The sequence below is a fragment of the Stenotrophomonas sp. GD04145 genome (genome assembly GCF_029835135.1).
Classification (GTDB): Bacteria; Pseudomonadota; Gammaproteobacteria; order Xanthomonadales; family Xanthomonadaceae; genus Stenotrophomonas; species Stenotrophomonas maltophilia_P.
Genome location: NZ_JAODZG010000010.1, coordinates 57,127 through 114,797, shown reverse-complemented (window position 1 = coordinate 114,797; position 57,671 = coordinate 57,127). Strand labels below are relative to the sequence as shown.

Here is a 57,671-nt window from a genome sequence, read left to right as displayed (position 1 = left end):
GGCCTGCTCGATGCCGGCCTTCAACGCGCAGCTGTAGGCCAGCAGGACGAACGCCACGCCATAGCAGTGATTCATGTCGTCCTCGACCTGGCCATCGCGCAGGGTCCAGGCATAGCCACCGGTGGCCGGATTGCGGTGCACCTCACGCAGATAGCGCACGCCATGCTCGACGGCCTCGCGGTACTCGGCCTTGCCGAACTCGCGATAGGCCATCGCGTAGTTGAAGACGAAACGGGTGCTGCTTACCAGATGGCGATGGCTGGCATCGTAGACGCTGCCGTCGTCACGGAAATAATGGAAGAAACCACCGGCCGGATCGATGCAGCGCGGATGATAGAACGCCAGGGTATCGGCGATATGCGCGCGCAGGAACGCGGGCGAACGGAAGTCGGGCGAGGTGCTCATGCGGTAATGTCCTGTGCCTGCAGCAGCTGCTGCACTTCGTCGAGCGAGGGCATCGCGGCGAACGCGCCCTTGCGGGTAACGGCCAGCGCGCCGACCGCGGCACCGAAGCGCAGCGTGGCGTCGATGGCCTGCGGATCCCGGCAGAACGCATTGAATCCCGCGCCTGCGCCACCCCGCTCCAGCAGTCCCACCAGCACACCTCCCACGAAGGCATCACCGGCTGCGGTGGTATCGACAGCGGCGACCTGGAAGCTGGTCACCGTGCCCTGCGCCTGGCGGGTGTACCAGTGCAGCGTTGCCGCACCATCGGTCACGATCACCCAGCGAGCCTGCGCCGCCAGCAGCCGCTGCAGCACCGCGTCCTCGCCGCCGTCGCCCAGGGGCGCCGCCAGGTAGTCCAGTTCTTCGCGCGACAGTTTGACCAGGTCCGCGCGTTCGAGCGCCTGCCACAGGCGCGGCGACGGATCGACATCGGCCGGCCACAGCGCCGGCCGCAGGTTGAGGTCGAGACTGACCACAGCCCCGGCAGCGCGCGCGCGCTCCATGCCCGCGAAGGTTGCGTCCGCGATGGCCGCCTCGGTCAGGCTGTTGGAGCAGACGTGGAAGCACTGCGCACTGTCGAAGCAGGCGGCCTGGAAATCACTGTCGCGGAACAGCAGATCGGCCGCCGGCGGACGGTAGAAACTGAAGCTGCGCTCCCCCTCTGCATCGAGAGCGACGAACGCCAGTGCGGTCTTGGCGGCATCGGTGCGGACGATGTAGTCGGTACCGACACCGTGCTCGGCCAGGCTTTCGGCCAGGAAGTCGCCGAACATGTCGCGGCCCAGCATGCCGACGAACTGGGTCTTCGCGCCCAACCGCGCGGCAGCCACCGCGACGTTGGCCGGTGCTCCGCCGGCGTACTGCAGGAACGCGCGCGGCGTGTCCGCAGTGGCCGGCGGCTGCGCCAGTAGATCGATCAAAATTTCGCCGAAGCAGACAATCGCACCCATTCCGGACTCAGCCTCCCTGCGTTGCGGAGGCCGGCGTACGTGCGCCGACCAGTCCGTAGAAAATGATGTAGACGTAGCACAGCAGCGGCAGGATGAAGCTGGCCTGCACCCCGATGTGGTCGGCCAGCACGCCTTGCAGGTACGGCACCACGGCGCCGCCGACGATGGCCATGATCAGCAGGCTCGAGCCCTTGTTGGTCAGCGGCCCCAGGCGCTCGATGCTGAGCGCGAAGATGGTGGGGAACATGATCGAGTTGAACAGGCCGATCGCCACCACCGAGTACAGCGCGACACTGCCGGCGCTGGCCATGGTCAGCGCCAGCAGTCCGACGTTGACCAGTGCGAAGATCGCCAGCAGGCGGCTCGGCGAGAAGCGAGCCAGCAGCGCCGAGCCGGCAAAGCGGCCGACCATCGCCATCGTCCAGTAGGCGGAAACGTAGTGTGTGGCCTCCTGCTCGCTGAATCCGCCGATGTCCGGCATCGACAGGTAGTTCACCAGGAAGCTGCCGATCGACACTTCCGCACCGACATAGAAGAAGATGCCAAGCACGCCCAGCAGCAGATGACGCTGGCGCAGCGCATCCAGATAGCTGTGGTGATGCCCCTGGTCGGCCTGTTCGGTCGCATCGCTCAGCGCCGGCAGGCGGAACAGGAACACGAACAACGCCAGCAGCACCAGCGCCACCGCGAGGCCCACATACGGGCCCTGCACGGCCTGCGCCTCGGCAGCACGATAGGCCAGCTGTTCGGCGGCCGGCATCGCCGCCATTTCATCGGCGCTCTTGACCGTATTGGAAAGAATCAGCATGCCGCCGAAGATCGGCGCGATCGCCGTACCCAGCGAGTTCAACGCCTGCGCCAGGGTCAGCCGGCTGGAGCTGGTCTGCTCCGGGCCCAGCAGCGCCACATAGGGATTGGCCGCCACCTGCAGCACGGTGATGCCGGTGGCGAGCACGAACAATGCACCCAGGAAGGCGCCGTAGATCCGCAGTTCGGCCGCCGGCCAGAAGCCCAGCGCGCCCACACCTGCAATCAGCAGGCCGGCCACGATGCCCTTCTTGTAGCCGAGAGCCGCGACCAGGCGGCCAGCGGGCAGCGACATCAGGAAGTACGTACCGAAGAAGGTGAACTGCACCAGCATCGCCCGCGCGTAGTTCAGCTCGAACACCGCCTTCAGGTGTGGAATCAGGATGTCGTTGAGGCAGGTCAGGAAGCCCCACATGAAGAAGATGGTGGTCACCACGGCCAGGGCCTTGCCGTTGGTGACGGCCGGTGCGTTGCCCGGGGAACCCGACGGACGGGGCGTTGCTGAGATCGGCATGCGGAACGCGCCTCGTTGCGCGGAATCGTTGTTGCGTGGAAGGAGTAACGGCAGTGAAATCAGGTCGGCCGGGCGGCACTGCTTTCGCGGATCCGCAGCTGCACCGGAGCCACCGTGCGCCGTGGCGGCGCATCCGGTTCGTCCAGGCGCTGCAGCAGCAGTGCCGCCGCCTGCCGGCCACGCTCGCGCGGGTCGGCGGTCAGCGTCGTCAACGGTGGCACCGCCACCGAAGCCTCGGAAATATCGTCGAAGCCGGTGACAGCGAAATCGCCGCCCGGCCGGATGCCGCGCGAGTTCAAGCCCAGCATCAGCCCCAGCGCGACGGTGTCGTTGTAGCAGACCGCTGCGCTCGGCCGATGGCCATCGGCGAACAGTTCGTCGGTGCGTGCAGCCGCCTCCAGCCGGTTCGGCGCCGATTCGATCATCCAGCCGGGTGGCAGCGACAGTCCAGCCTCAGCCAGCGCCTGCTGGAAGCCGGCACGGCGCTGGTGGCAGGAACTGGACGCCGCGTGGCCGCCGAAGAAGGCGATATGGCGATGGCCTCGCTCGATCAGGTGGCGGGTGGCCAGATAGGCCCCATGCTGGTTGTCCAGCGTCAGGAAGTCCCAATCGGCCCCGTCCAGCTCACGGTTGAACAGCAGGACGTTGGCATTGGCTCCCAGCGCCTGGCGCAGCTGCGTGGCATCGCTGCCTTCGGCCGGCGACAGGATCAGCCCCGCCGGGGTGTGTTCCATCAGCGTGGACAGCACCGCCTGCTGGCGTTCCGGCGATTCGCCGGTGCTGCCCAGCAGGGTCACGTAGCCACGCCCACCCAGCGCCTCGTCGACGCCGGAGGCGAATTCGGCGAAGAATGGATTGGACAGGTCGTTGATCACCAGTGCGATGCTGGAGGACGTGCGCCGCCGCAGGTTGGCTGCTGCGCGGTTGTAGACATAGCGCTGGCGCCGCAGCTCGGCCTCGACCTTGGCCCGGGTATCGACGTTGACCAGCGGGCTGCCGCGCAGCACCAGCGACACGGTCGCCCGCGATACGCCGATGGCGCGCGCGATGTCGGTCACCGTCACTGCCTTGCCGGCGCGTTTGCTGGAAGTGCTGCTGCCGTTGTCGTTCATCGTATTCCCGGGCTCCGCTGAGGGCTCAAGCCTAATGGATCGCGGCCGTCTCGTGCCGTGCCGTTCGCTGGGTCGCCGCGAACGGCACAGCCCCGATCAACGCAGCTGGCTGCCAGGTGCCGCGCACCAGGACACCGGCAGATCCTTCACCGCCGTGCCCCACCCCTGGGTCGGCGCCTGCGCGTCGAGGGCGAAGTGCAGGCGTGGGCCCTGCTGCAGGCGCTCCCAGTCCAGCCAGACCGGGGCATGCGCCTGGCCATCGACCTGCACGCCCTGCACGTACTGCAGGCGGCGGCCGTCCGCCCCCGGGGCATTGATGCGCAGGGTGCGGCCATTGCCCATGTCGACCTCGACCCGGGCAAAGCGCGGCGTATGCAGCAGGAACTGGCCACTGCCCGGTACTGCGGGGTACATGCCGATCGCACTGAACAGGTACCACGCCGACATCGTTCCAAGATCGTCGTTGCCGGTCACGCCATTGGGCGCATTGGTGAACAGCTGCTGCGCGGCCCGCACCACCGCGGCGGTCTTCCACGGCTGGCCGATCAGGGTGTAGAGCCACGGCGCGTGCAGATCGGGTTCGTTGTTCGGGTTGTAGCGGAACTGGTTGTAGTAGCTGTAGGGCCCGACCACCCATTCGCGCCGCGCGGCATTGAGCGGGTCGGCCTGCAGTGCATCCATCGCGAAGAAGGCATCGAGCCGGCGCCCGGCCTGCTCACGACCGTCCATCGCCTCGACCAGCCCCGGCATGTCCTGCTGCGCCAGCCACTGGTACTGCCACGCGGTGCCTTCATGGAAGCCGTGGTGGGAACGTGGGCTGTAGTGCCCGTCCGCCGGGGTGTACCACTGCCCGTCCTCGGTGCGAGGCCGCGGGAAGCCGCTGAAGCCGGTCTCGGCGTCGCGGACCTGCGGGTCCCACACCTTGCGCCAGTTGCGGCCGCGCTCTCGCAGCGTCGCCGCATCCCGGGCGTGACCCAGGCCATCGGCCATCTGCGAAAGCGCGCAGTCGGCCAGTGCATATTCCAGAGTGGCCGAGCCGCCGTGATGCGGATCGACGTCCATGCCCTTGGACGGGAACGCACGGTCGTAGACCACGTAGCCCTTGTCCAGATAGGTCGGATTGCCCGACCGGCCCGCATGACGGGAATTCAACGGCGGGGTGCCGAACGCATTGCGGCGCAGCGCATCCCACGCCTGCGATTCGCGGCCCTTGAACGCACCGAAACGCCACAGGTCGACCATGAACGGGGTCACCGGATCGCCGGTCATGATGTTCGTTTCAAAGTTGGCGTAACCCCAGCGTGGCAGCCAGCCCCCCTGCTCGTCGATCGCCAGCAGCGTGCGGCCGATGTCACGCGCCACATCGGGGCGGGTCAGCGCCAGCCATTGGTTCTGCGCGCGGTAGGTATCCCACAGCGAGAAGTACTCGTAGTAGGTCCAGCCATCCGCGCGATGGATGCCATCGTCGTAGCCGCGGTAGCGGCCGTCGGCATCGCTGCCGGTCAGCGGCTGCAGCAGCGCGTGGTAGGCGGCGCTGTAGAACACCGTTCGGTCATCAGCACTGCCGCCCTGCACGCGCACCCGGCCCAGCTCCTCGCGCCACGCCTGCTGCGACAGCGCGCGCATGCGGTCGAACCCCATCAGCGCTCCGCCCTGCATGCCCTCGGTGCGCAGGTTGGTGCGCGCGCCTTCGGCATCGACGTGCGAAATCGCGCTCACCGCCGTGACCGACTGCCCCTTGGCCAGGTCGAAGCTCAACCAGGCACCGTTCGGCTTCTGCTCGCCTTCCATGCTGTGGCGCGCCCCCGGCAGGCCACCGGCCTCGCCCCAGGTACCATGCGCCTTGAACGGGCGATCGAACTCGATGCGGAACCACGTCGTGTACTGGTGGCCACCGCAGAAACTCTTGGTGACCAGCTTGCCCTCGACCACGCGGTCGCCGACCACGTCGATCACGCTGCCGATCACCGAATGGCGTTCATTCGCCTGGCCGACATTCACCAGCACGTGGCCATCGCCGCTTCGCTGGCTGAAGGTGTAGCGCTCGGCGGCGGCACGGGTGCGCGCGGTCGCCTCGGCATCGATGCCACCGTAGCTGGTCAGGCGCACCTTGTAGTAGCCGGCCTGGCCGATTTCGCCGTCATGCGTGTACGACGCGGCATAGGTCTTGTGGTTGAAGCTCTTGGCGTCGGCGGTGTCGAAATCGCCACCGGGACCGATGCTGCCGGTCACGGGCAGGACCGAGACCTGGCCGCCCTGCTCCCAGCACCCGGCACCGGACAGGAAGGAGTGGCCGAAGCCACGGATCTTCTCGTCGTCGTAGCGCCACCCCGAATAGTGGCTGCCGATGGGGCTGACCTGGATCAGGCCGAAGGGTGCCGAGGCGCCCGGGAACGTGTTGCCATCGTCCTTGCTGCCGATGAAGGTGTTCACCTCGCGCTCGAGTGCGGCCGGGGCGGCCTGCAGCAGCATCGGCGACATCGCCAGTGCGAGCAGCCAGGCCAATCGCGTCAACGGGCGCGGCGTCGAGGGGACAGCGGGAGCGGACGGCACTGGGCGCATGTCGGGTTCCTGTGGTCGATGGTGCGGTGGCAGACGGCTGGAGCCTGCAACGCCTTCCGCTGAGCGCTGCCTGCCGGCAGCCTGCTCCCCGTGGAATGGCGCGAGACCCGCGCAACCGTGAATTTAGATCGATTCAAGTAGAGCATGGCGATTCGCGCCAATGCATTCTGCGCCGCAGCATACGTCCCGCCTCGCGGCCTCCTGGCCGGCCTGCCGGGGAATCGCGCGAGAAAACGTTTCCAGCCGATTCAGAAAAACGTCATGCCCCCGCCACGGCAATACCATATTGCGCAGCAGCATGCGCCGACGGGCAACCCATGCTAAAAAACGCCCGCCCATCGCTTAGATCGATCCAAGACGACGTTGCGGTGGCCGGGAGTTTGGGGAAGCAGCGACAGGACGGGCCGGCACAGACACAGGATGCAGTTGCAACTGCGTAGCGACCGCACCGGCATCACCACAGATTAGATCGATTCAAGTCATCCGCACCACGTCACACGTCACCGGATCAATCCAGGAGAGAGGGAGAGATGGGAATGAGTCACTCAAAACGCATGCATGGCCAGGACGCGCTGTCGCTGGCCATCGCGCTGGCATTGGCCGCCGCCGTCCTGCCGGCGGGCGCCGCCGCGCAGCAGGCCACCACCGGCACGCCCGACGCCACCACGCTGGACAGCGTCCAGGTCACCGGCTACCGCTACGCCATCGAAAAGAGCCTTGAGCAGAAGCGCGACGCCAACGCCGTGGTCGAAGTAATCACGGCCGAAGACGTCGGCAAGTTCCCCGACAAGAACGTGGCCGACGCGCTGCAGCGCGTACCGGGCGTGGTCATCACCCGCGACGGCGGCGAAGGCAAGACGGTCAGCGTGCGCGGCCTCGCTGCAGACCTTACGCTGACCCAGTTGAACGGCAACTACGTCGCCACCTCCGAGACCAACGACGAGGCGACCCGCTCTTTCAACTACACCCTTCTGCCGTCCAACATGCTGTCCAGCGCCGAGCTGTTCAAATCGCCGGAAGCGCGCATCGATGAAGGCGGCATCGGCGGCACGGTCATCCTGCACACCCGGCGCCCTCTGGACATGGAGTCCAACTCGGGCTTCGTCACCCTCGAAGGCACCTCGTCGGATACCAGTCACGACATCGATCCGCAGGCCTCCGCACTGTACTCGTGGCACAGCAAGGACGAGCGTTTCGGCATGCTGGTCGGCGTGACCCAGCAGAAGCGCACCAGCCGCACCATGGAAGTCACCACCGAGAACTATCAGTGGTACGGCACCGATACCGATGCGCGCGACGTGCATGGCAACCCCATGCTGCAGGACGGCATCGAGTACTGGTGGGGCAACTCCGGCTTCAACAACCAGAACGGTCGCAACTACACCGACTTCTTCATGCCGACCTCGGTCAATTTCGCGGTGAAGGAGGAAACGCGCGAGCGCAAGGGCGGGCAGCTGACCTTCCAGTTCAAGCCGGTCGACAACGTGACCATGACGGCCAACTACTTCCGCTTCGAGCTGGAGGGCAACTACGCCCAGCACATGCTGAAGGTGCCGGAGTGGAGCATGGCCCGCTTCAATGGTGACGGCAACTGGGCCGGCGGCCGCATGCTCAACGGGCTGGACTTCGATCCCAGCGGCACCGTCGTCACCGGCGCGCAGTTCGAGAAGCTGGCCGGCAAGACCTATTACTGCAATGAAGCCGAGGCCGAAGCGGCCGGGCTCGAGCCGGGGGGCTGGGGCCCCGATGACTGCACCATTCCGACCCCGCAGCTCACCGGCGGCTACAGCCGCGAAAAGGCGCTCTCGCAGACCGCCGACCTCAGCATCGACTGGGACATCAGCCCGCTGTGGAAGGCGTCGTTCACCGGCGGCCGTACCTGGTCCGAAGGCGGTCCCTCGATGAACTTCCGCATGTCGGCCAAACCGCGTCGGCAGACCAATGGCGTGTGGGAATCGTCCAGCAGCACCTCCTGGGACCTGACCGGCACACCGTCGGGCACCTTCGCACCCGACCTGCAGCAGCAGCTCATGGCCGGCATCGCCGAGATCGACACCGGTTCGACCGACTCGTCCTGGAAGCAGACCGAGATCAAGCAGAACTATTTCCAGGCCGATGTCACCAAGCTGTTCGAATCCGGCTGGCTGGACTCGATCCAGTTCGGTGCCAAGTATCGTGACGGCACGGTGCACCGCAACACCGGCAATACCTACTGGGTGTGCCAGGGCCGAGACCCGTCGGACTACGACAACAACCGCTACCAGAGCGGCTGCGACCCTACGGCCAATATCGCCCAGCCCGGCTTCTTCCTGTCCAACCCGATCAGCAACATCCCCGGCGGCTTCAATACCAACGTGTTCCCGGGCATCAACTATCCGGCCTACATCGATTACCTGAACAAGACCTACGGCGGTTCGCACAACCGTGTCGAGGACGACTTCATCTACAACGTCAACGAGAAGATCTACTCGGGCTACTTCCAGGCCAACTTCCGCACCGAGCGGGTGCGCGGCAACGTGGGCGTGCGCGTGGTGCGCACCAAGCAGCTGGCGCAGTCCACCGATTCGATCGAGCGTTTCGACGACTACTTCCTCGACAACGCCGCAGGCGCACCGATGGCGTGCTCCGACCCGGCCGCGGCGGCCTACCCGAACTACAGCTGCGAGAGCGGTTTCGTGCGCCTGCCCTACAACCTGGCACAGAGCAAGAGTTTCGAGCTGCTGGGCGTGGACCGCACCTACACCGACGTCCTGCCGAGCTTCAACATCGCCTGGGACATCACCGATACCCTGCTGCTGCGCGGCGCCGCCTCGAAGGTCATCGCACGCCCCGGCTACACCGAGATCGGCGCTCCGGGCAGCCTGCGCTACTACAGCGAGGAGTACGTCAATGACCGCCGCGTGGCCGGCGGTGCACCGACCCCGGGCTGGACCGGCGACGGCAGCAACAAGCAGCTTGAACCCTTCGAGGCCACCCAGTTCGACCTCGGCCTGGAGTGGTACTTCCAGCCTGGCGCGGTGGCCGGCGTGGGCCTGTTCCGCAAGAACGTGGACAACTTCACCGTGCCTGTCGTGCGCGACATGCAGATGCAGGTCGGTGGCGAAACCGTGACCGTGCAGGACTACGAGACCCGTGCCAACGGCCAGGACGGTGTGTCGCAGGGCGTGGAGCTGTACGGCCAGTACACCTTCGATTTCGGCGTCGGCGTGCAGGCGAACTACACCTACAACGACACCAACCTGGCCTCGATCGTGCTGGATGGGCAGAACATCGGCTCGTCGCCGCTGGTCGGCAGCGCCAAGAACCAGGCCAACGTGACGGTGTTCTACGAGAACGACACGTTCCTTGCCCGCGCCTCGTACAACCGTCGCGGCCAGGTGGTCGGCGGACTGAACAACGGCATGACGGTCTACACCGAGCCGTACGACCAGCTTGATCTCAACGTGGCCTACAACCTCACCCCGGAGTGGACCCTGACCGCGTCGGTGATCAACGCCACCAAGTCCGAGCAGCGCGTGCATCTGGGCAATGACACCAAGGCCCGCCTGATCTCCAATACCTACGCGGGCCGCCAGCTGTACTTCGGCGCGACCTGGAAGTTCTAAGGCAGTCGCCCCGCCCGGCGCGGGGACATTCCTCCACGGCAGCCACGCTGGTACAGGTGGCTGCCGTTTTTCATGGGCACCGCGGAGGCATCACTTGACCCTGCCATCGTTGGAAGGTGCACACTGGCTGCATTCCCCGGAACCGAAGGAGCTACAGATGGACTTCCATGTTGACGGCATGACCTGCGGCGGATGCGCGCGCAGCGTGACCCGCGCGATCCAGAGCGTTGATCCGCAGGCCCGCGTGGTCGCCGATCCGCCGACAGGCCGCGTGCAGGTGCAGACCACGGCCAGCGAAGCGGAGATCTTCGCCGCTGTGAAGGACGCAGGCTTCCCGCCGCGCACCGCCTGATCGCCCGGCTCCGGGCGATGCTCACGTCCTTCTGAAGGAGCCACAGCACTCCCGCCGCGCAGGTGCGAAGGCCCCTGCGCCCCGCGGCTCAGCTCCGGCGCGCCTGCCGCCGCGCCGCGACTGGCTCCGCGCCTTCCTCGCCCTCCTCCAGCCGCTGCAGGATCGGGCACTCCGGCCGCTCGTCGCCCGCACAGCAGCTGATCAGCGACTTCAGCGTATCGGCCATCTGCCGCATGTGGTCGATGCGCTGCTCGAGATCATCGATGTGCTGCTCGGCCAGGCGCTTGACGTCGGCGCTGTGGCGCGAGGTATCGTTCCACAGGCCCAGCAGATCCGTGATCTCCGCGACCGAGAATCCCAGGTCCCGCGCACGGCGTATGAACCGCAGTCGATGCACGTCGGCGTGCGAATAGGCCCGGTAGCCGGATGCCGTACGGTCGGCAGCAGGAATCAGCCCGATCTGCTCGTAGTAGCGGATCATCTTCGCCGAAACGCTCGATGCCTTCGCGGCCTCACCGATGTTCAAGACAGTCTCCTTTTCAGTGGCTGGCGGCGTCGGCCATTGGCGCCCGGAAGCGACGCAGGCGCATTGCATTGCCCAGCACGAACACGCTGGACAGTGCCATCGCACCGGCGGCGAATACCGGCGACAGCAGGATGCCGAAAGCCGGATACAGCGCGCCGGCGGCCACCGGAATCAGAGCGGTGTTGTAGGCGAAGGCCCAGAACAGATTCTGCCGGATGTTGCCAAGGGTGGCCCTGGACAGCGCGATGGCATTGGGCACGCCCAGCAGACTGCCGGACATCAGCACTACATCGGCCGATTCCACCGCCACATCGGTACCGGTGCCGATGGCCAGGCCCACATCCGCCTCCGCCAGCGCCGGCGCATCGTTGATGCCGTCGCCGACGAAGGCGACGTGACCATGCGCAGCCTTGAGGCGTCGCACCGCCTCCACCTTGCCTTCGGGCAGCACTTCGGCCACGACCTCGTCGATGCCCAGCTGGCGTGCGATCGCCTGTGCGGTGCGCGCATTGTCGCCGGTGATCATCGCCACCTTCAGTCCCAGCTCATGCAGTGCGGTGATGGCGGCCGGCGTGCTCGTCCTGATCGGGTCGGACACTGCGATCACCGCTGCCAGCCGGCCATCGAAGGCGGCGTACAGCGGCGACTTTCCTTCACCTCCCAGACGCTGCACCAGCGCGGCAACGCCATCGATATCAACGCCCTGCGTTCGCATGAACCGGTCGGCCCCGACTTCAATGCGGCTTCCCTGCACGATCGCACGCACCCCCATGCCGGTGACCGATTCGAACTCCTGCAGGGCCGGCACGGAGATGCCCTCCTCCTCGGCGGCCATCACGATCGCGCGTGCGATCGGATGCTCCGAGCGCGATTCAACGGCCGCGACCGCGCCCAGCACCGCCGCTCGCGCAAAACCGTTGCTCAGTTCCAGATCGGTCAATCGCGGGCGGCCCTCGGTCAGGGTTCCGGTCTTGTCCACCGCCACCACCCGCGCATCCTTCAGCAACTGCAGTGCCTCGCCCTTGCGGAACAGCACGCCCATCTCCGCGCCCCGCCCGGTGCCGACCATGATCGAGGTCGGCGTTGCCAGCCCCATCGCACAGGGGCACGCAATGATCAGCACGGCCACGGCATTGACCAGGGCGAAGGTAAGCGCCGGGGACGGCCCGAGCAGCAGCCACGCCACGAAGGTGGCCAACGCGGCCAGCATCACCGCAGGCACGAACCACAGCGTGACCCTGTCGACCACGGCCTGGATCGGCAGTTTCGACCCCTGTGCCTGTTCAACCAGGCGGATGATCTGCGCAAGCACGGTCTGCGCACCTACCGCCGTGGCACGCACGGTCAGTGCTCCCTGCTGGTTGACCGTACCACCGACCACGGCCGCGCCCGATGCCTTTTCAACCGGAACCGGCTCACCGCTGATCATCGACTCATCGACGAAGCTGCGCCCCTCGACCACCTCGCCATCCACCGGGACGCGTTCGCCAGGACGTATTTCCACGAGGTCGCCACTGACCACCTCGCCCACCGGGACGTCGACCACCCGACCATCGCGTACTACGTGGGCGACCTTGGCCTGGAGCTTGACCAGCCGCTTGATGGCTTCCGACGTACGGCCCTTGGCACGCGCCTCGAGAAAGCGGCCCAGCAGGATCAGCGCGACGATCACCGCCGCGGCTTCGTAATAGACGTTCACCGTGCCGGGCGGCAGCAGCCGCGGTGCGAAGGTCGCGATCACCGAGTAGCCGAACGCCGCCGCGGTGCCCACCGCGACCAGCGAGTTCATGTCCGGTGCCAAACGCAGCAGTGCCGGAATGCCCTTCTGGTAGAAGCGCCGGCCGGGAATCACCAGAACCAGCGTGGTCAGCACGAACTGCACATACCAGCTGGCCTGCAACCCGATGGTCGACATCACCCAGTGGTGCATGCCCGGGATCAGATGCGATCCCATTTCCAGTACGAACACCGGCAGGGCCAGCACGCTGGCCAGTATCAGCGCGTGTTTGAGTTCAGCACGCTCGGCGTCCTTCTTCTCCCCGCCGTCATCGGCCTGCGCGCTGCCATCGAGAAGACGAGCGCCGTAGCCCGCCCTGTCGATCGCCGCCAGCAGCGCCTCCACGTCTGCTGCGCCGCGAACGGTGGCACGCTCGGTGGCCAGGTTGACGCTCGCCGCGCTCACGCCCGGCACGGCCAGCAGTGCGCGTTCGACCCGGCCCACGCAGGACGCGCAGGTCATGCCCTCCACGGCCAGCTCCACGGTCGTGGCCGCAACCTCATAGCCGACCTTGTGCACCGCCTGGATCAAGGCGGCGCGGTCCACCGGCCCCGACGGACGGATATCGGCACGTTCCGTGGCCAGGTTCACCGAGACGCTGCCGACCCCCTCCACCTTGGCCAGCGCGGCCTCGACCCGGCCTACGCAGCTCGCGCAGGTCATGCCTTCGATGGGCAGGCTGATCGGATCAGGCACGGAAGCGGCGGTGGTGGCGTGCGGCAGGCTCATGACTGGATTCCCGGGTTCCTTCTGGACCGGAACAGGCTAAACCTTGCCATCGTGGGAAGGTCAAATCCAGCCTGTCCTGTCCGGCGGCCCAGCGGTCAGTTCATCCGCGGGGCATGGATCCACCGGTCGAGGGTGGATCCATGGCGCAGGCTCAGAACGTGAACACGTATTCCAGCGCGAACTCGCGGCCGACCGCACCGAGCAACCGGGTCGGCGCGAAATCGTAGTCCAGCTTGTAGGGATCCTTGTGGTTCCAGCTGGCCGAGTTGAAGACGTTGTTGACGTACACATTGACCTTGGCGCGTTCAGTCACCTGATAGCCCACATTGACGTTCCAGGTGATGAACGGTCCAACCCGGCCGTAGTAGCGCGCCGTGCGCTGGCCGGCGTTCGGATTCGGATTCGGCGAACCATCGGGACGCGTGGCAGGTTCCAGGCAGTCCAGCGAAGGACTGTCGCTGGGTACGTAGCCATCGGCGAACGGCAGGCAGCCGCCGGGATTGTCCAGGCGGTCGGTGCCCCAGTGGTAACGCACGCCCGGCACCGAGCCGATGCGGTCGGCGTACACATTCGCGTTCCAGTGACCACGCTGCCAGGCCAGGCTCGCTCGCAGCTTGCTGCGCAGATCGCGGTCACGGCGCTGCGGATTCGGATCCGCGGCATAGCGCTGCTCCTTGGTCGACAGCTGGTTGGTGTAGTTCACGCCGAACTGGAAGCTTCCCCATGCTGCGCTGTCCCACCGGTAACGCGCGGTCAGGTCGATACCGCGGACCTCCCGGCTGGCCAGGTTGAACGGCCCCCGCTCGATCGACACCAGGCGGCCATTGCTGTCGCGGTTCACGCGCGCGAGGATGCCGGCGCAGTAGTCCGCACCGGCCGGATTGGCCCACGGCGTGCCGTCGATGTTCAGGCCCGTGCGGCAGCCCGCTTCGCTGGCCAGCACCTCGTCGGCGCCGACATCGACGATCATGTCCTCCAGCTTGATCGCCCAGTAGTCGGCACTGATCGAAAGATTGGACATCACATCCCAGACGAATCCGACCGTCCATGAATCCCCCGTTTCCGAGCGCAGCAGCGGAGTACCGCGACGATTCACGTCGAACGTGTACCAGACATCGGTATTGCCCACTCCACAGTTGTTGACCAGATAGGCACCGCTTTCGATGCAACGCAGGCGGTCATAGGTCTGCACCTCGGAACTGCTGGGCTGCCCCAGCAGGTAGTGCATGTCAGGCGCGTGGAAGCTGGTGGCGTAGGAACCGCGTACCAGCAGCGACTCCACCGGCCGCCATTCCAGACCGACATTCCAGGTGGTCTCCTTCTGGCTGCCGATCTCCAGCGCCTCTGCATTGGCGTCGGCCTTGTAACTGCCGTAACGGTCATAGCGTGCCGCCGCGGTGGCGATCACGCTGTCCAGCAGTGGAATCTTGAACTCCACGCCCGCCGAGTACCGCGTGCGCTCGCCGCCACCGCGATCAACGTTCTGCAGGTCGAAATCGATGCCGGCGCGAGGGTCGGGAGCGAGGTGGTATCCCTGTCGCGCCACCTCGGCCACCGCCGCGAACGAAACAGGCCCCGCCCAGCCCTGGAACAACTCACCGGTGATGTCCGCCGACGCCTGGTTGACCCAGGAAGACGCACGGTTCTTCGCCACCGTACCCATCTGCCAGTACTGGTCCGGCGTGAGCGGGTTCCACCAGCGTGCTTCGTCCAGTGCGTAGATCGCTTCACCATCCGCCGTCGTACCCAGGCGCGGGCCGAGGAAGAAGTCATAGGACTTCTGCTCGTCCACTACATTCTGCCGCTCTTCCACGCGGTAGTAGGAACGGCCGATGGTGGCACTCCAGTCGAAGCGGTCCGCCAGGCGCCCGCGAAGGCCTGCACTCCAGTCCCAGGACAGCTCCCGGTTGGTGTTGCGAAGGGTGTCCAGGCCGCCCACTTCGTTGGGCGTGAACTGGCGCACGCCCAGGATCGCGCGGTTGCGGTTGGCATCCCAGTAGTAGCCGTTGTCATCATCGATGAGCGTCACGCTGGGCGGATTGGTCCCCCAGATCGCCTCCGACCGGTACACCGCCAGGTTGGTCCAGCCCTGCAGGTCGCTGTCGAAATCGAACGTGGCATACAGATTGCCGGACACATTCTCGGCACCACCGGTCAGCAGCCAGTTGGCATAGTCGGCCGTCATGCCACACAACTGCCCGGTATTGGTGATCGTATCGGTGTTGTAGTTGTAGACCAGTCGATCGGCGGTGTAGTACTCGCCGTCGAACTTCTCGCAGGTGCCGGTCGGCGGCGCCAGTCGCTGGCCGGTACCCGGGTCGATCAGGGCCAGGCCGGCGGTAGGACGGAAACCGACCTTGCGCTGTTCCATGTTCCAGGAGGGGCGCGGCGCATCATCGGCATCATCCATCTGCGGCCGGTCACGGCCGAACAGCGGATCGCGCTTGGTGTACTGCAGCGCGTAGGTCACGCTCCAGTTGTCTCCGGTCCTGCCACCCGCCCACGACAGATCCCAGGTATCGCGACCACCTTCAGTGGAGGTGCCGCCGCGCACGCGCACTTCGTCGCCGTCGTAGTGGGTCTTCAGGATGACGTTGACCACGCCTGCAATGGCATCCGAGCCGTAGATCGCAGAGGCGCCGCCGGTCAGGACCTCGATGCGCTCCACCGCAGCGGCGGGAATGTTGCCGTAGTTGGAGAAATTGGTCTCCCCGCCATAGGGCAACGGGTAGTCGGCCACGCGACGGCCATTGACCAGCAGCAGTGAGCGGTTGGGGCCCATCCCGCGCAGATTCAGGCCGCTGGCGTTGGGCGTGTGCGAGCCCCACTGCGACGCCGCCTCCACGGTGCCGGTGGCTTCGGTCAATGTCTTCAGCGCATCGTACACGCTGACAAAGCCTTCCTTCTGGATCTGCTGCGCGGTGATCACGTTGACGGGAGCTGGGCCTTCGACGCTGGCGCGCTTGATGCGCGAGCCAGTGACGGTGACCGCGTCGAGATCCTTGGTGGACGAGCCTGAGACTTCCTGTGCATTGGCAGCCAGCGGAAGCAGGGCCAGGACCAGGGCCTGGGACAGCAGGTGACGACGATTGCGGACGAACTGAGCCATGTGGTCGCTCTCGGAGGGTGTGGTCGCACGGATGGGTGGTGGCGCGGCACTACGGAAGATCCAGGTGCCGGGTCGGTTCAAGCCGGTTCCGGCGCCCCCCTGTGGATCGATCCAAACTAAAGCACGGCTGAACCGGAGAGAGCATTCCGCGACGCAACACGCCGCTGCGGATCCGCTGCCGTCCCCGCTTGAAAAGTAGATGAATCAGTGGCTTGCGCAGGTTGGCCGCCGCAGGCCGGAGATGAACTGATGACACGCGAGCGGCAGACCCGCGCGGAACCGACTTCGCCCGGTATCAGGACAGATCGCCGTCCAGCGCCCGCCGCAGCCCCGCCACGATTGCGGCATCGGTCTGATCCCAGTGCGGGTCCAGCCCGCGCAGTGCCGGGTTGTGGAACTGCATGGCCGAGTGCCGGCGGCTCTTGGCCGACGCGTGCAGCTCAACGCAGCCGCTGTGCCGCGCCACCGCAGCGATGTTGGCCGGGTTCAGGCCAGCACCCGCCATCACGCTGATGCGCCCCGCCGCCCGGGCGACCAGGCCTTCCAGCACGTCGACACCGGCAACCGCGCTGGCCTGTCCGCCGGACGTCAATACACGGCGGCACCCCAGAGCGATCACCTGCTCCAACGCCGCCGGAAGGTCGCGCGCGGCGTCGAAGGCACGGTGGAACGTCACCTGCAGCGGACCCGCCGCCTGGATGAGCGCGCGGCACAGGGGCAGATCGATATCGCCCTGCCGGTCCAACGCACCGATCACCACGCCATCGCAGCCCAGCGCACGGCACTGTGCGATATCGCGCAGCATCAGCTCGGCCTCCAGGGCGTCGTAGTGGAAATCACCCGGCCGCGGCCGCACCAGCACGAACAGCGGAATCGACAGGCGTTCGCGGGCCATGGCGATGCTGGCGAACGACGGTGTGGTGCCGCCCTCGGCAAGGTTGTCGAACAGTTCGATGCGGTCGGCGCCACCGGCCTGCGCGGCCAACGCCGAAGCCAGCGAGTTGCTGGCGATCTCCAGGGTGAGCCGCGTGCTCACGCCTGTGTGCTCGTGTAGATCGACGGTGAATCGCGCAGGTCGTCCTGGCGCTGCGCATCGCAGACGGCATAGACGAAACCGCGATGCAGCGCATAGGCGCCCACCTCGCCCCGCTTGTTCATGGCCAGGAAGCACACCTGCAGGGTCCTGCTTGCCTCGGGACGCTTGCGTACCACGCGGTCGATCGCCTCACGGCAGGCCTGGGCGGGCGTTCGACCCTGGCGCATCAGCTCGACCACCAGGAACGAGGCCGCATTGCGGATCATCTCTTCGCCCACGCCCGATGCGGTGGCGGCACCGACCTCGTTGTCGACGTACAGGCCGGCGCCGATGATCGGACTGTCGCCAACCCGGCCGTGCAGTTTCCAGGCCATGCCGCTGGTGGTACAGGCACCGGCAAGATGGCCCCGGGCATCCAGCGCCAGCATGCCGATGGTGTCATGGTTGTCGCTGTTGCCGGGAAGGCCACGTCGCTCGGCGTTGATCTGGGGCTGGTACTTCTCGGTCTTCAACCACTCGCGCCAGGCCGCTTCGGCCTGCGGCGTCAGCAGACGCCTACGCTCGAAGCCCTGCTGCACGGCGAACTGCTGCGCCCCTTCACCCACCAGCAACACGTGCGGGCTGTTTTCCATCACTTTGCGGGCCACCGACACCGGGTGCGGGATGTCGACCAGCGCGGCCACCGCACCGCAGCGGCCATCGCCGTCCATGATGCTCGCGTCCAGGCTCAGCACGCCGTCCCGATCCGGATTGCCGCAATGGCCCACGGTGGGATTGCACAGCTCGCTCTCGGCCCAGCGTGCGCCGGCCTCCACTGCGTCCAGGGCACTGCCGCCCTGCGCCAGGACCTTCCATGCCGCCTGGTTGGCCGGCACACCGAAGTCCCAGGTCGAGACCACCTTCGCTCCGCCCTGCACACGTGCCTGTACGCCCGGCAGGGCGGCCATGCCAGCCGCCAGCGCTCCGGCCTGCAGGAACTGCCTGCGATCCACCATGTTGCCTCCCAGTCTGCAACGTGTCGCCGGCCCGATGCCGGCAGCACCGATCAATCGTGTACGTGGTACCGCGCCGCATGCCAGACGGCGGCGCCCAGCACGCCCAGTTGGCCGTGTTCGACCCGCCATACCGGCACCTGCCGCAGCACGTCGGCCAGCACGCCCTTGTTGAGGAAGCGCTCGCGGAAGCGGCCATCGGCGAGGAAATCCTGCACGTGGGTGGAAATGCCGCCCGCCAGGTACACCGAGCGGGCCCCCACGGCGATGGCGGCATCGCCGGCCAGGCTGCCCAGCCAGGCGCAGAACACCTGCAGCGTCTCCACTGCAAGTGCGTCTTCGCCGCTGCGTGCGGCGCCGATCAGCGCTTCGGTGCTGGACCACACCGGAGTGACGCCACGCAGCTCGCACAGGCACGGATACAGATTCATCAGACCGCTGCCGGACAGCACACGCTCGTTGTCCACATGTGGCCACCGCTGCAGCAGCCTGCCCAGCACCTCCAGCTCCAGCGCGTTGCCGGCCCCCAGGGCAGCGTGGCCGATCTCGCTGGGCAGCACCGGACGCCCGCCATCGGCGAAGCGCAGCGCCGCGCCCAGGCCGGTACCGGCCCCCAGCACCAGCGCCGGGAACGCCATCGCCGGGTCGGCATCGCCGTTCAATGGAACCAGGGTGTCGGCCTGCAGGTAGGGAATGGCCAGTGCCACCGCCTCGAAATCATTGATGAGCTGCAGATCGTCCAGACCGGACTGTGCGCGGGTGGCGGACAACGACACCGTCCACGGCAGATTGGCATTGATCAGCACATCGCCATCGAGCAGGCCGGCGATGGCGACCACCGCCGACCGCACCGGCAGTGCGAGGCTCCGGGTGAAGTCGGCCAGAATCGCCGCCAGGCTGGAATGATCGGCACACGCGTAGGTGCGATGACTGCCCAGCCGTGGCGCCTGTCCCGGCAGCGTTTCAGCCAGCGCCAGGCGGGCAAAGGTACCGCCGACATCGGCGACGACCAGGCTTCGCGGAAGACCGCCGCGGGAGGAGTCGGTGGAAACCGGGGGCACTGCTGCGATGGTCACTCTGGCCTGCTTGAATCGATTGAATCGCACCGATTCTCAGGCATCAGGGTCGCTTTGCCTAGCGCGGCGCCGCGCCGGCATGCCGACCCTGCCATGGCCTTGTCCGCAGCGCCCGGGTGGCGGCAACCCGGACGCAGCGCGCAGCGGCGCCTGCGGATCAGGGCTCTGCGGTCTGCAGACTATAACGGGTGGTGGCGGTGAATACCGCACCATCCGGCTGGGTCGAACGCACGTCGATCCTGTGGTCGCCCACGGCCAGGTGGGTGGGCAGCGCGCCGCGCCACAGATGCGGCGAAGCGGTGGCCTCCGGCGAGCGATCGTAACCGCGCAGCACGCTGGACAGGTCGTCCGCCGCATTCTCCACCAGCAGCCGCGGGTCGGGCTGGCGGACCTGCTTCATCGGCTGCCATGCCCCACCGTCCACGCGGTACTCGACCACGCTCGCGTCCTCACCCATGTACACGTTGGCGTACACGCCCCACGCCGGATACGCGCCCTGGCGCAGCACCTTCGGCGCATGCAGGCCGATCTGTTCGCTGGCTGGCGCGCCGGCCACGCGATACTGCAGGCGATAGCTGCCGTTGCCAGCCACATCCAGCAACGCGTAGCCCTTTGGCGTGCCGTCGCTCATGGTGCTGTCCGGCACACCGGCAGCATCCTTCACACCGGACCAGAACGCGCCGCAGTTGGCACCGACGTTGTACTCGTGCAGCGGTTTTTCGCCGTGCCAGCCCTCGGCCTTGCCATGGTAGACATGCTGCTGGGTGTGGCTGTGGCCGCTCAGGACCAGCACGTTGCGGAAGTCCTTCAGCAGGTCGAACAGGCGCTGCCGGTCGGCGTGCCGGAAGCTCTCGCGACCCGGCGCTGCATCGAACAGCGGAATGTGCATGCCCAGCACCAGCAGGCGGTCGCGATGCAGACCCTTGAGGTAGGCGGCAAGGAACGCGAACTGATCCTCGCGCAGGCCACCGACATAGCTCGGCCTCGCCTTCGGGTCGTACACCACATCGTCGAGGAACACGAAGCTGGCACCGCCCTCCTCCACGGCGTACGTGTCCGGGCCGTAGACGTTGCGCCAGCTGTCCAGCGAATGCTCGTCAACGGCGGCATCGAAATCGAGATCGTGGTTGCCCGGCACATGGAACCACGGCACACCCAGCTGCGTGGTGACCTTGTTGATGGCCGGATACAGCGTCAGGTCATCATTGACGATATCGCCGAGCGTCGTGCCAAGCCGCGCCCGGGTCTGGCCGATCAGCGGCGCCACGATGGACTGCTGGTAGTAGCCGATGTCCTTGAGGCTTGCGGTCTGTGAATCAGTGAACACCAGCATCTGGAAACCACGCCGGTTGTCATGACGATCCGTCTGCAGCGCGAAGTCCCAGTTGCGGGTGGCCTCGCCGGTTGCGGCGATGCCACCGTACTTCAGTGCAGGCGAGCCGTTGGGCTGGAAATGACGCCAGAATGACGGCAGCCCGTCGCTCGCCTTCGGGAACGCGTATGCATCCGGCTTGATCACGAACACCGTCTGGCCCTCGCGCACGGGCAGGCTGTAGCTGCCATCGGCCGCGGTCTTCACGATGCGCTCGCCGTTGGACACCTGCACCCCGGCCAGGCCCGGGTCGGTTGCACCACGGCCGGGCCTGCCGTCGCGTTCCAGGTAGACCTTGCCGCTGACAACCGTATCCGCAGCCCAGGCCGGCGAGGTCAGCAACAGGCAGCACAGCCACGCAGCGGGCGATTTCATGGGCAATCCGGCAAAGAAGAAGACTGCCTATTGTAGAGCGGAGCCATGGCTATCTGCCGCCCGGATGCAACCGGGCCGGCGCCGGCGCCGAAAGCGCGTGCGGACCGCAGGCCACATGCAGCCATCAACGATGGCGCGTTTCCAGCACCCGCCGGGCGTCGTCAAGCGACAGGCCGCGTGCGCGCAGCAGCACCAGCAGGTGATACAGCAGGTCCGAAGCCTCGCCCAGCAGCGCCGCGTCATCCTGTGCGACTGCGGCCAGAGCGGTCTCCACGCCTTCCTCGCCCACCTTCTGCGCGATGCGGCGGATGCCGTCCTCGAACAGGCGGGTGGTGTAACTGCCAGGCGGACGCTGCGCTTCACGCATGGCCACCAGTTGCCCCAGCCCGCCCAGGAAATCCTTCGGCGCCTGGTCGAAACAGCTCTCCGCACCGGTGTGGCAGGTCGGTCCTGCCGGACGGGCCAGCACCAGCAGCGTATCGGCATCGCAGTCCACGCTGATGGACTGCACCGCCAGCACGTTGCCGGACTGCTCGCCCTTGGTCCACAGCCGCTGCCTGCTGCGGCTATAGAAGGTCATGTGCCCGACGGCAAGCGTCGCCGCCAGCGACTCCGCGCTGACGTAACCCAGCATCAGCACCTGCAGGGTGTCGGCGTCCTGCACCACCGCAGGCAGCAGGCCGTCCCCCTTGCTCCAGTCCAGCCCCTGCAGGGCCTGCAGTGACGGTCGCACCTCAATAGACATCCCGTACCTCGATCTGCTGTTCGCGCAGGTAGCGCTTCAGGTCTGCAATGGCGATGGCGCCGCTGTGGAACACGCTGGCGGCCAGCGCACCATCCACGTCGGCGCGGTCGAAGGCCTCGGCGAAATGCTCCATCGTGCCCGCACCGCCGGACGCGATCAGCGGCACCTGGCACAACGCACGCGCCTGCTGCAGCTGGGCCACATCGTAGCCGCGGCGCACGCCATCGCTGTCCATGCAGTTCAGCACGATCTCGCCTGCGCCGCGGCGCTGTGCCTCGACGATCCAATCCAGCGTCCGTATGGGTACCGCCCGGGTCTTGTCCGGGTCGCCGCTGAAGCGGCGCACCCGCCATTCGCCATCGGCCTCGCGCACCGAGTCGACGCCGACCACCACGCACTGCACGCCGAACTCGGCAGCCAGCTCGTCGATCAGTGCGGGACGGCCCAGTGCCGGTGAATTGATCGAGATCTTGTCGGCACCGGCAAACAGCACCCGCCGTGCGGTTTCCACGCTGTCGATGCCACCGGCTACGCAGAACGGGATATCGATCAGCCGTGCGATGCGCTCGACCCAGGCCACATCGACCGAACGCGCCTCGGGGCTGGCGCCGATGTCGTAGAACACCAGCTCATCGGCCCCCTGGTCGCGGTAACGCTGCGCCAGCTCGGCGATATCCCCCATGTCCACGTGGTCGCGGAAGCGCACCCCCTTGACCACCCGTCCTTCGCGCACGTCCAGGCAGGGAATGATGCGGCGGCTCAGCATGCCAGCGCCTCCGCCAGGTCCATGCGCTGTTCCAGCAGCGCCTTGCCAAGGATGGCGCCGCCACAGCCGGCAGCACGCGCATCGGCCACGTCGGCCACATCGCGGATGCCACCGGACGCCTGCACCTGCACGCCTGGCAGCAGCGCCACCAGGTGCTGGTACAGGCCGATGTTCGGCCCGGCCAGCATGCCGTCACGGGCGATATCGGTACACAACAGGTGGCGCATGCCCGCGCGTGCATACCGCAGGGCAAGGTCATCCAGGGTCACGCCCGCATTCTCGGTCCAGCCATGCACCGGCAGCTGCCACTGGCCCTGAGGGTCCTGGCGTGCATCCAGCGCGATGGTGATGTGATCGGCACCGAACGCCTGCAGCCAGCCGACCACTTCATCGGGCCTGCGCACTGCCAGCGACCCTACCACCACCCGGCTCGCGCCCGCATCGAGAATGCGCGCCACATCATCACGCCCACGCACACCGCCGCCGGTCTGCACCTGCAACGTCGTCTGCGTGCGAACCGCTGCCAGCAGCGGGGCCAGCGTGTAGCCACCGGCACGCGCTGCGTCCAGATCGACCAGGTGCATCCAACGCGCGCCCTGCGCGGCGAATGCCTGCGCGCGCGGCAGGGGATCGTCGCCGTAGTGCGTTTCCTGCGCGTAATCGCCCTGCCGCAGCCGCACCACACGGCCTTCGCGGATATCCAGTGCGGGGTAGACGGTGAAACTCATGCAGCGGTGCCCTCGAGGAAGTTGCGCAACATCAGCGATCCGGTGTCGCCGGAGCGTTCGGGATGGAACTGCGCACCGAAGTAGCGCCCCTGCTCCACCACGGCAGTGAACAGGCCGCCGTGATCGCAGGCGGCCACCGTGTGGCTGTTCAATGGCGCCGCATAGCTGTGCACGAAGTAGGCGCTTGCGCGATCAGGCACATCGCGCAGCAGCAGCGAGGACCGCAGTGGCAGCAGGCGGTTCCATCCCATGTGCGGCACGCGGATGCCGCACGCCGGCACCAGCTTGCGCACCACCCCGGGAATCAGGCCGAGCGCTTCCACACCGGCTTCTTCCGAGCGCTCGAACAGCAGCTGCATGCCCAGGCAGATGCCCATCAACGGCACCTCGATCCGTCGCAAGGGCTCCACCAGTCCCTGCGCATGCAGGCGCTGCATGCCCGGCCCTGCCGCACCGACGCCGGGCAGGATCACCCGCCGTGCGCCCGCCAGCCCCTCTGCGTCGCGTACCAGGCGCACACTGGCACCCAGCCGTTCCAGCGCATAGCGTACGGAACCCAGATTGGCGCCACCGGCATCGATCAGCGCGACTTCGCTCACAGGGCCCCCTTGGTCGAGGGCAGCGCCGTGCCCCGGCGCGCCAGTGCCGGGCGCAGCGCGCGGGCCAGCGCCTTGAAACAGGCCTCCACCTTGTGGTGGTCATTGTCACCGCGCACCTGCAGATTGAGGTTCAATCCACCTGCATCGCACAGCGAGCGGAAGAAATGCGGCACCAGTTCGGTCGGCATGTCGCCAACGCGCTCACGCTTGAACTCGCCCTCGAAGACGAAATAGGGCCGGCCACTGAAGTCCAGCGCTGCGCTGGCCAGGGTCTCGTCCATCGGCAGGGTGAACCCGTAGCGGCCGATGCCGCGCTTGTCACCCAAGGCTTCGCGCAGCGCCTGGCCCAGCGCCAGCCCGGTGTCCTCGATGGTGTGATGCTCGTCGATGTGCAGGTCGCCCTCGGCGCGGATGTCCAGCGCAAAACCACCGTGCTTGCCGATCTGTTCCAGCATGTGATCGAAGAACGGCAACCCGGTGCGGATGTTGGCGTCACCGGCGCGATCCAGATCCAGCTCGACGCGGATCTTCGTTTCCTTCGTGTTGCGCTGGACCACGGCCGTGCGCGGCGCATCGGCCAGCGCGTGGGCGATGCCCGGCCAGTCCCAGTCACCGCCGAACTGCTCCGTGCGCAACTGGAAGCCACGGATGTTGAGGTTGTCGGCGAACTGCAGGTCGGTGATGCGGTCGCCGACCATCGCCGAGCGTGCCCAGTCGATGCTGCGGTCCTGCAGGTAGGCCGTCATCAGGCCGATGCCGGGCTTGCGGGTCGGGGCATTGTCCTGCGGCCAGCTGCAGTCGATCAGCACGTCACGAAACACGATGCCCTGGCTTTCGAAGATCTGCAGCATCAGATCGTTCGGTCCGTCGAAGCTGGCGCGCGGATAGCCCTCGCTGCCGAGGCCATCCTGGTTGGTGACGATGACGAACTGGTAGCCGGCATCACGCAGCTTCAGCAGTGCCGGAATCACCTGCGGCACGAAGCGCAGCTTCTCGTAGGCGTCGATCTGGAAGTCGGAAGGTTCCTCGATGAGGGTACCGTCGCGGTCGATGAACAGGATCGGGGTCATGCAACGGCCCTCCGGGCCGACAGGGCCGCAAGCACGCGGTCATTCTCTTCGGGGCTGCCGATGCTGATCCGCAGCGCATCGTCCAGCTGCGGGGCTGCACGCTGGTCGCGCACCACCACGCCGGCCGCCAGCAACGCATCGAACGCGCCCTGGGCATCGGCAAAGCGCACCAGCAGGTAGTTGCCTGCGGACGCATGGACCTGGCGTACGCCAGGCAGGCCCTGCAGCGCAGTACGCAGGCGCTCGCGTTCGGTGATCACGGTGGCCACGCGCTCGCGTGTGCGTGCCAGCGCTCCCGGCTGCAGCGCCTGCACCGCCAGTTCCGCGCACGGCGTCGGTACCGGATACGGTGCCTGGCAGCGACGCAGCACCGCGATCAGTTCCGCTGCGGCGATCAACGTTCCGATCCGTGCGGCCGCCAGCGCATGGGCCTTTGACAGCGTACGCAGCACTGCCACATTGGCGTGCGTGGCAAGCAGGGAGGTCGCCGAAGGCCGCTGCGCGTACTCGACATAGGCTTCATCGACCACGACCAGCGCCCGACCGCGCAAGGCTTCGGCCACACGCTCGATGTCGGTCAGGGCGATATCGCTGCCGGCCGGGTTGGAGGGCGCACACAGAAACACCAGCTTCGCATTGCGCGCTCTGGCCGATTCGATCACCGCATCCAGGTCGGCGTGCAGGCCGTCGGCGGCATCGACCAGAGGCACCTCGATCAGAGGCGCGCCCTGCAGCCGTGCACAGACCGCATACATGCCGAACACCGGCGGCGTGACCAGCACACCATCGCGCCCCGGCACGCACAGCGCACGCACCAGCAGGTCGATGGCTTCATCGCTGCCACGCCCGACCAGCACCTGTTGCGGCTGCACGCCGTACAGCGAAGCCAGTCCATCGCGCAACGCCTGTGGCTGGGGCTCTGGATAGCGCCGGCTGCGGCCCTCGGCGTCCGCGGGGTTGGCCCAGGCCGATTCGTTGGCGTTCAGCCAGACATCGCCCTGCACTGCCGCACTGCGCGCCGAGCTGTAACCTGCAAAGGCCTGCAGGTCGGTGCGCACCAGCGCCAGTACCTCGTCGATCCCGGCATTCATGCAGCCACCTCCATGCGCAGGGCAACGGCGCGCTCGTGCGCGTCCAGCCCTTCGGCGCTGGCAAGGGTGCGCGCGCAGCCACCGATCGCCGCCAACCCGGCGGCGCTGGCACTCTGCACGCTGATGAAGTTCTGGAAGCTGGCCACGCTGACACCACTGTACGCACGTGCGGCGCCTGCGGTGGGCAGCACATGGTTGGTACCACTGCAGTAGTCGCCCAATGCCTCGGGGGTGTAATCACCCAGGAACACCGAGCCTGCGGCCTGCACCCGATCAAGCCAGCCGCGTGGTTCGCGCAGGGCCAGGATCAGGTGCTCAGGGGCGTAGCGGTTGCTGATCGCGAAGGCATCGGCCAGCGTGTCGACCAGGATCAGGCGCGACGCCGAAAGCGCCTGGCGGGCGATATCCTGCCGCGGCAGCAGCGCGACTTGGCGTTCCACTTCGGACTCGACCGCGGCCAGCATCGCGGCATCATCGGTCAGCAGCAGCACCTGCGAATCGGGGCCGTGTTCGGCCTGCGACAGCAGATCGGCAGCCACAAACGCCGGATTGGCACCGGCATCGGCAATCACCAGAACTTCCGACGGCCCTGCAGGCATGTCGATCGCCGCTGCACCGTTCTGCGCGACCTGCTGCTTGGCTTCGGTGACGAAGCTGTTGCCGGGCCCGAACAGTTTGTCGCAGGCCGGAACGCTGGCGGTGCCATAGGCCATCGCAGCGATCGCCTGCGCGCCGCCCAGCTTGAAAACGCGTTGCACGCCGGTCAGCCGGGCAGCCACCAGCACCGCCGGATCGGCGCTGCCGTCGGCGCGCGGTGGTGTGCACAGCACCACCTGCGGGCACCCGGCCAGCTGCGCCGGCACGCCCAGCATCAACGCCGTGGACGGCAACGGTGCGCTGCCGGCCGGCACATACAGGCCGACCCGGCCGATCGGCCGCAGCATGCGTTCACAGACCACGCCCGGCGCGGTCTCCACCGCATAGCCCTGGCCCATGCCTGCGCTGTGGAAGCGCGCGATGCGCCCGGCCGCTTCCACCATGGCCTGGCGCAGATCGCCTGGCACCGCCGCTTCGGCAGTCGCGAATTCGGCGTCAGACACTTCAAAAGACGGCAGTTGCACACCGTCAAAGCGTGCGGTGATCACACGCAGCGCCTCGTCGCCCTGCGCGCGCACCTGCGCGATCAGGGTCGCGACCGCATCGCGCGTCTGCTGGGCCACGGCCTGCACCGGGCGGGTCAGTGCCGCGCTGCGCGCAGCCTCATCAAGTTGCGACCAGATCAGACGATTCATGCCAGCGACCGCTCCACGCTCAACACCATCAGGCCCTGCGCGCCCGCACGCTCAAGCTCTTCCATGCGCTGCCAGCTCAGTGGTCCGGGGCACATGGTCTGCAGCCGCAGCGTGCCGCCGTCAGCCGGCAGGCGCTCCAGCGGCCCGGCATCGGCCAGCAGCTGGGCCAGGGCATCAACACGGTCTTCGCTGGCGCGGAACATCAGCAGCTTGCGGTCCTGCTTCTGTACCACGCCATCGAGGCGGCGCAGCAGCATGGCGCGCAGGCCCGCTCGAGCGTCATCGGGCACGCGCACCGCACCGGCCAGCACCGCCTCGCTGTCCAGCAGGTTGTGCACCGGCACAAGCTGGTTGGCACGCAGGGTGGCACCGCTCGACACCAGATCGCAGATCAGGTCGGCCGTGCCCAGCCGTGGGGCGATCTCAACCGAACCGGACAGCTCCACCACCTGCGCGTCCACGCCCTGCTCAACCAGCCATGCCTTGAGGATGGCGGGATAGCTGGTGGCGATCCGCATGCCGGCCAGCTGTGCCGGCCCCTGCCATTGCCAGTCCTCCGGCACCGCCAGCATCAGCCGGCACTGGCCGAAACCCAGCCCCCGCAGGGCCTGATAGGCATCCGGCAGGCCGATCTGGCGACGCGCGGCGGCCTGCTCGTCCAGTTCGTTACGACCGACGATGCCCAGGTCGCAGACACCGTCGGCAATCAGGCCAGGAATGTCGTCGTCGCGCACCAGCAGCAGGTCCACCGGCAACGATTCTCCGTAGCAGAACAGCTTGTCACGGCTTTCGCGCCAGCTCAGGCCGCAGGCACTGAGCAGGTTGCGGGCGGGCTCGGCAAGCCGCCCGCTCTTCTGGATGGCGATACGCAGCCGGTCTCGTGCCGGGGCTGCCTGGGTTGCACTCATGGGAAGGTCTCGAAGTTCGGTACGGGGCGCGGATCAGCGCGAGGCCAGACGGTCGATGGCAGCGGCATAGCCTCGATGGCCATGCTCGAGCGAGCGCGCCACCCGCCCGGTGGTGGTCACGCTGACCCCGGTGCGTTCGTGGATCTCGCGGTACGGCACCCCCTGCTGCAGGAGCGGCACCACTTTCCAGCGGTCGGCCATGGCCTCCAGCTCGGCCGGAGTACACAGGTCACGCAGGAAAGCCATGACCTGCTCCGGCTCACGCAGGGCCGCGAACGCCTGGGCCAGGGCTTCCAGATCGGCCTGGGGGTCTTTGGCGGCGATGTCGGGGCGGGCTTTCACGGGGCGGTTCTCTTGCATCAATGTAATAGCGCGCTAGTACATTAGCGCATTCTTGCGCAGTGCGTCAAACCACCCCATCGCCTCCACCCGAGCATTCAGGTTCCGGAAACGAAAAACGCCCGCCAGAGGCGGGCGTCATCCAGGTCAGCGCCGCCCCACCGGGAGAGCGGCGGCACGGCAATGTCAGTTCACACCATCACCTTCGACTGTTCCAGTTCCACCTGCAGGGTGCTGGCCAGCTCCTCGCGGGATACCTCGAACTGCTGCTCGCGGAGCAGATCCTTCACCGCCACCACCCCGCGCGCCAGTTCGTCCTCGCCGACGAGCGCCACGAAGCGGATGCCCGCCTTGGCCGCGTACTGGAACTGCTTGCCGATCTTCTTCGGCTCCATCTGCACTTCGGTGTTGATGCCACCGGCCCGCAGGCGGCGGGCGATATCCAGTGACTGCGCCATGCCCTGCTCGTCCATCAGCGCCACCAGCGCCTGCACGCTGCTGGCCTCGATCCCGTCGATCAGGCCCGCCTCACGCAGCTGCCAGAACAGGCGCGACAGGCCGATCGAAATGCCGACGCCGGGCAGCTTCGACTTGCTGTAGTGGCTGGCCAGGTCTTCATAGCGGCCGCCGGAGCAGATCGAACCGATCTGCGGGTGGTCGGTCAGCGTGGTCTCATAGACGGTGCCGGTGTAGTAATCCAGGCCACGGGCGATGGAGAAGTTGAGGCAGTAGGCACTCTCCGGCACACCCAGCGCCTGCACCAGCTGCAGCACTTCGCGCAGCTCTGCCACGCCGGCACGCAGCGTTTCCGAGGACCCCGCAGCGTCCTCCAGCGCCGAAAGCTGGGCCAGCGCATCGGCATGCCCCTGCGAACGCACGGCCACGAATGCCAGGATCTTCTCGACCTGTCCGGCCGGAATGCCGAACCCGTCGCCCACCAGCGTCTCGCGCACGTAGTCGGCGCCCCGCTTGTCCAGCTTGTCCACTTCACGCAGCACCGCCAGCTGGCGCTCGCCCTCGGCCACGCCCAGGCTTTCGAAGAAGCCACGCATCAGCTTGCGGTTGTTCAACTGGATGCTGAAGTCTCCGATGCGCAGCTCCGAGAACACCGCGTGGATCACCGCCAGCACTTCGGCGTCGTACCGCACGCTCAGGCTGTCCTTGCCGATCACGTCGATGTCGCACTGGTAGAACTCGCGGAAACGGCCGCGCTGGGCACGCTCACCACGGTACACCCGCTGCATCTGATAGCGCCGGAACGGGAATGTCAGTTCGTGCTCATGCTCAGCCACATAGCGCGCCAGCGGCACGGTCAGGTCGAAGCGCAGGGCCATTTCCGGAAGCGAGCGGTCACCCGACTCGGCGGCATTGGCCAGCGCACCGGTGGACTGCACGAAGTACACCTGGCGCTCGGTCTCGCCACCGGACTTGGTCAGCAGCACATCGGACAGCTCGAACACCGGCGTCTCCACCGGCAGGAACCCGAAGCGCTCGTAGTTGCGGCGGATGACGTCCAGCATGCGCTGGAACGCAATCTGCTCGCGCGGCAGCAGCTCAAGGGTGCCGGGCGGGGTACGGGGCTTGATCACGGGAGCAACTCCTGCTGGAACGGGACGTGGGAGGGGGCGACATTCTAGCGCCCTGGAGCGCGCGGCCGCCTGACGCAGGGTCGAACAGCCGCTTGAAGTATCATAAGGCCCTCCCCGCCCGCGATACGCCCACGCACCATGTCCCGGCCTTCCGGCGCCCCGTCCGCCAACAACGACACCGCCGGGCAGTTCTGCTCCACGCTGGACTGCCTGCACTGCTCGGTCCGCCACCTGGCGGTGTGTTCGGCGCTGTCTCCTGATGAAGTGCAGGCACTTGAACAGGTGACCGTCTCGCAGGCGGTGACGATGGGCAGCACCCTCGCCCGCACCGGCGAAGAGCGCCAGCATGTCTATACATTGACCGCCGGCGCACTGCGCCTGGTGCGGACGCTGGCCGACGGCCGCCGCCAGATCAATGGCTTCGTGCTGCCGGGCGACTACCTGGGCCTGAGCGGCAGCGACCATCACCGCTACGACATCGAGGCGATCGCTGACAGCCGGGTCTGCCGCGTCGCGCTGCCGCAGATGAAGGCGCTGCGCGGGCGTTATCCGCACCTGGAGCGCAAGCTGCTGCAACGCGCCTGCCAGGAGCTGGACGCTGCGCAGGATGCGGCCCTCGCCCTGGCGCGGCTGCAGCCTGCGGAAAAGCTGGCTGACTTCCTGCTGCGCCTGGCCGCGCGCGAGGCGCGACTGGGCGGCGACGGCCTGCGCGTCTCGCTGCCGATGGGGCGCGGCGACATCGCCGACCACCTCGGCCTGACCATGGAGACGGTCAGCCGCACTTTCACCAAGCTGCGTCAGCAGGCGCTGATCGCGCTGCCGCACCTGAACGTCGTGGAGATCCTCGACGAGGACGGGCTGCGCCAGCTGGCGGGCGACGTCCAGGGTTGAGCGTCGCGCCACGACCTGCGCCCGGTGGTACCGGGCGCCCCACCCTGCTCCTTGCTTCAGACGACGCCGGGCCATGCCCGGCACCTGTCCGTCAGCGCAGCAGCACCTCGCGCAGCGCCGCATAGTCGGCAGCCAGCGGTTCCGCATGCGCGGGACGCTGCAGCAGCGCCGCCAGCGCCGGAGGCACCGGCACTGCTTCGCCGATCAATGGCTCCACTACCGCCTCGAACTTGGCCGGGTGCGCGGTTGCCACCACCGCCCAGTCGCCCTTCGCCCCGCCCGCGCGGAGGTCCTGCAGCACCTTCACTGCCGTCGCGGTATGCGGGCAGAACAGCTCGCCCCCGCTGGCGTGCGCACTGGCGATGGTGGCGCGGATGGTCACATCATCCACCGCGAAAGCACGGAAGGCTGCGCGCAGTTCGGCATCGTCGCCGTCGTACAGCCAGCGCAGGCGCTCGAAGTTGCTCGGCGCGCCCACATCCATCGCATTGGCAACCGTGGCGACACTGGCCTGTGGCTGATACGCGCCGCCCTCGAAGTACTTCGGCAGCACATCATTGGCATTGGTGGCCAGCACGATCTGTCCGATGGGAACCCCCAGCGTGCGTGCCAGCACCGCAGCCATCGCGTTGCCCAGGTTGCCGGTCGGCACCACCAGATTGAGCCGGCGCCGATGCTGCCCATGATGGACGAGTGCCGCATGCGCGTAGTAGCTCATCTGTGGCAGAAGACGCCCCAGGCTGATGCTGTTGGCCGAACTCAGCGGCACGTCCACCTGCAACGCCCGATCGGCCAGCGCCTGCTTGACCATGGCCTGGCAGTCGTCGAACGAACCCGCCACGCGCAGCGCCTGGATGTTGTCGCCGAAGCAGCCGAGCTGGTGCGCCTGGCGCGGCGATACCCGGCCATCCGGATACAGCACCACCACGCGCACGCCCGGTTGGCGATGGAAGGCCGCCGCCACGGCGGCACCGGTATCACCGGACGTGGCAACGACGATCGTCAGGTCGCGTCCCTTGCCCGCCTGCAGCCTCGACAGCGCGCCTGCCAGGAAACGTGCACCGATGTCCTTGAAGGCCGCAGTGGGACCATGGAACAGCTCGAGGACGTAGTCGCCACCGCCAAGCGGACGCAACGGCACCGGAAAATCGAACGCCTCACGGCAGATCGAAGGCAGCGCCTCCTGCAGCGCGTCGCCGTCGAAGAAGGGTGCCAGCAGATCGGCGGCGGTTTCGGCGAGGGTCTCGCCCTGCTGCACATGATGCGGCGCAGGCAAGGCGTTGGGCACATATAGCCCCCCATCGGGGGCGAGGCCGGCGGCGATGGCGGCACTCAGGCCGACGGCCGGCGACTGGCCGCGGGTGGAAACGAATTGCATGGGATCGGTATCCAATGAGAGGAAAGAAGTCAGCACAGTCGTGCTCCCGCCGCGTCCAACGGCGAGACCCAGGCGTCACTGTCGAAGCCGGCAGCCGCAAATGCCGCCCGAACCTGCCCTGCGGCAGCCTGCGCCTGCATCGCGTCCTCGAACCAGGCAAACACACTGGGACCGGCACCGGATATACCCGCGCCCATCGCGCCCGCCGACAGCGCGGCGTCACGCGCTGCCTCGAATCCCGCGATCAGGCCGGCACGTCGTGGCTCGATCAGCACATCGCGCAAGCCTGCGCGCACCAGCGTGGCATCGCCGCGATGGCAGCCGCTGAGGACCAGGGCCAGATTCGCGCTCTGGGCGACAAACTCGCGCAGCTCATAACTGCCCTGCAGCGCCTGCCGTGCCCTGCGCGTTTCCAGCACGGCATGCGGATGCACCAGCAGGCTGTGCCAGCACGCAGGCACCGGCACGGACACCACCCTGTCGGCGGTGCACAGCGCCAGCCCGCCCGCCAGCAAGGGACCGACATTGTCCCCATGACGACCGCCGCTGGCCACCGCTTCGCCGTCGAGCGCGTGCGGATACAGCGCGGCGCGTGGCAGCGGCGCATCCAGCAGCGCGTTGGCTGCAACCAGTGCCGCGACGCAGGATGCTGCTGAGCCACCCATGCCGGAGCCGAACGGAATGCCCTTGTCGATCTCCAGCTCGAACCCGTAGCCCAGGCCCAGGCCCTCGCGCAGTGACAGCAGTGCCGCGCCAGCCGTGTTGCCCGCTGCCTCCAGTGGAAGCTCGACCGCACTGCCACGGATCGCCGCGATACGCACCACAGGCTCATCGATGCGGCGCACGCTGACCGTGTCGCCGATACCGGCGATGGCATGGCCCAGAATGTCGAACCCCACTGCCACATTGGCCACTGATGCCGGTGCGAATGCACGTGCGATCACAGGCGCGCCCCTTCACCGGCCGCCACCCGCAGCAGGTCGGCAAACACGCCTGCAGCCGTGACCTCCGGTCCCGCGCCGGGCCCCTGCACCACCAGCGGATTGTCACAGTAGCGGCGGGTGCGGAACTGCACCACGTTGTCGGTCAGGCGCAGGTTGGCGAACGCGTGTGCCGCCGGCAGCTCGTGCAGACCCACCGACGCGCCGTCCGCGTCAAGCCTGGCCACATAGCGCAGCACTGCGCCGCGCTCGCGCGCGTCCTGCAGGCGTTGCTGCAGTGATGCATCAGACTCGCCCAGGCGGGCCATGAAGTCCTCGACGCTGCCTTCGCGAAGCAGCGCCGGCACCAGGCTTTCCACCTGCACCTGTTCAAGACTGAGTGCGTGGCCGGCCTCGCGCGCCAGGATCACCAGCTTGCGCGCGACATCCACGCCCGACAGGTCATCGCGGGGATCCGGCTCGGTGTAGCCCATCGAACGCGCCTGCGCCACCAGCGAGGAGAACGGCTGGCTGCCGTCGAAGCGGTTGAACAGCCAGGCCAGCGTGCCCGAGAAAATGCCTTCGATGGCCAGCACCTCGTCGCCGGTATCGACCAGATCGCGCAGCGTGGTGATCACCGGCAGGCCGGCGCCCACGGTCGCCTCATAGCGGAAGCGCGCGCCGCTGGCAGCCGCCGCCGCACGGATCCGCTGGTAGCGCGACAGCGGGCCGGCGCCTGCCTGTTTGTTCGGGGTGACCACATGGATGCCCGCGGCCAGCCAATCGGCATAGCGCTCGGCGACCTCGCTGCTGCCACTGCAGTCGATCACCACCGCATGCGGCAGGTGCGCGGCCAGCAGATGCTCGGTGAAGCGGTCGAGATCGCTGGCCTCACCGCCCGCCTGCAGCGCCTGCCGCCAGTCGGCATGCAGACCATCGGCCTCCAGCCGCATCCGCGAACGCGATGCCAGTGCACGCAGGCGCAGATCGACATTGGCCTTGGCCAGCAGCTGCGGGCGCGCCGCCAGCAACTGATCCAGCAGCGCGGCACCGACGTTGCCTGGCCCGATCACGCCCACCGCGAACGTCTGCGGCGACAACCAGAATCCGGCGTGGGCGGCGCGCAGCGCGCGCGTCGCGTCAGCGCTATCCACGGCCACCGAGATGTTGCGCTCGGAGGAACCCTGGGCGATCGCCAGGATATTGACCTGCGCCCGGCCGAGCGCCTCGAACAGGCGCGCAGCCACACCGGGCTGGCCCGCCATGCCATCGCCCACCGCCGCCAGCACGCTGACCCCTTCGTGGACCTGCACGCGCTGCACCTGGCCGACCGACAGTTCGTGGGCAAAGGCCTGCAGCAACGCTCCGCGGCCACGGCCCGCTTCGGCAGCCCGCACCACGCAGCAGATCGAGTGCTCCGAAGAACCCTGCGAGATCATCACCACCGACACCTGCGCCTGGCGCAACGCTGCGAATACGCGCTCGGCGGTGCCAGGCACGCCGATCAGGCCGGTCCCCTCGAGATTCAGCAGGGCCAGGTCGGGACTCAGCGTGAGCCCCTTCACCGGTCCGCGGGGCGAGCGCTCGGCGCTGATGCGCGTACCCGGATGGGCCGGCTGGAAGGTGTTGCGGATGAAGATCGGCAGCCCCAGCCGGATCGCGGGCGACATCGTCTGCGGGTGCACCACTTTCGCGCCGAAGTACGCCAGCTCACAGGCTTCGTCGTAGCTCAGCGACTCGAGCTGCACCGCCTCCGGCACAAGTCGCGGGTCGGCCGACAGCACACCATCGACATCGGTCCAGATGTGCAGCTCGTCGGCATTGAACAGCGCGGCGAAGATCGCGCCGGAGTAGTCACTGCCGTTGCGGCCAAGCGTGGTGATGCGGTCGTTGCGGTCCCGGGCGACGAACCCGGTGGCGACCACGCGCGTCTGCGGATGCTGCAGGCGCCATTTCGCCAGACGGTCGGCGCTGGCTTCCCAGTCCACATCCACGCCCAGCTCGCCGTGGCCGACCACGAGCACGTCGCGTGCATCAAGGACGGCGCAGTCCTCGCCGCATGCGCGCAGGTACGTACCGAGCAGCTGCGCGGAGAACACCTCGCCCAGGCCCTGCACGCGGTCGAGCACTTCACGCGGCAGCTCGCCGATCACGGTCAGCGCGGCCAGTACTTCGGACAGCTGCTCGAAACGCGCATCGATCCACTCCACGGTGTCGCCCACCTGTTCGCCGAGCAGGGCCACCGCGGCCCCACGATGGCGGGCACGCAACGCATGCCAGGCCTCGCGCCACCCCTCGTCTCCCCGCGCCGCCAGCTGGGCCAGTTCAATCAACGCATCGGTGACGCCCTTCATGGCCGAGACAACGGTGACCTGCTGCGATTCGGGGCGGGCCCGCAGCAGGCTGCCGACATGGCGGTAGCGCTCGGCGTCGGCCACCGAAGTGCCGCCGAACTTGTGCACGACCGTGGACGGCGCGGCCAGCTCGGCCGGGGCAACAGGAGGGGGGAGAACGTGGGAAGACATGCAGACCTCGGCAGGAGGCCCCGTCGCATGCAGGTGTCGAGTTTCCCCGCCACCTGGATGGTGCGGGGCCGTGGTTTTCGGGAGTTACACGAAGACGACGGGCCGCACCAGGGCAGTGGTGACGGTGGTGGTGGTAATGGTGGTGATGGCGGCCGGTGCAGTCGGACGGCCCGCGGTAGCGGGTGCAATCAGACTGACGGTGGCGGCATCAAGGACCATGACGGACAGAAAACACTGTTCAGCCCGCTGCTGTCAAGTGCTGCAGCGCAAAAACTCCCTGCGCCGATCATCTGCCAACGTGCCGTCATTTGGTTGCAACTGAGACAAAGCAGCGATCGTCGACTCTGAGATGGCCATTCAGCCGGCATGTTCGGCGATCGCGCGTGGCGCGCGGTGAGCGTGCGCGCACAGCATCACTCCCGCCACCAGGAACACGATCGCCAATGCCTCCAGCACGGTTGGCCAGCGCTGCTGCCAGGCAAATGCGTACAGCAGCGCGAACAGGGTTTCGAACACGATCATCTGCCCGGTCAGGGTCAGCGGCAGCAGACGGCTGGCACGGTTCCAGAATGCGTTGCCCACGATCGACGCCACGACCGCGACACCTGCGCTGATGGCCCAGAATGCGCCCCATTGTGCGGCCGTATGGCTGTCGGCGGACCCGGCGAAGGCCATCGGTACCAGCAGCAGGGACAACCCGCCGGTGGTGACACCCGTCAGCAACGACCAGTCATGGCTGGACAGATCCGGGCGCCGCGCCAGCCAGCGGCTGTTGCCGATCGAGTACAACGCCCACGAGAACAGTGCACCGAAGGCACACAGCAGGCCGATCAGGCGCTGCCGCCAGGGCGTCGCCAGGTGTTCGGACATCAGCGCCTCCCACCCCACCAGGGTCACGCCAAGCACGCACAGCGCCAGAGCCGGCAACAGCTGCTTCAGGGGAACCGCCCCCTGCTCGCGCACGCCCACCAGGGTCACCACGACCGGAATCAGGCCGACGATCAGCGAGGCCGCAGCGCCACCGGCCCACTGCACGGCCGTGGCCAGCAGCAGGAAGTACACCAGGTTGCCCGCCAGGCTCAGCCACAGCAGGCCGTACCATTCTGCGCGCCCCAGCCTCGGCGCCAGCCGCCTCCAGCGCGGCAGCAGCAGGATCACGGCGATGAGGCCATAGACCAGATAACGGCCGGCAGACAGCTGCAGGGCGTTGAACGTGTGCAGCACGGCAGGCGCCAGGAACACCACGCCCCACAGCGCGCCCGCGGCTACGCCGTTGGCGATGCCCAGGACCATCGGATTGTTGCGCATTGCGGATTCTTCGGGGGAGAAGAGGCCGCGCAGTGTAGCCGCCCACCGGACGACCTCTCTTGACCCAGGCTATTGCTGTCCCGGCAGAGCCGGACGCACCCGGCGGCGTTCCCGCAGCGCCATGGATCAGAGGCTGCCCCGCCGCCAGGCCGCAGGGGTTACGCCGCTCTCCCGGCGCAGCGCTCGGGTCAATGCGCTCTGTTCGGAATACCCCGCGGCCAGCGCAATCTCGCTGATCGGCAGCGCACTGGTCCGCAGCTGGTGCTTGGCCCAGCGCAGGCGGCAGGCACTGACCCAGGCCTGCGGACTCAAGCCGAATTCGCGCTGGAACAACGCATGCAGCCGGCTTTCGCTGACGCCGACGAATGCCGCCATGCGCGCGACCGGCCAGGGCTGCCCCGGGTCGGCCTGTACCGCCGTGCACAGCCCCTGCATGCGCGCGCCACTGCCTGCCGGTGCAAACACCCTCAGCAATGCAGGCAGCAGCAACGGCAGCGGCTGCCCCTGCCGCACCTCGGCCAGCCCCTGGCGCAGGGCCAGCGGCAGATGCAGCCACCGCTGCCTGCACAGGTGCTCCTGCGTGTCGTCGTCCAGAACATCCGGACCGCAATCAACGATCACGAAACCGTTCGGACCCTCCGCCATCTGGTCATGCGCCTCGCCGGCGGCCACGAATGCGCCCTGCAGAAGGTCCAGCCGGCCGCCCCGCCCTTCCAGCTCGAACTGCAGCTCGCCCTGCAGTGGCAGCACCCATTGCGCGTAGTCGTGGCGATCCAGGCCGGTGGCCTGGCCATAGTGCCGGAGGTGGAAAATGGCGCCCATTCGGCAAGTCTGCGCGCCTGACACCGGCGGTGCAATTGACTGCTATAGTCGGGCCGTCTATCCAGCAAGGAGTGCAGGTCATGGCATATCGACAGGTTTCCCTGGCTCTGGCCGCGAGCATCGGCCTGTCCCTTTCCGTCACCGCCAGCGGGCAGGAACGCCGGGCGCCGGCACCGCACTGCCTCGACGCCGTGGGCGTGCAGGAGGTGGAGCAGGCCTCGCCGCGCTCGATCGCCGTCCGTGCCGCTTCCGGCCAGGCCTATCGGATCGACTTCAGCGAAGACTGCCGGAACGTGCGTGCGGCCACCTCCCTGAAGCTGGAAGCGCCGGCAGGCTGGGCCTGCGGCCGCCCCAGCGAACGCGTTGTCGTGGACGGGCACAGCTGCGCGGTCAGCGCGGTCAGTCCAGTGCAGAACCGCGACTACGCCACTGTCGCCCGTGACAGTGACCGCCTGAGCACCGCGACCCTGCCTGCGGTGACCATCAGCGAGCGGCGCGAGCAGCGCCGCAGCTTCGGCGGATCGCCCGCCTACTGTTTTGCAACCCGCAACGTTCGTGCCTGGTCCTCCGATCAGCAGGGGCTGCTGGTGGAGACCAATCCACGCCGCAATGGCGGCCACCGCTACTACCGCGTCGAACTGGGCGGCAGTTGCCGCCAGCTGGACCGCGCGCCTCAGGTCAGCTTCCAGTCCGGGCTGCAGAACGGCCTGATCTGCGGCAATCCCGGCGATCGCATCCTCAGTGCCGAGTTCGAGCCCGGCGACGAGCGCGGCCTGGGGCCGCTGCCGCTGTACACCCGCGGCAGCTGCCAGATCCAGGCGGTCTACCCGGCCGCGACCCAGGCGTCGAACTAGCTCCCGACGCCGAGGAAGGTGAACGGTGCGCTGGGAACGAAATGCTCCAGCGCATCGCCGGAGAAGGTGTTGCGCTGGTCCTTGCCCAGGTCCAGCTTGAGCACCTTGCCACCGAAGTCGATCCTGTTGAGGTCCACCCAGAACGTATTCGGCGTCATCGCGGACTCGAAGAAGTACAGGCGTCGCTTGTGGTCGGCCACGGTGCGCCAGCGCGTGGATGAGATGTTGGGCTCGCCCGGCGTGGTGATTCCGTACGGCACCGAGACATTGCGGATCACACTGAATACACTGGCCAGTGCCACCACGGGGTCTTCCGCCTTGGGAATCGCATTGATGTAGAACGACGCGCGTGCAAAACGGTCGGCCGATCGGTTGGTGCCCGGCAGCATCACCGTACCGCCGATCTGCTGCCAGTAGCTGTTGAGCGCAAGCTGATGCTCGAAGATGGGCGAATTCGTCATCACCTGGTAGCGGCGATCATGATGGATGACCTGACGGCCACCGATGTATTCCACGATCGCGCTGTCGCCGCTGGCATCGGACAGAGAGAGATGCAGGGTCGCCTGCCGGTCCTCGCCGGGCACCTTGTCGGTGACGATGGAGTACGGCTCACGCTGCAGCGCCGCCACGGCCTCTGCAACCGTCGCGAAATTATCCAGCACGTACTGCGCCCACAATGAAATGGCCAGGCCGGGCTTGCTGCCGCGCTGCTGCGGATACTCCGATTCCACCAGCCATAGCAGATTGGCGACCAGCCCCTTCTCGTTCATGCCATCGGTGGTCGACACGTCGTAGCCGGTGGCCACCACGCTGCCGTACCGTGCAGTCCATGCCAACGACTTCGGCCCGGCCTCGCCGGTCCGTGCAATTCCGCGCGGCAACACGTACAGGTTGGTCGCCACATCGACCTTCCAGTCCATCGACCGCGCCGTGATCACATCGCCGTTGTCACCCAGATAGACCGCACGTGTGCAGGCCAAGGCAGGCATTGCAGCGCCTGCCAGGGCCGCCACCAGCAGCGCGGCCCCTGTGTGCTTCATCCGTACCATGCTGCCCCCCTCCATGCCCTGGAGATCCAATCTCAGCGCATGCAGGGTGAGACAGCGGTGAAGCCCGGCGCCCCTGCCGCGACTCAGCCGGCGTGGAGCGCCGGCTGCACGATGTCGGTGAGCAGGTCCACCGCCGTCGGCGCCGCGCGGTCGCCCTGCAGCGCACGGCTGAATCCGGCCCAGTCGCCCACCGTGAGTCCATGCAGCATGGACGCCTCCACCTGCAGGACACGCATCGCCCAATAGGGAAACTGGCGCTGGCCAAGCCTGCTGCGCGCCAGCTCGACGATGTCGACATGGCTGCCGGCCTGCAGGATGCGCTCATAAACCGAATCAATGCCATCCGGCGGCCCTTCGATGTACTGCAGGAAGCGCCCGCCATCATGCAGCAGCACCCCGGTCACGCCAGCCAGCTTGTTGAAACGGGCGGCGTCGTCCACCAGCGCCTTCAGGCGATCTGCGGAAAGATCCGGCAGCGCCTGGCTGACGTAGGCGATGGCTCGCAATGGCATAGCGCTTCCCTGGCAAGATGTGCAGCCACGGTAGCAGTTGCGGATGAGCCCGTCATAAGGCTGCGCCCCGCTTGCTGAAGAATTCAGGTTCAGGCCATGTCCGGTCCACCGCACCGCCGTGGCAGTGCCGCCTCCAGCACAACCTGCCCTGCGTCGTTGCGCGCGGTCAATCGACCGCCGTGAGCGCGCACGAACTGATCGACGATGTACAGCCCCAGGCCGAGGCCCTTGCTCTGGTGGAAGCTGGCCTTGAAGGGCTCGAACAGCCGCGGCAGCAGCGCCGCGTCGATGTGGCCGGCATTGCTGACCCGCAGCACCACCCGCTGCGGGTCACGCCCGTCCAGTTGGACATGTGCTTCGCCGGCATGCGTCAGTGCGTTGCCGATCAGGTTCGATGCGACCTGCCCCAACCGGTCCATGTCGCCCTGCAGGACGGTATCGCCCTGCGCCTGGAAGCGGATCCGCTCGAGTCCGTGGGCACTGCCCGCCTCCGCAATGACCGCGCGGGCCAAGGCGTCGAGGTCGCAGGTCGTGGTCTGCAATCGCAGGCCGCCGCTGCGGATGCGCGAGAAGTCCAGCAGCTGCTCGACCATCCGTGCCATGCGCAGCGTGCTTGCTTCCAGGTGCTGCAATGTCTGCTGTGCAGCGGAATTGCCCGCAGGCAGTTCCAGGCTGAGCTTGTCCGCGCAGAGCAGGATGGCTGACAGCGGCGTCCGCAGGTCGTGGGTAAGCACCGCGGCCATGGTCTCGTTCAACTTCAGCGCGCGCTCCAGGGCTTCGTTGCGCACCTTCAGCAGCTGCCGCTGCTGGTACAGCTCGATGAACACATTGACCTTTCCGAGGATCACCTGCGGCGCCACCGGCTTGTGCAGGAAATCCACCGCGCCGGTCTCGTATCCCTTGAACGCGCGCACCGGATCATCCGGCGACGCGGTGAGGAAGATGATCGGCACGTCGCGGCTGCGCAGCGAGCCCCGCATCAGTTCCGCCAGCGTGAAGCCGTCGATCTCGGGCATGTGCACATCCAGCAGCGCCAGCGCCACCTCGTGCTCGAGCAGCAGTTCGAGCGCCTGGGCGCCGGAGCTGGCCAGCAGCAGGTTGACGCCCTCGCGCTGCAGCAGTGCCTGCATCGCCACCAGGTTCTGTGCAACGTCATCGACGATCAACAGGTTGACCGGGGCCTGGGCCTGCGCAGGGTCCGGTGGCAACAGGTTCATGAAAACAACTCCTTCAAGCGGCGACACATCAGTTCAAGGGGCAGCACCGCATCGGCGCCGGCATGCTGCAGGGCCGAGGCCGGCATCATCGAAGCTTCGGCCTCTTCGGGGCATTGCAGCCAGGCGCGACCTCCCGCCTCGCGCACTGCCGCCACGCCTTCGGAGCCGTCACTGCTGGCGCCGGTCAGCAGCAGTGCCAGCACGCGCGGACCAAACACCGCCGCGGCCGATTCAAACAGGGGGTCGATGGCCGGACGCGAATACAGCACAGGGGGATCGATCGACAGGGCAACCGAGGATCGGTCTTCCACCAGCAGGTGATAGTCCGGCGGCGCAAACGTCACCGTACCGCGCTCTATCGGCTGCTTGTCCTCCGCCTCGCGCACCGGCACCGCGCAATGCGGCGCCAGCACCTCGACGATGCGGCTGTTGCGGTCACGGGGCACATGCAGAACCACCAGCACCGGCACCGACAGGCCCGCCGGCAGCGCCTGCACGATGGCCTGCAGGGCAGCGACCCCGCCAGCGGATGCACCGACCACCATCACCTCCGGCAGACCGGCGTCATTCATCAGGCGACCTTCCGGTACAGCCGATGTTCGCGCGAACACACGTCGAACGCGTCGTGATGGCAACCGAACTGCAGCGACTCCTTGCTGCCCAGGCCGAGGAAGCCACGATGCACGAGCGCTTCCCGGAACAACCCCACGGCCCGGTCCTGCAGGTCCCGGTTGAAATAGATCAGCACATTCCGGCACGACACCAGGTGCACCTCGGAGAACACCGTGTCCGTCGCCAGGCTGTGGTCGGCGAACATGATGTTGCGTCGCAGGTGACGGTCGAACACGGCCCCGTCATACGCCGTCGAATAGTAGTCCGACAACGACGCCCTGCCCCCCGCCGCCAGATAATTGCGGCTGAACTGGGCCAGGCGATCGATCGGGTATGCGCCGGCCTCGGCGGTCACCAGGGCCCCGGGATTGATATCGGTGGCATAGACGATGCTGCGCTCCAGCAGCCCTTCTTCGTGCAGCAGCACCGCCAACGACCACACCTCCTCGCCCGTGCTGCAGCCCGCCACCCACAGCTTCACCGAAGGATAGGTGCGCAGCACCGGCACCACCTGCTCGCGCAGGGTGCGGAAATATGCCGGGTCCCGGAACATTTCCGAGACCTGCACGGTGAAGAACTGCATCGCCTGAGTGAACAGCTCCGGCTCGTGGAGCAGGCGATGCTGCAGGTCCGACAGCTTCTCGCACTCGTAGCGCTGCATGGCCTGACGCATGCGCCGTCGCAGCGACGACACCGCGTAGCTGCGGAAGTCGTAGTGGTAGCGCTGATAGATCGCCTCCAGCAGCACCTTCAGCTCCAGGTCGAACAAGGCCTGCTCGTTCATTGACGCGAGCACCACACCCGGCACAACGAAACCAGCTTGTCGACATCGATCGGCTTGGCGATGTAGTCGTTGGCGCCGGCCTGCAGGCAACGCTCGCGGTCATCGGGCATGGCCTTTGCGGTCAACGCGATGATCGGGAGATCCTGCAGGTGGCGCTGCGCACGGATCTCGCGCATCGCCGTCAGACCATCCTTCTCCGGCATCATGATGTCCATCAGCACCAGGTCCACCTCGCGCTGCGCCAGCCGATCGACCGCCTCCTGGCCGTTGCGCGCGATCTCGAGGTTGACACCCAGCGGCTCGAGCACGCTCGACAGCGCGAAGATGTTGCGCACATCATCCTCGGCCAGCAGTACGGTGCGCCCATCAAGGATGGTGTCGCGCCGGCGCGCCTCGCGCAGCAGGCGCTGCTGATCGGTGGGCAGGCTCGCCTCCACGCTGTGCAGGAACAGGGTGACCTCGTCCAGCAGGCGCTCGGGAGAGCGCGCACCCTTGATGATGATGCTCTTGGAATAACGACGCAGCCGTTGTTCTTCCTCGCGGCTGAGCGCACGTCCGGTGTAGACGATCACCGGCGGGAAGCCGACGTCATCATTGCCGGCCATGTGTTCAAGCAGGTCGTAACCGCTGCCGTCCGGCAGGGAAAGATCCATCACCATGCAGTCGAACGTGACACTGCTGAGCTGCTCCAGCGCTGCGGCCAGTGTACCGACGGCGACGATCTGCAGTTGATCACGCCCCAGCAGCAGCTCCAGGTTGCGCCTCAGCTCGCTGTCATCCTCGACGATCAGCAGGCGCCTGACATCGCGTTGGCTGGTCTGCTCGAGCTGCTCGATGGCCGCCGCCAGCCGCTCGCGCGTGGTCGGCTTGATCGCATAGCCGATCGCGCCAAGCTCACGGGCCACCTGGCTGCGGTCCATCGCCGAGACCACGTGCACGGGGATGTGCCGCGTGTCCGGGTTGCGCTTCAGACGCTCCAGCACGCTCAGACCTGACACGTCGGGCAGGCCGATGTCGAGCAGGATGCCGTTCGGCCGTAGTTCGGCAGCCAGCGCCAGCGCTTCCTCTGCCGTGCCGGCAACCACGCAGTCGAAGTCCAGTTCATGCGCCAGCACCACCAGCGCTTCGGCGAATGCCACGTCGTCCTCCACCGCCAGGATCAGGCGTCCCATGCGCTGCCGCCGGCCACGATCATCTGGAACGTGTGTGGCAGCTGCGGGCGGGGGCGCAGGTGCAGTCGGCGCCATCTGTGCAACCACCGGACGCGCTGCCGGAGTCGCCACGCGCGCGGGCTCCGCTCCCGGCTCCGGCGCGGACACGGGGGCGCCCTGCAGTGGAAGCTCCAGCACGAAACAGCTGCCACGCCCCGGTTCGCTGTCCACCTGGATTTCGCCGCCCATGCGGGCAGCCAGGTCGCGCGAGATCGACAGGCCCAACCCGGTGCCGCCATAGCGCCGGCGGGTGCTGCCATCAGCCTGGCGGAAAGCCTCGAAGATCACCTGCAACTGCTCGCGCGCGATGCCGATGCCCGTATCACAGACCTCGAAGCGGATGCGGCCACTGCCGCCGGGACGCACGTGCAGGCTGACCTTGCCGTGCTCGGTGAACTTCAGTGCATTGGCCAGAAGGTTCTTCAGAATCTGCTGCAGGCGCTGGCTGTCCACCACCAGCTGACCCGGCGCCAGCGCATCGGCGCTGATCTCCAGGGCCAGGCCCTTCTGCCGCGCGATCGGATCGAAGGTCTCGCGCAGCCGCTGCAGCGCGCTGTCGACCGCGACCACTTCATCGCTCAGTTCGACATGCCCGGCTTCGATGCGCGACAGGTCGAGAATGTCATTGATCAGCGCCAGCAGATCGTTGTTCGACGACAGGATTGCCCGTGCGTACTTCACCTGCTCTTCGGTGAGCGTACCGTCCTTGTTGTCGGCCAGCAGCTTGGCCAGGATCAACGAGCTGTTCAGCGGCGTACGCAGCTCGTGCGACATGTTGGCCAGGAACTCGGACTTGTAGCGCGACGTCGCCGCCAGCTCGTTGCTATTGCGCACCAGCTGGCTCTGCGCAACCAGCAGGGCCTGCTTCTGCGCCTCCAGCTCGTGCGTGCGCTCCTCAAGCTGTACGTTGCTCTGCTCCAGTTCGGCCTGCTGCTGTTCCAGATGGGTCTGCGACTGCAGCAGGCTGCGGCTCTGCTCTTCCAGCTCCTCGTTGGCCACGCGCAGTTCTTCCTGCTGGGCCTGCAGCTCCTCTCCCTGGCGCTGCGACTCCTCCAGCAGCACGACCAGCTGCGCGCGCAGCAGCGACGCCCGCAGGGCCATGCCGATGGTGTCGCCACAGCGGTCCAGCAGTTCGCGGTCCAGATCACGCTGTTCGCCGACGCTGGATCGACCCAGCTCGACGATGCCGACCACGGCACCGTCACTGGTGATCGGTGCAAGGATCCGCTCACGCACCGGAACCCGCCCCAGGCTGCTCTGGAGTTCAAGTACCGAGGCCTCATCGCCCTGCAGGTGGCGGGTGCGCAGGTCGCGCGCGACCTGTCCGGCCAGCCCCTCCTGCAGTGCCAGCGACGCCGGCATGCCGGCCGGCAACGCCAGTCCGCCCGTCAATTGCAGGCGGCCGCCCTCAAGCCGGTACACGGCGCCGACATCGGCCTGCAGCTGCGAGGCCAGGCTGGTCGCCGCCGCCTCGGCGATCTGCTCCGGCCCCAGGTCTCCCCGCAGGCTCATGGCCACGGCGTTCTCCGCCTCCTGCAGCCACAGGGCGCGCATGGCCTGCCGGCGCGCCTGGATGGCGCGGGACACGATCAGCGCGATCATCAGGAAGGCCGCACCGCCGATGGTGCGGTTCACCAGCGAGAACGCCGAATTCGTGCTTGCCGGGGCAATGTGATAGCCCACCATCAGCAGCGCGCAGGCCAGCACCGCGACCACGAACGGTGCGCGTGCACTCCGCTGGAACACCGTCACGCCAACGGCCAGGAAGTAGGCCAGCCACACCGCATAACCCAGAGGCACGACAAGTTCCAGTGCGATGGTTGCGGCCAGCAATGCGGCGGCAGTCATCCATATCCAGCGGTCGCGCGAGGTTGCACCGGGACGCATACGGGGCGATTCCAGAAGGCAAAGAAGTGCGTGATGGTACCCCGTGTCGTATTCAGCCGCATACGACCAATGGCACGGGCAATCCCTGCACACATCCTTCACACTGCAGTGCCTAGCTTTCCGGCCCTCACAGGGGTAATGCTCATTTCCACGTGGACGCACCCGCTTCTACGAGGTCCGCTCTGACGGACACTTCCCAACAGCTGCGCCTGCTGATAGACAGCGTGCGGGACCATGCGCTGTATCTGCTCGATCCCGAGGGCATCGTCTGCAGCTGGAACCCCGGGGCCGAACGCATCAAGGGGTATGCAGCCGACGAAGTCATCGGGACCCACTTCGGACGCTTCTATCTGCCAGCAGACCGCGACGCCGGCGAGCCGCAGCGGCTGCTCCGGCTGGCCGCGCAGCAGGGTCATTGCTCCGCCGAAGGCTGGCGCGTCCGTCGCGACCGCGCCTCGTTCCGCGCCAGCATCGTGATCGAGCCGGTGCTGGAGAACGGCGAACTGCTCGGCTACGTCAAGATTACCCGCGACATCACCGAACAATGGCAGGCGCAGCGCCTGCTGCGTGACGCACAGCGTGCACTCCGGCAGACCCAGCAGTTCGAGACGGTCGGCCGGCTGAGTCGTGGGCTCTCGCATGAATTCAATAATCTGTTGACCACCATCGGCAACGCACTGGATCTGCTGGCGCTGCGCGTGGGCAGTGATCCGCGGGCCCACGAACTGCTTTCCACTGCACAGACGGCGACCGACCGCGGCGCATTGTTGACCCGCCAGTTGCTTGCCTTCAGCACCGGGCAGACCCTGATCCGTGAACCGGTGGACGTCAACGAACTGATCGTCGAGTCTTTGCCGGGCCTGCGGCGCGCGCATGCCTCGGGTACACTGCTGGGCACGGAACTGGCTCACGATCTGCCGCCGGTGTGCACCGACGCGCTGCAGCTGCAGACCGCCCTGGCGAACCTGGTCGCGAACGCTGTCGAAGCCACGGCCGATGGCGGCCACGTGCTGATCGCCACCGCACTGGAGCATCGCCTTGATCCGGATGGAGAGGCTGGCCAGCAGCGCAGATACGTGACGGTGAGCGTGCGTGACCAGGGGCGTGGCATGCCCGTCGATGTGGCGGAACGCGCGACAGAGCCTTTCTTCACCACCAAGGACATCGGCAAAGGCAGCGGACTGGGCCTGAGCCAGGTGTTCGGATTCACCACCCAGAGCGGCGGCTTCGTCGATGTCTCCACCACGCCAGGCGTCGGCACCACAGTCAGCCTGCTGTTACCCGCACTAGAGGAACCCGCCCCATGACCGATGATCCGATCCGCGTGCTGATGGTGGAGGACCAGACCGACCTGCGCGAAATGATAGGGCTGGCCCTGCGCGATTTCGGCATCGACGTGGCGACCACGGCCGACGGTCATGAAGCAGTGGCCCTGCTACGCGGCGATACCCGCTTCGACGTGGTGTTCAGCGACGTCAGCATGCCCAATGGCATGTCCGGCATTGAACTGAGCGAACACGTCGCGCGCGACCAGCCGCACGCCCGCATGATCCTCTCCTCCGGCTATGCGCGTTCGCAGCTGCCTCCCCTGCCCGAACAGGTCGAGTTCCTGCCCAAACCCTATCGGCTGCGGCAACTGGTGGAGCTGCTCAGGCAGGACTGAGCCTCGCCAAGTGCGTCAGGGGAGTTTTTCCCTGTCCGCACGCCTGCTGCGGCCCCTGCGCCGACGGTGAACCCGGCTGCAGATTTCAAGAATTCCGAGCACGCAGGCGAACACCGCGGCCACTTTGCCAAGGGCGATCAGCAGGTGCATGGCGACTCCCGTCTGGACCGAAGGCGTGCAGGTGGCCGGGTACCCCTCCCGGCATTGGGGGCCACTGTAGGCCCGGCAAACCCATGCAGCCCGCAGACTGCTATGCGTTTCCGGCAAGAATCACCCGCGGACTCAGTCATCCAGAGAGTCGGCCTCGCCCGGTTTCCGGCTGATCCGCGATCTTCGCCAGCCGCCGTGGGAGCGGAAGTAGCCGGTGTCCCCGCTCACGGTATAGCGCAGCGCTGCCCACGCGGCAGCGACCAGGGAGGCCTGCCAGCCCCGCGCCTTGCGGAAGGCGTACTGGAAACGCCCCATCACCCGGCCGCCGGGGGGATGATCGGGAAGGCGGGGCGGCGTGCGCGTCCAGGGAAGACGGCATGGCCCACCCGGCAGCACAGGGGGACGGCGCCCGGTCCGACGCCAACGGACGTCACGGCATTGCGATTCATTCGGATCCTGCTGGTCATGGGGGAAGCGCTGCGCACGGCAGGCTCAAGGCCTGCCACGAGTCCCCCTGCCGACCCGTCACGCTGCAGTGAAACTGGGCGCTGAGCAGTTAGCCTTGTGTGAAAACGGCTTGCTTACCTGACTGGATGTTCAGGCTCGGCGCTCGAGGGAACCTCGTCAGGATGATGAATGGGGGGCGGCGGCGGATCAGCCGCGCCAGGCAGATCGCGGCTGCCCTGACACTTGCGGAATCAACTGCGGCCCATTGTTCATGGTGACCCCGGCCCGATTCGAACCGGCAACCTTCCCCTGTAGGAGGGGCGACTCGGCTATACGTAGCAAAGGCCTTGGACCGGACTGTGCCAAAACTGTGGCTATTGCCTCAGAATTCGTGGAGCGGAGGGTTCGGACGACGGTAGGTGAGATGGTTCACACTACCCCTCCCCCAAAAAATTGCAGGTTTGCACGGCCAGCCCTGTGAGCGGCGCGTTGGTGATTGCTGGCACAGGCACGAGGTCATGCAGGAAGGAGCAGTGCAACTGCGGCCCGACGGGCCGCAGTTGTGCAACACCTTGAATTTTTCAGAATTTAGACCGGGTTTTCCTGGAACGGTGGCTTTACAGTAACGACGCCGGTGCAATTTCCGACGCAACCACCGGAGCCGCCGAGGTTGGTACCACCACCGCCGCCATGACCGCCGCCACTGTTGCCGCCATCTCCGGTACCACCACCGCCCGGCGGAGTGTTGTCTTTGGCGCCGCCACCCAGGAAGTCACCGGAATCGGTTAGCGTGTAAGTTGTGCAGAACGAGCCTGCACACACGGTTACAGTGTCGTTGGTAAATAGCCTTTCCCCCTTCAACGACATAGTGAGTTTGAAATCCTTGAGGAACGCCAGCGTTGACGTATCAGGCATGTAAGGAGCCACCTTACATTTGTCGCATTTGAACGGCCCCCAATTCCTCGGTGGAACCCAGTCAGCGGCAACCGCCAAACCCGCAACCACGAAGCCTGTAGCAACTGCAGAGAGCGCCAAGAATTTCTTCTTGCTGATTTTCATCTATCAAAAACTCCATTTCAAAGAGTACAGCAGGACTTGTAGATGCGGCGCGACAACAACACTCCCGACTCCCGCTGCCTTGCCGAGAGATTGCTTTCCAGATTACTAATGAGTGCGGGCCCAGATGAGTCTGGCTTCACCATGTTTGCGGCGAGAGCGTAGGCATAGGCAAGCTCCAGGTTCTGATCGACCATAATGCCGTTTTCATAGGCGCTCGAAAGTCGAGCAATGGCATCCACGTTTCCGGTACCTGCAACCTCTTTCAGGTAGGAGATGGATTGCTCCTTCCATTCGATCACCTTTTCAGGGTGACTAACTCGGTCAGCGGCGTCGCCAATGATGGAGTTGGAGTCGATTGAGTAATACAGTTTCGCCTCCATAGAACCTTGCCGTGCCGCAGTCTCAAGCCACCGCTCTTCCGTGATATCTCGGGCAGTTGACAGGGCTGCGCATTCGGAAATTTTGCGCTCGGTTTTCTCAAGGTTCTTGAGGTCGCTGGTTCCGACCGCACCGACAGGAGGCCCGCGGTCAGCGGCTCCGCTCAAGTAGTTGCGGCAATCGGAGACGGCCAGATAGATGCTGAATGTGGCGAGGGGGTCGCCAGACTTGGATCTAGGAATAAGACCACGAATGTACCCAAGAGCATCCCCAGGTGGACGCGCATCATCTAAACGAAGTATCTGATACGCCTTCGCGCCTAGTGGTTGGAAGACTGTCGGATCAATCCTTCTCCTAGCATCTTCGATCGATCCCCGAAGCACCAGGGGCACCTGCTTGGAACCAGTGAAGCCCGATCTTTGCGAATCAGAACTGCGGACGCTTTGGGCTGCAACGCTGTCTTGATCCCCTACTGGGCCTACGACGAGGTAGGACAACACGGCCGCTACCCCAAGCGTGACGGCCGCGGCCAACGCGTGTTTCGTTTTCATTCCGTGCAATCTCAATCTTGCCCTCACTTCGAGTGAGAGATGAATTCTTAACGAGTTCAAAATTGCAGAGATGTACCTTGCATGTCAATCAGAATTCTCTCAGCGCTGGGTAGGGCAAGCCCTACACACGGACGAGTAAGACGCCGACAAGCGCGACGCGATCGCTGCTATCAAGACCACTGATCGACGGAGGTGCCACTTCACCGAAGGTGCGTTGCAAGGCAGCACGCTAGAACGGCAGATTGTCAGGGAGATCCAGACCCGCCGCCTTGTGAGCGGCGCGTTGGTGACTGCTGGCACAGGCACGAAGGCGAGCTGCGCTGCGTTGTCGGCGTGCCTTTGACCTCCGGCTGCCGGAGCGATCACGCTCCAGTTCGCTGGCCAGGCGCAGCTGGCAGGCGGCCGCCGATTGCAGCCTTTCCTGCTCAAAGGACTCTCCTTTCATAGCCCAAGCATGGCCAGCACGAGTCGCTGCGGCTGCGACAGGCATACCGCCGGGCAAGTAGATCCCGGTGCCATGGTGGGCGAACGATCAGCGGTCTGCTCGGGCTTCGCTGCGCAGCCGCTGCAGCGCCGCCCTCACCCGCGCCTTCTGAGGATCCCTCGCCCAGGGCTTGGTCGCTGCTGGCGGCTTCCGCGGCTCAAGCGCTTCCTTGATACGCGTCAGATCCAACGCACCAGACTCAGCGAGGCGCCGCGCCTGTTGCTGCTGCTCGCGCGTAGGCGGAACGGGACGATGCAGCACGGAGGGTTGACCACCTCCATCCCCTCCATGGTCACTTCTCCTGCTGCCAGTAGAAGCAGGCGGACTTGTCGTTGCCCGTGGCTTTGGAGGCGTCCCTCAACAGCTCGACCGCCACCGTGCCGGCGCCGTGCTCGTTGCCGATCAGGCCCATTGTCTCAATGACGCCACCGGAGACCTTACCGGAGACCTTGTGGCACACCTGTCGCACGGCCTTGCCGGAGCGCGCCTCGTTCGTGCAGTGGAACTGAATCTCGTAGAACTTCTGCGCCGTGACAGCAGCCTCGACGCGCCCCAGAATGAAAAAGCCCCGGAGCGATCCGGAGGCTTCTATGTCACCGTGCGCTTTAATCTAGGTCAGAGGCGCGCACCTGTCAACCGTCAAACTCCAAGTTGTCTGCAGTGGATATAGGAGATGCAGTTGAACCTACGCACCTTGGATTCTCCAACAGAAAGTTGAACTGCGGCCCCATGATTGATATCCAAGAGTCTCCATACTGGGGTTCGTGATAGTGCGCCCATCGGCAGTCTGCGATCTCACGCGATGCGCGTTCCCCCGGAGACCCGTCTCGAAATTCATAGGTAGACCGCCTGTTCTCCACGCACCACTTCAGCACCTCTACCGCCTGAGGACTTAGATGGCTTATGGAATCGGACCTTCGACGGAATAAATCTTGGGACGCCTGCCGCTTTGCCTCGGCACTTGCCTCCCGTAGCCTTTGGCGGGCCTTACGCCTAGAAGACCGAATGAGCTTGACAGAGAGCCAGGTGCTCACCAGTCCGAACAAGAGGCTCAATCCAGTCGCCGTGACAACCCCTCCATATCCGAAGGCAACTTCAGCAACTATGCGATCCCATCCTAAGGCCGCGATACCCCACTCAAGTGCCACTCCAATTGGCAACCAAACGCTAGCCGCTACTGCGAGCTGCTTCAATGGATACAACTTCAGCTTGTCTGCCAGCCATTTGGCTGGTGCCGCGATATCTACAGCCATGGGAATCCCCCTAATGTGCAGGCGATTCTAAGCTGCTAGAGCGCCACCTTCCAATCGGCCTGAAACACGTTGAAATCCGAGTTCTACTAGGGACAAATACTGGCGGTTGGAAACGGCTCGCTGACCACAGTTGAACATCAGTAAGATCGCAGTCTCGAAACGCTCCACCTTCTTTCGACCTTGTCCGCAGTAGTAGGCGCGCAGTGCGCAGGCCATCGCCAAATGATCGCGGTTGATGCATGTGACGATATCCTCGATCATCTGGGGGCGGCAATCTGATTCGAGTGGTTTGTAACCCTGTACCTTTCCCGGTATGTCTCCCTTGTAGTCGATCAGCAAAGCCAGGAGGCTCTTGGACTGATGACCCAGATAGTCGCAATCTCGGTGCAATGCAAATGCCCTGTCCCAGTGTTCCAGCTCGGCCCGCACGTACGCCCCGAAAATGCCAATTTGCATGAGATTGATTCCACTTGGCAGTGAGGCGCTGCACCCGCCCACCGCGCACCTCGAACTGCTCCACCGGCTCGGCCTGGCCCCTGCCGATCGTGCCGGGCTCAACCCTCTTCAGTCGGGATACCGTGTAGTGATCTATCCGCCGCTCGCGCGGCGCACGCTGGGGGTTGATCGTCGGCGCCAAGGCCTTCGTCTTCTTCACGCTACCGCCCTAAGTTCGTCGATGTAGGTCTGGTTTGCAATAAGCTCGTCGTCGGAGCCGTACGTCTCATGGAAGGTCGGCGAGCCATCCAGCAGGCTCGGGCCATAGATCTGGCGCATCGTCGCGAAGGTGTTTCCCTCCATCAGATACCGCATGTTGTGCCACTTGCAGAGGGCGTAGCCGAACATGTGACCGCGCCACCGGCTCCCGCTCTTAACGTGGTTGTAGTCGCAGCCGTAGATCACGAGCTCCGGCTCCAGCAGCTGCTGCATCTGGAGCGACAGACAGGCCATGCACGGGCCCGTCTTGGCGAGCTCAATCCGGGCACCCTCTTCCCGGGTACCCTCTTCCTTCGTCGGGGGAGGCGCGTTCGACCACATCAGCTCTCACCGAAGCCGAGGTCAACTGCCGCGCGAGCCATGGCGGCACGTGCAGATTCACGATCACGCACCAGCCGCACGCCGGGCTGCGCGCAGCGCAGCATGGCGCCACCGCATGAGCGCCGCCCTCGCCCACCACTCTAACGAGCAGCGCGCCGCTGCAGTCGCTGGCATCATCGCCCGCGCCGGGCGCCGCTGAGGCTCCTCCCCTACCAGGTCGTCACCGCCGCCAGCATCGCCGCCAATGCCGTCCTGCGGCAGGACAAGAGCGCAGCAGGCGCCATGCTGCGGCCCGCCGCGCAGCGCGCGCACAGGCAGGTGCTGCATGAGCGCCCCTGACGCCAATCCCGTGCTGATGCTGCGCCGCGTGGGCATTGCGGCATCTGCCCGACCCGATCGTCGCGGTACACAAGGACACCGTGTCGGACTGGTTTAAAAAGGACTCAGAGCTCGCGGGCGTCGGCGGTCACTTTCATCGGCTGCGGCACACGTTCTGCGCACACATGGTGATGGCTGGCGTGCCCCTTCGTCGAGTCCAAGTTCTCGCCGGCCACGCCGACTATGCAACCACGGAGAAGTATTACGCTCACATAACCCCTGAGGGCAACGATGGTGCTGTTTCCAAGCTTAAATTCTGAGCTGCACAAGAAAAATCCCATTGCCCGTACCTTGCCGACTAGGACTTAGCGGTCACGCGACTGTAATGGGCAAGGAACTTGTTGCCGTCAGCGCTCACCACCAGACGCTTGAACCATCTAGCTTGTGCCGCCGGCAGCTTTTCAAATTGCAGAAGACCATAAGGCATAACTCTCAAGCCCACTTCATTGAAGAGAAATGCAGTGGGAGAACCCTGCTCACTATTACTTTGGATTCCTGCCATGAAGAATCGGGAATTGCCCACATAGAGGGTGAGTAAAGAGACCTCCGTATCTTTATCAGCGCCCGAGACTTCCTTGGGAATCTTGACCTTTTCATCATCAAGCATCTTGACGAGTTCTGAAAAAGGGATGCCAGAGAACTCTGGCTCTTTCGCCCGAGTTGCTACGCGCACCTTTGACGGGGCTGAAACTGGGGTACGCATGTGTTGCGCATGGGCATCGATGATCTGATCCATCACTGCTACCGTCTTTGCCGCCGCCCTGCGTTTGGCTTGCAGGATGCCCGCAATCTCTTCTATCAGCTGACTCAGATCTGCTTTGCTTGAAATCCTAGCTGCATGCTGCCCACTCAAGGGGCCCGGCAAATCACTGAAGTTCACCTCATCCGTAAGCAACGGCTTCAAGTGCTTCTTTGAACCCCAGGCGGCACCGAGCTCAAATAGCACCCAGCCTGAGCTGAGGGCATTACTAGTGATAAGGCCAATTATTACAGCGCTGTCGCCCAAGTCATCGCGTAGCGTGGAGGATGAGTCGCTTCCCACCGGGAGTTTGTGACCCGCAACTGACGTACAGCGAACTTCTTCATCCGCCAACACCAAGTTGCCCTGTAAAAACTCGACAACGGCCCCGGCGAGCTTTTCGTCCTTTGCGGTGTGACTGATGAACACCCGTATTGCCACATCCCCCTCCTTGAGTTCATAGCGCTAGAGCGGCGACTGTGCCATATGTGCCAAATCAGCAGAAAAACATACCACTCAGAAGGAACCTGGCACCGTTGAAATGACGGTAAGTCATTGATTCATGGTGACCCCGGCCCGATTCGAACGGGCGACCTTCCCCTTAGGAGGGGGACGCTCTATCCAGCTGAGCTACGGGGCCTTGCGCAAGCGGTAAAGCATACCGCGTCCAGCTGAATGGACCAAGCCACCGACGATGGCCGCGCCATCGACCGCGGGTATGCTGGTGGCCGCCCCCACATCAGCCTCACCTGGATGCCCGAGTTCTGGCTTTTCCTCTCCAACCTGGGCGACAGCCGCTGGCTGCTGCCCATGGCCATGGTGCTGCTGCTGGCATTGCCGCGAAGCGAATCGTCCTTGAGTCGACGCTGGGCCGTCGCCATCGCCGTGACCGCTGGGCTGACAGTGGCGTCGAAGCTCGCATTCATGGGTTGGGGGATCGGCATCCGACGGCTGGACTTCACCGGTATTTCCGGGCACGCCGCCATGTCCAGCGTGGTGTACCCGGTGGCTCTATGGCTGACGGTGAGCACTGGCGAACGCAGGGACCTCCGCTGGTTCGCTGCTGGCTCTCTGCTGGCCGGTGCAATCGCGTATTCACGACTGCCTATTCAGGCGCATTCGACATCGGAGGTCATCTCCGGCCTGGCTCTGGGCCTGGCTGCAAGCTGTGCGGTGCTGGGGACATCGGTCGCCCCCTCGCGGCCGAAAGTGCGGGTGCTGTTGCTGGCCTGCGTGATGGGGCTGGTGGTTCCGGCGGCCATTTCGGATCTTCGGACACACGATCTCATCAGGGACGCCGCCAAGCTGCTGTCGGGGCGAAGCAGCACGCATGAGCGGCATGACCTCGGGATCTGAACCCGGCGCTTGACACTGCGGGCCTTCCGCCGCAAGATTGCGGTGAAATTTTCCCTAACGGAGTAGGTGCCTCTCCCATGTTCAAGAAGACGATCGCCGTTCTGGCCCTGGCGGCATTCTCCGCCTCCCCGATGATGGCCTTCGCGCAGGACGCGCAGGCAACCACTGACGCCGAAACCCCGGCTGCCGAAGTGACCGCCGGCGCTGAAGCCGCTGGCTATTCGAACGCTGCCATTTTCGGCACCACTGTAGTTGGCATTGCAGCCGCAGCTGTGGCTTACAGCATCGGTGGCGACAGCAGCAGCGGCAGCGACGACAATGGTGGCGGCGAACCCGGTGGTCCGGGTCCGGGCGGCCCAGGCACCGGCGGTACGGGCGGCACTGGCGGGACCGGCGGCACCGGCGGCTGATTCGCCCTGCTGTTCGAGCAAGCCCTCGCCGGGCAATGCACGGCGGGGGTTTTTTATGCCTGTCGGAAACCCACCACATGAACATGAAGCCTCTCCGTATTCTCGCCACTGCACTCACTGTGCTGGCCGTTTCCGGCTGCGCATTCGCGCCGGGTCAGCACCTGCGCCGAAGTGATGTCACTTCGCAGAGCAGCGACGATGGCCGACTGGAAATCGTCACCATCACCTCCAAGCTGATCGCCCAGGAGCATGCAGCTCGCAACGAACAGACGCTTCCTGCCGAGCTTTTCGATTACCAGCCCTCCCCTTACCAGGTCGGCATCGGTGACATCCTCTACGTGACGGTCTGGGATCACCCTGAGCTCACCGTACCCGCCGGCTCCCAACAACAGGGCGCGCTCGCCGGTCGTCTGGTGCAGAGCGATGGCACGCTGTTCTACCCCTACATCGGGAAGGTCAAGGCGGCGGGCAAGACCCCGTCTGAGATCCGTGAGGAAATCAGCCGGCGCCTCGCGCAGTACGTGGAATCGCCGCAGGTGGATGTGTCGGTCCTCAACTACGGCAGCCAGCGGGTGTGGGTCACCGGCGCGGCCGAGCGGTCCTCGCCCGTCCCACTCGGTACCTCGCCGCTTACCCTGACCGATGCCATCAGCCAGGCCGGACTGAACGCAGCCCAGGCGGATCTCTCGGGCATCCAGTTCAGCCGCGACGGAGTGAGCTACACCATCAACCTTGAAAGTCTGGCCAAGGAACATGGTGGGCGCCAGCTGTTCCTGAAGGATGGCGATTCAATTTATATCCCCTATCTGGATCGCAAGGAGGTCTTCGTCGTTGGCGAGGTCAACCTGCCAGGCGCGTACAGCTTCCGGACTGGCGACGTCACATTGAACCAGGCGCTCGGTCGTGCACGCGGGCTGCTGCAGCAGACGGCCAATGGCAATGCGGTGTACGTCATCCGCGGCAGCACCGATCTGCAGCAGGAGCCCTCGGTGATCTATCAGCTGGAAGCACGCTCACCAACAGCATTTGCCGTTGGCAGCCAGTTCAAGCTGCAGCCCGGGGACGTGGTGTTTGTCGGCGCCGCAGGTGTGAGCCGCTGGAACCGCTTCGTCAACCAGCTGCTGCCCTTCACCAATATCCTCTACACGGCCGCGCGCACCGGAACCGAAGTCAGGGACAACTGACATGGCGCGCACGGGAGCAGCCTCGGTGCGTTCATTCCGACGCACTTCAGGCCGTCTATTGCGCATGGCGTTGATCGCCGTGGCCCTCGTGCTTGCCGGTTGCACCACCGGCAGCCGGGCAACGGCGGACAGCTTCCGCCTGTTGC

At 66.1% G+C, this 57,671-nt stretch carries 51 protein-coding genes and 1 tRNA gene (2 of these 52 only partly in view); 11 read left to right on the top strand and 41 right to left on the bottom strand.

Annotated elements, in window-relative coordinates; genetic code table 11:
* The 5 genes from N7367_RS08125 to N7367_RS08105 form a co-directional block, all read right to left on the bottom strand.
* Window positions 1–405 carry the beginning of an AGE family epimerase/isomerase gene (locus tag N7367_RS08125; protein ID WP_279942159.1) on the bottom strand. It extends 828 nt beyond the left edge of the window, so the window shows 405 of its 1,233 coding nt (coding positions 1–405); it begins with the start codon at window positions 403–405; the stop codon falls past the left edge of the window.
* Entirely contained in the window at window positions 402–1,397 is a 996-nt protein-coding gene (locus tag N7367_RS08120) for a carbohydrate kinase (RefSeq protein WP_279942157.1), read from the bottom strand. The genes N7367_RS08125 and N7367_RS08120 overlap by 4 nt, the downstream gene beginning before the upstream one ends.
* Before the next feature lie 7 nt (window positions 1,398–1,404).
* Window positions 1,405–2,718 carry an L-fucose:H+ symporter permease gene (gene fucP, locus N7367_RS08115; protein ID WP_053516708.1) on the bottom strand — a complete coding sequence of 438 codons (1,314 nt, stop codon included), beginning with the start codon at window positions 2,716–2,718 and terminating at the stop codon, window positions 1,405–1,407.
* 59 nt (window positions 2,719–2,777) lie between these two features.
* Window positions 2,778–3,830 (bottom strand): LacI family DNA-binding transcriptional regulator, encoded by a 1,053-nt coding sequence (locus N7367_RS08110; RefSeq protein ID WP_053516709.1) that lies wholly within the window; start codon window positions 3,828–3,830, stop codon window positions 2,778–2,780.
* Between the two features lie 96 nt (window positions 3,831–3,926).
* Window positions 3,927–6,311 carry a GH92 family glycosyl hydrolase gene (locus tag N7367_RS08105; protein WP_231108694.1) on the bottom strand — a complete coding sequence of 795 codons (2,385 nt, stop codon included), beginning with the start codon at window positions 6,309–6,311 and terminating at the stop codon, window positions 3,927–3,929.
* Between the two features lie 611 nt (window positions 6,312–6,922).
* Between N7367_RS08105 and N7367_RS08100 the strand changes: the two genes are divergently transcribed.
* The gene (locus tag N7367_RS08100) at window positions 6,923–9,997 is read left to right on the top strand and encodes a TonB-dependent receptor (protein WP_279942155.1); all 3,075 of its coding nucleotides are present in this window, start codon (window positions 6,923–6,925) and stop codon (window positions 9,995–9,997) included.
* Between the two features lie 157 nt (window positions 9,998–10,154).
* Window positions 10,155–10,349 carry a heavy-metal-associated domain-containing protein gene (locus N7367_RS08095; RefSeq protein ID WP_053516712.1) on the top strand — a complete coding sequence of 65 codons (195 nt, stop codon included), beginning with the start codon at window positions 10,155–10,157 and terminating at the stop codon, window positions 10,347–10,349.
* Between the two features lie 88 nt (window positions 10,350–10,437).
* Here N7367_RS08095 and cueR read toward each other — a convergent pair whose 3' ends face one another.
* The 17 genes from cueR to hisS all read right to left on the bottom strand — a co-directional run bounded on the left by cueR (window position 10,438) and on the right by hisS (window position 30,468).
* Window positions 10,438–10,875, bottom strand: coding sequence for a Cu(I)-responsive transcriptional regulator (gene cueR / locus N7367_RS08090; RefSeq protein ID WP_065182695.1), 438 nt, complete (start codon window positions 10,873–10,875; stop codon window positions 10,438–10,440).
* A 13-nt stretch (window positions 10,876–10,888) separates the two neighbouring features.
* On the bottom strand, window positions 10,889–13,381 hold the full coding sequence (locus tag N7367_RS08085; protein ID WP_279942153.1) for a heavy metal translocating P-type ATPase: 2,493 nt from the start codon (window positions 13,379–13,381) through the stop codon (window positions 10,889–10,891).
* Window positions 13,382–13,532: 151 nt separating this feature from the next.
* Window positions 13,533–16,490: a TonB-dependent receptor gene (locus N7367_RS08080; RefSeq protein ID WP_279942152.1), complete on the bottom strand. Its 2,958-nt coding sequence runs from the start codon at window positions 16,488–16,490 to the stop codon at window positions 13,533–13,535.
* Window positions 16,491–16,785: 295 nt separating this feature from the next.
* Window positions 16,786–17,526, bottom strand: coding sequence for a copper homeostasis protein CutC (locus N7367_RS08075; RefSeq protein ID WP_279942151.1), 741 nt, complete (start codon window positions 17,524–17,526; stop codon window positions 16,786–16,788).
* A complete protein-coding gene (locus N7367_RS08070; protein ID WP_279942150.1) occupies window positions 17,523–18,521 on the bottom strand; it encodes a N(4)-(beta-N-acetylglucosaminyl)-L-asparaginase in 999 nt (332 codons plus the stop codon). Before N7367_RS08070 ends, N7367_RS08075 begins: the two co-directional genes overlap by 4 nt.
* 50 nt (window positions 18,522–18,571) lie before the next feature.
* On the bottom strand, window positions 18,572–19,594 hold the full coding sequence (locus tag N7367_RS08065) for a glucokinase (RefSeq protein WP_279942149.1): 1,023 nt from the start codon (window positions 19,592–19,594) through the stop codon (window positions 18,572–18,574).
* A gap of 157 nt (window positions 19,595–19,751) precedes the next feature.
* The gene (locus tag N7367_RS08060) at window positions 19,752–21,341 is read right to left on the bottom strand and encodes a calcineurin-like phosphoesterase family protein (protein WP_279942148.1); all 1,590 of its coding nucleotides are present in this window, start codon (window positions 21,339–21,341) and stop codon (window positions 19,752–19,754) included.
* 124 nt (window positions 21,342–21,465) lie between these two features.
* Entirely contained in the window at window positions 21,466–22,086 is a 621-nt protein-coding gene (gene hisIE, locus N7367_RS08055) for a bifunctional phosphoribosyl-AMP cyclohydrolase/phosphoribosyl-ATP diphosphatase HisIE (protein WP_279942147.1), read from the bottom strand.
* Window positions 22,076–22,852, bottom strand: coding sequence for an imidazole glycerol phosphate synthase subunit HisF (gene hisF, locus N7367_RS08050; protein WP_053516721.1), 777 nt, complete (start codon window positions 22,850–22,852; stop codon window positions 22,076–22,078). The genes hisIE and hisF overlap by 11 nt, the downstream gene beginning before the upstream one ends.
* The gene (gene hisA, locus N7367_RS08045; protein WP_279942145.1) at window positions 22,846–23,580 is read right to left on the bottom strand and encodes a 1-(5-phosphoribosyl)-5-[(5-phosphoribosylamino)methylideneamino]imidazole-4-carboxamide isomerase; all 735 of its coding nucleotides are present in this window, start codon (window positions 23,578–23,580) and stop codon (window positions 22,846–22,848) included. Before hisA ends, hisF begins: the two co-directional genes overlap by 7 nt.
* Window positions 23,577–24,179, bottom strand: coding sequence for an imidazole glycerol phosphate synthase subunit HisH (hisH, locus tag N7367_RS08040; protein ID WP_053516724.1), 603 nt, complete (start codon window positions 24,177–24,179; stop codon window positions 23,577–23,579). The genes hisA and hisH overlap by 4 nt, the downstream gene beginning before the upstream one ends.
* Window positions 24,176–25,249 (bottom strand): bifunctional histidinol-phosphatase/imidazoleglycerol-phosphate dehydratase HisB, encoded by a 1,074-nt coding sequence (gene hisB, locus N7367_RS08035; protein ID WP_279942144.1) that lies wholly within the window; start codon window positions 25,247–25,249, stop codon window positions 24,176–24,178. Before hisB ends, hisH begins: the two co-directional genes overlap by 4 nt.
* On the bottom strand, window positions 25,246–26,340 hold the full coding sequence (gene hisC, locus N7367_RS08030) for a histidinol-phosphate transaminase (RefSeq protein WP_279942143.1): 1,095 nt from the start codon (window positions 26,338–26,340) through the stop codon (window positions 25,246–25,248). Before hisC ends, hisB begins: the two co-directional genes overlap by 4 nt.
* The gene (gene hisD / locus N7367_RS08025; RefSeq protein ID WP_193396316.1) at window positions 26,337–27,632 is read right to left on the bottom strand and encodes a histidinol dehydrogenase; all 1,296 of its coding nucleotides are present in this window, start codon (window positions 27,630–27,632) and stop codon (window positions 26,337–26,339) included. The genes hisC and hisD overlap by 4 nt, the downstream gene beginning before the upstream one ends.
* Entirely contained in the window at window positions 27,629–28,540 is a 912-nt protein-coding gene (gene hisG / locus N7367_RS08020; protein ID WP_053516728.1) for an ATP phosphoribosyltransferase, read from the bottom strand. The genes hisD and hisG overlap by 4 nt, the downstream gene beginning before the upstream one ends.
* Window positions 28,541–28,573: 33 nt before the next feature.
* Window positions 28,574–28,900, bottom strand: coding sequence for a YerC/YecD family TrpR-related protein (locus N7367_RS08015; protein WP_241685960.1), 327 nt, complete (start codon window positions 28,898–28,900; stop codon window positions 28,574–28,576).
* A gap of 170 nt (window positions 28,901–29,070) precedes the next feature.
* Window positions 29,071–30,468: a histidine--tRNA ligase gene (gene hisS, locus N7367_RS08010; RefSeq protein ID WP_279942142.1), complete on the bottom strand. Its 1,398-nt coding sequence runs from the start codon at window positions 30,466–30,468 to the stop codon at window positions 29,071–29,073.
* Window positions 30,469–30,606: 138 nt separating this feature from the next.
* On the opposite strand from hisS, the gene N7367_RS08005 reads away from it, so the two are divergent.
* Complete coding sequence (locus tag N7367_RS08005) at window positions 30,607–31,359, top strand: helix-turn-helix domain-containing protein (RefSeq protein WP_279942141.1); 753 nt, start codon at window positions 30,607–30,609, stop codon at window positions 31,357–31,359.
* Window positions 31,360–31,450: 91 nt separating this feature from the next.
* On the opposite strand, the gene thrC is transcribed toward N7367_RS08005, so the two are convergent.
* The 5 genes from thrC to N7367_RS07980 form a co-directional block, all read right to left on the bottom strand.
* Window positions 31,451–32,737, bottom strand: a complete 1,287-nt coding sequence (thrC, locus tag N7367_RS08000) for a threonine synthase (RefSeq protein ID WP_279942140.1) — start codon at window positions 32,735–32,737, stop codon at window positions 31,451–31,453.
* Window positions 32,738–32,766: 29 nt separating this feature from the next.
* A complete protein-coding gene (locus tag N7367_RS07995; RefSeq protein ID WP_279942139.1) occupies window positions 32,767–33,681 on the bottom strand; it encodes a homoserine kinase in 915 nt (304 codons plus the stop codon).
* Window positions 33,678–36,182 (bottom strand): bifunctional aspartate kinase/homoserine dehydrogenase I, encoded by a 2,505-nt coding sequence (thrA, locus tag N7367_RS07990; protein WP_279942137.1) that lies wholly within the window; start codon window positions 36,180–36,182, stop codon window positions 33,678–33,680. The genes N7367_RS07995 and thrA overlap by 4 nt, the downstream gene beginning before the upstream one ends.
* A 357-nt stretch (window positions 36,183–36,539) precedes the next feature.
* Entirely contained in the window at window positions 36,540–37,490 is a 951-nt protein-coding gene (locus tag N7367_RS07985; protein ID WP_164152311.1) for a DMT family transporter, read from the bottom strand.
* A 126-nt stretch (window positions 37,491–37,616) separates the two neighbouring features.
* Window positions 37,617–38,312, bottom strand: coding sequence for an AraC family transcriptional regulator (locus tag N7367_RS07980; protein ID WP_053516737.1), 696 nt, complete (start codon window positions 38,310–38,312; stop codon window positions 37,617–37,619).
* Between the two features lie 80 nt (window positions 38,313–38,392).
* Here N7367_RS07980 and N7367_RS07975 point away from each other — a divergent pair, with 80 nt between their 5' ends.
* Window positions 38,393–39,166 (top strand): DUF6491 family protein, encoded by a 774-nt coding sequence (locus tag N7367_RS07975; protein ID WP_279942136.1) that lies wholly within the window; start codon window positions 38,393–38,395, stop codon window positions 39,164–39,166.
* On the opposite strand, the gene N7367_RS07970 is transcribed toward N7367_RS07975, so the two are convergent.
* From N7367_RS07970 to N7367_RS07945, 6 genes are all read right to left on the bottom strand, one after another.
* The gene (locus N7367_RS07970; RefSeq protein ID WP_053516740.1) at window positions 39,163–40,215 is read right to left on the bottom strand and encodes a linear amide C-N hydrolase; all 1,053 of its coding nucleotides are present in this window, start codon (window positions 40,213–40,215) and stop codon (window positions 39,163–39,165) included. The two genes, N7367_RS07975 and N7367_RS07970, sit on opposite strands and share 4 nt — an antisense overlap.
* 83 nt (window positions 40,216–40,298) lie before the next feature.
* Complete coding sequence (locus N7367_RS07965) at window positions 40,299–40,727, bottom strand: BLUF domain-containing protein (protein ID WP_279942135.1); 429 nt, start codon at window positions 40,725–40,727, stop codon at window positions 40,299–40,301.
* Between the two features lie 89 nt (window positions 40,728–40,816).
* Window positions 40,817–41,944, bottom strand: coding sequence for a hybrid sensor histidine kinase/response regulator (locus tag N7367_RS07960; protein ID WP_053516742.1), 1,128 nt, complete (start codon window positions 41,942–41,944; stop codon window positions 40,817–40,819).
* Complete coding sequence (locus N7367_RS07955) at window positions 41,941–42,516, bottom strand: chemotaxis protein CheB (RefSeq protein ID WP_053516743.1); 576 nt, start codon at window positions 42,514–42,516, stop codon at window positions 41,941–41,943. The genes N7367_RS07960 and N7367_RS07955 overlap by 4 nt, the downstream gene beginning before the upstream one ends.
* The gene (locus N7367_RS07950; RefSeq protein ID WP_065175572.1) at window positions 42,516–43,340 is read right to left on the bottom strand and encodes a CheR family methyltransferase; all 825 of its coding nucleotides are present in this window, start codon (window positions 43,338–43,340) and stop codon (window positions 42,516–42,518) included. The genes N7367_RS07955 and N7367_RS07950 overlap by 1 nt, the downstream gene beginning before the upstream one ends.
* Window positions 43,337–46,438: a response regulator gene (locus N7367_RS07945; RefSeq protein WP_279942134.1), complete on the bottom strand. Its 3,102-nt coding sequence runs from the start codon at window positions 46,436–46,438 to the stop codon at window positions 43,337–43,339. The genes N7367_RS07950 and N7367_RS07945 overlap by 4 nt, the downstream gene beginning before the upstream one ends.
* A 152-nt stretch (window positions 46,439–46,590) precedes the next feature.
* Between N7367_RS07945 and N7367_RS07940 the strand changes: the two genes are divergently transcribed.
* Together N7367_RS07940 and N7367_RS07935 are read left to right on the top strand one after the other, a co-directional pair.
* Window positions 46,591–47,745: a PAS domain-containing sensor histidine kinase gene (locus N7367_RS07940; RefSeq protein ID WP_279942133.1), complete on the top strand. Its 1,155-nt coding sequence runs from the start codon at window positions 46,591–46,593 to the stop codon at window positions 47,743–47,745.
* Window positions 47,742–48,101, top strand: coding sequence for a response regulator (locus tag N7367_RS07935; protein ID WP_053516753.1), 360 nt, complete (start codon window positions 47,742–47,744; stop codon window positions 48,099–48,101). The genes N7367_RS07940 and N7367_RS07935 overlap by 4 nt, the downstream gene beginning before the upstream one ends.
* 15 nt (window positions 48,102–48,116) lie before the next feature.
* Here the strand turns inward: N7367_RS07935 and N7367_RS07930 are convergent, their stop codons facing one another.
* From N7367_RS07930 to N7367_RS07905, 6 genes are all read right to left on the bottom strand, one after another.
* Window positions 48,117–48,251, bottom strand: coding sequence for a hypothetical protein (locus N7367_RS07930; RefSeq protein ID WP_258012811.1), 135 nt, complete (start codon window positions 48,249–48,251; stop codon window positions 48,117–48,119).
* A 132-nt stretch (window positions 48,252–48,383) separates the two neighbouring features.
* Window positions 48,384–48,566, bottom strand: coding sequence for a hypothetical protein (locus N7367_RS07925; protein ID WP_053516755.1), 183 nt, complete (start codon window positions 48,564–48,566; stop codon window positions 48,384–48,386).
* A 720-nt stretch (window positions 48,567–49,286) separates the two neighbouring features.
* The gene (locus tag N7367_RS07920; protein WP_279942132.1) at window positions 49,287–49,757 is read right to left on the bottom strand and encodes a hypothetical protein; all 471 of its coding nucleotides are present in this window, start codon (window positions 49,755–49,757) and stop codon (window positions 49,287–49,289) included.
* A gap of 17 nt (window positions 49,758–49,774) precedes the next feature.
* The gene (locus N7367_RS07915) at window positions 49,775–50,686 is read right to left on the bottom strand and encodes a hypothetical protein (protein ID WP_279942131.1); all 912 of its coding nucleotides are present in this window, start codon (window positions 50,684–50,686) and stop codon (window positions 49,775–49,777) included.
* 1,764 nt (window positions 50,687–52,450) lie between these two features.
* Entirely contained in the window at window positions 52,451–52,879 is a 429-nt protein-coding gene (locus tag N7367_RS07910; RefSeq protein ID WP_279942129.1) for a hypothetical protein, read from the bottom strand.
* Between the two features lie 195 nt (window positions 52,880–53,074).
* Window positions 53,075–53,458: a Ref family recombination enhancement nuclease gene (locus N7367_RS07905; RefSeq protein WP_279942127.1), complete on the bottom strand. Its 384-nt coding sequence runs from the start codon at window positions 53,456–53,458 to the stop codon at window positions 53,075–53,077.
* Between the two features lie 419 nt (window positions 53,459–53,877).
* On the opposite strand from N7367_RS07905, the gene N7367_RS07900 reads away from it, so the two are divergent.
* Window positions 53,878–54,096 carry a tyrosine-type recombinase/integrase gene (locus N7367_RS07900; protein ID WP_279942126.1) on the top strand — a complete coding sequence of 73 codons (219 nt, stop codon included), beginning with the start codon at window positions 53,878–53,880 and terminating at the stop codon, window positions 54,094–54,096.
* 38 nt (window positions 54,097–54,134) lie between these two features.
* On the opposite strand, the gene N7367_RS07895 is transcribed toward N7367_RS07900, so the two are convergent.
* Window positions 54,135–55,016, bottom strand: coding sequence for a toll/interleukin-1 receptor domain-containing protein (locus N7367_RS07895; RefSeq protein ID WP_279942125.1), 882 nt, complete (start codon window positions 55,014–55,016; stop codon window positions 54,135–54,137).
* 122 nt (window positions 55,017–55,138) lie between these two features.
* Window positions 55,139–55,215: transfer RNA gene (locus N7367_RS07890), tRNA-Arg, on the bottom strand.
* A gap of 35 nt (window positions 55,216–55,250) precedes the next feature.
* On the opposite strand from N7367_RS07890, the gene N7367_RS07885 reads away from it, so the two are divergent.
* The 4 genes from N7367_RS07885 to N7367_RS07870 form a co-directional block, all read left to right on the top strand.
* Window positions 55,251–55,931: a phosphatase PAP2 family protein gene (locus tag N7367_RS07885; RefSeq protein ID WP_279942124.1), complete on the top strand. Its 681-nt coding sequence runs from the start codon at window positions 55,251–55,253 to the stop codon at window positions 55,929–55,931.
* 77 nt (window positions 55,932–56,008) lie between these two features.
* Window positions 56,009–56,341, top strand: coding sequence for a hypothetical protein (locus tag N7367_RS07880; protein ID WP_053516758.1), 333 nt, complete (start codon window positions 56,009–56,011; stop codon window positions 56,339–56,341).
* Window positions 56,342–56,424: 83 nt separating this feature from the next.
* Entirely contained in the window at window positions 56,425–57,525 is a 1,101-nt protein-coding gene (locus N7367_RS07875; protein ID WP_180875995.1) for a polysaccharide biosynthesis/export family protein, read from the top strand.
* Between the two features lie 64 nt (window positions 57,526–57,589).
* Window positions 57,590–57,671 carry the 5' portion of a YjbF family lipoprotein gene (locus tag N7367_RS07870; protein ID WP_262101312.1) on the top strand. It continues 545 nt past the right edge of the window, so 82 of the gene's 627 nt are visible here — the first part of the coding sequence; its start codon is at window positions 57,590–57,592; its stop codon lies beyond the right edge, outside the window.

Coding starts and splice junctions, on each gene's coding strand:
- N7367_RS08120 (WP_279942157.1), bottom strand. CDS start 1,397: ATGGGTGCGATTGTCTGCTTCGGCGAAATTTTGATCGATCTACTGGCG.
- fucP (WP_053516708.1), bottom strand. CDS start 2,718: ATGCCGATCTCAGCAACGCCCCGTCCGTCGGGTTCCCCGGGCAACGCA.
- N7367_RS08110 (WP_053516709.1), bottom strand. CDS start 3,830: ATGAACGACAACGGCAGCAGCACTTCCAGCAAACGCGCCGGCAAGGCA.
- N7367_RS08105 (WP_231108694.1), bottom strand. CDS start 6,311: ATGTCGCCGATGCTGCTGCAGGCCGCCCCGGCCGCACTCGAGCGCGAG.
- N7367_RS08100 (WP_279942155.1), top strand. CDS start 6,923: ATGGGAATGAGTCACTCAAAACGCATGCATGGCCAGGACGCGCTGTCG.
- N7367_RS08095 (WP_053516712.1), top strand. CDS start 10,155: ATGGACTTCCATGTTGACGGCATGACCTGCGGCGGATGCGCGCGCAGC.
- N7367_RS08085 (WP_279942153.1), bottom strand. CDS start 13,381: ATGAGCCTGCCGCACGCCACCACCGCCGCTTCCGTGCCTGATCCGATC.
- N7367_RS08080 (WP_279942152.1), bottom strand. CDS start 16,490: ATGGCTCAGTTCGTCCGCAATCGTCGTCACCTGCTGTCCCAGGCCCTG.
- N7367_RS08070 (WP_279942150.1), bottom strand. CDS start 18,521: ATGGTGGATCGCAGGCAGTTCCTGCAGGCCGGAGCGCTGGCGGCTGGC.
- N7367_RS08060 (WP_279942148.1), bottom strand. CDS start 21,341: ATGAAATCGCCCGCTGCGTGGCTGTGCTGCCTGTTGCTGACCTCGCCG.
- hisIE (WP_279942147.1), bottom strand. CDS start 22,086: ATGTCTATTGAGGTGCGACCGTCACTGCAGGCCCTGCAGGGGCTGGAC.
- hisF (WP_053516721.1), bottom strand. CDS start 22,852: ATGCTGAGCCGCCGCATCATTCCCTGCCTGGACGTGCGCGAAGGACGG.
- hisA (WP_279942145.1), bottom strand. CDS start 23,580: ATGAGTTTCACCGTCTACCCCGCACTGGATATCCGCGAAGGCCGTGTG.
- hisB (WP_279942144.1), bottom strand. CDS start 25,249: ATGACCCCGATCCTGTTCATCGACCGCGACGGTACCCTCATCGAGGAA.
- hisC (WP_279942143.1), bottom strand. CDS start 26,340: ATGAATGCCGGGATCGACGAGGTACTGGCGCTGGTGCGCACCGACCTG.
- hisD (WP_193396316.1), bottom strand. CDS start 27,632: ATGAATCGTCTGATCTGGTCGCAACTTGATGAGGCTGCGCGCAGCGCG.
- hisG (WP_053516728.1), bottom strand. CDS start 28,540: ATGAGTGCAACCCAGGCAGCCCCGGCACGAGACCGGCTGCGTATCGCC.
- N7367_RS08015 (WP_241685960.1), bottom strand. CDS start 28,900: ATGCAAGAGAACCGCCCCGTGAAAGCCCGCCCCGACATCGCCGCCAAA.
- N7367_RS08005 (WP_279942141.1), top strand. CDS start 30,607: ATGTCCCGGCCTTCCGGCGCCCCGTCCGCCAACAACGACACCGCCGGG.
- thrC (WP_279942140.1), bottom strand. CDS start 32,737: ATGCAATTCGTTTCCACCCGCGGCCAGTCGCCGGCCGTCGGCCTGAGT.
- thrA (WP_279942137.1), bottom strand. CDS start 36,182: ATGTCTTCCCACGTTCTCCCCCCTCCTGTTGCCCCGGCCGAGCTGGCC.
- N7367_RS07985 (WP_164152311.1), bottom strand. CDS start 37,490: ATGCGCAACAATCCGATGGTCCTGGGCATCGCCAACGGCGTAGCCGCG.
- N7367_RS07980 (WP_053516737.1), bottom strand. CDS start 38,312: ATGGGCGCCATTTTCCACCTCCGGCACTATGGCCAGGCCACCGGCCTG.
- N7367_RS07975 (WP_279942136.1), top strand. CDS start 38,393: ATGGCATATCGACAGGTTTCCCTGGCTCTGGCCGCGAGCATCGGCCTG.
- N7367_RS07970 (WP_053516740.1), bottom strand. CDS start 40,215: ATGGTACGGATGAAGCACACAGGGGCCGCGCTGCTGGTGGCGGCCCTG.
- N7367_RS07965 (WP_279942135.1), bottom strand. CDS start 40,727: ATGCCATTGCGAGCCATCGCCTACGTCAGCCAGGCGCTGCCGGATCTT.
- N7367_RS07960 (WP_053516742.1), bottom strand. CDS start 41,944: ATGAACCTGTTGCCACCGGACCCTGCGCAGGCCCAGGCCCCGGTCAAC.
- N7367_RS07955 (WP_053516743.1), bottom strand. CDS start 42,516: ATGAATGACGCCGGTCTGCCGGAGGTGATGGTGGTCGGTGCATCCGCT.
- N7367_RS07950 (WP_065175572.1), bottom strand. CDS start 43,340: ATGAACGAGCAGGCCTTGTTCGACCTGGAGCTGAAGGTGCTGCTGGAG.
- N7367_RS07945 (WP_279942134.1), bottom strand. CDS start 46,438: ATGCGTCCCGGTGCAACCTCGCGCGACCGCTGGATATGGATGACTGCC.
- N7367_RS07935 (WP_053516753.1), top strand. CDS start 47,742: ATGACCGATGATCCGATCCGCGTGCTGATGGTGGAGGACCAGACCGAC.
- N7367_RS07930 (WP_258012811.1), bottom strand. CDS start 48,251: ATGCACCTGCTGATCGCCCTTGGCAAAGTGGCCGCGGTGTTCGCCTGC.
- N7367_RS07925 (WP_053516755.1), bottom strand. CDS start 48,566: ATGGGGCGTTTCCAGTACGCCTTCCGCAAGGCGCGGGGCTGGCAGGCC.
- N7367_RS07920 (WP_279942132.1), bottom strand. CDS start 49,757: ATGAAAATCAGCAAGAAGAAATTCTTGGCGCTCTCTGCAGTTGCTACA.
- N7367_RS07915 (WP_279942131.1), bottom strand. CDS start 50,686: ATGAAAACGAAACACGCGTTGGCCGCGGCCGTCACGCTTGGGGTAGCG.
- N7367_RS07910 (WP_279942129.1), bottom strand. CDS start 52,879: ATGCAAATTGGCATTTTCGGGGCGTACGTGCGGGCCGAGCTGGAACAC.
- N7367_RS07905 (WP_279942127.1), bottom strand. CDS start 53,458: ATGTGGTCGAACGCGCCTCCCCCGACGAAGGAAGAGGGTACCCGGGAA.
- N7367_RS07885 (WP_279942124.1), top strand. CDS start 55,251: ATGGACCAAGCCACCGACGATGGCCGCGCCATCGACCGCGGGTATGCT.
- N7367_RS07880 (WP_053516758.1), top strand. CDS start 56,009: ATGTTCAAGAAGACGATCGCCGTTCTGGCCCTGGCGGCATTCTCCGCC.
- N7367_RS07875 (WP_180875995.1), top strand. CDS start 56,425: ATGAAGCCTCTCCGTATTCTCGCCACTGCACTCACTGTGCTGGCCGTT.